This is a genomic window from Ruegeria sp. YTSC199, assembly GCF_059609725.1.
Genome location: NZ_JBXWMF010000015.1, coordinates 53,650 through 110,613 on the forward strand (window position 1 = coordinate 53,650; position 56,964 = coordinate 110,613).

Annotated in this window: 55 protein-coding genes (1 of these 55 only partly in view); 22 read left to right on the forward strand and 33 right to left on the reverse strand. The window is 59.7% G+C overall.

Features of this window, described 5'->3' with window-relative positions:
• Positions 1–128 precede the first annotated feature (128 nt).
• From AC2FEE_RS15190 to AC2FEE_RS15205, 4 genes are all read left to right on the forward strand, one after another.
• The gene (locus AC2FEE_RS15190; RefSeq protein WP_039531114.1) at positions 129–344 is read left to right on the forward strand and encodes a twin-arginine translocase TatA/TatE family subunit; all 216 of its coding nucleotides are present in this window, start codon (positions 129–131) and stop codon (positions 342–344) included.
• Between the two features lie 6 nt (positions 345–350).
• On the forward strand, positions 351–809 hold the full coding sequence (tatB, locus tag AC2FEE_RS15195) for a Sec-independent protein translocase protein TatB (RefSeq protein WP_480589369.1): 459 nt from the start codon (positions 351–353) through the stop codon (positions 807–809).
• Positions 806–1,681 carry a twin-arginine translocase subunit TatC gene (tatC, locus tag AC2FEE_RS15200; RefSeq protein ID WP_496866170.1) on the forward strand — a complete coding sequence of 292 codons (876 nt, stop codon included), beginning with the start codon at positions 806–808 and terminating at the stop codon, positions 1,679–1,681. Before tatB ends, tatC begins: the two co-directional genes overlap by 4 nt.
• Before the next feature lie 117 nt (positions 1,682–1,798).
• A complete protein-coding gene (locus AC2FEE_RS15205) occupies positions 1,799–2,641 on the forward strand; it encodes an ATP-binding protein (protein ID WP_496866171.1) in 843 nt (280 codons plus the stop codon).
• A 61-nt stretch (positions 2,642–2,702) separates the two neighbouring features.
• Here AC2FEE_RS15205 and AC2FEE_RS15210 read toward each other — a convergent pair whose 3' ends face one another.
• Together AC2FEE_RS15210 and AC2FEE_RS15215 are read right to left on the reverse strand one after the other, a co-directional pair.
• Positions 2,703–3,347, reverse strand: coding sequence for an SDR family NAD(P)-dependent oxidoreductase (locus tag AC2FEE_RS15210; RefSeq protein WP_496866172.1), 645 nt, complete (start codon positions 3,345–3,347; stop codon positions 2,703–2,705).
• A 41-nt stretch (positions 3,348–3,388) separates the two neighbouring features.
• Entirely contained in the window at positions 3,389–3,637 is a 249-nt protein-coding gene (locus tag AC2FEE_RS15215; RefSeq protein ID WP_496866173.1) for a hypothetical protein, read from the reverse strand.
• A gap of 80 nt (positions 3,638–3,717) precedes the next feature.
• On the opposite strand from AC2FEE_RS15215, the gene AC2FEE_RS15220 reads away from it, so the two are divergent.
• Positions 3,718–3,900, forward strand: a complete 183-nt coding sequence (locus AC2FEE_RS15220) for a hypothetical protein (RefSeq protein WP_496866174.1) — start codon at positions 3,718–3,720, stop codon at positions 3,898–3,900.
• Between the two features lie 2 nt (positions 3,901–3,902).
• On the opposite strand, the gene purF is transcribed toward AC2FEE_RS15220, so the two are convergent.
• The 9 genes from purF to alr all read right to left on the reverse strand — a co-directional run bounded on the left by purF (position 3,903) and on the right by alr (position 12,800).
• Positions 3,903–5,426: an amidophosphoribosyltransferase gene (gene purF / locus AC2FEE_RS15225; protein WP_496866175.1), complete on the reverse strand. Its 1,524-nt coding sequence runs from the start codon at positions 5,424–5,426 to the stop codon at positions 3,903–3,905.
• 626 nt (positions 5,427–6,052) lie between these two features.
• Positions 6,053–6,658 carry a CvpA family protein gene (locus AC2FEE_RS15230; protein WP_496866176.1) on the reverse strand — a complete coding sequence of 202 codons (606 nt, stop codon included), beginning with the start codon at positions 6,656–6,658 and terminating at the stop codon, positions 6,053–6,055.
• A gap of 41 nt (positions 6,659–6,699) precedes the next feature.
• Entirely contained in the window at positions 6,700–8,061 is a 1,362-nt protein-coding gene (gene radA, locus AC2FEE_RS15235; RefSeq protein ID WP_496866177.1) for a DNA repair protein RadA, read from the reverse strand.
• Positions 8,062–8,183: 122 nt separating this feature from the next.
• Entirely contained in the window at positions 8,184–8,888 is a 705-nt protein-coding gene (locus tag AC2FEE_RS15240) for a DNA repair protein (protein WP_496866178.1), read from the reverse strand.
• Positions 8,889–9,117: 229 nt separating this feature from the next.
• The gene (locus AC2FEE_RS15245; protein ID WP_496866179.1) at positions 9,118–9,570 is read right to left on the reverse strand and encodes a paraquat-inducible protein A; all 453 of its coding nucleotides are present in this window, start codon (positions 9,568–9,570) and stop codon (positions 9,118–9,120) included.
• 72 nt (positions 9,571–9,642) lie between these two features.
• A complete protein-coding gene (locus AC2FEE_RS15250) occupies positions 9,643–10,125 on the reverse strand; it encodes a cytochrome b (RefSeq protein ID WP_496866180.1) in 483 nt (160 codons plus the stop codon).
• Positions 10,126–10,243: 118 nt separating this feature from the next.
• A complete protein-coding gene (locus AC2FEE_RS15255; protein ID WP_496866181.1) occupies positions 10,244–10,990 on the reverse strand; it encodes an ABC transporter ATP-binding protein in 747 nt (248 codons plus the stop codon).
• Positions 10,987–11,769, reverse strand: a complete 783-nt coding sequence (locus AC2FEE_RS15260) for an MlaE family ABC transporter permease (protein ID WP_496866182.1) — start codon at positions 11,767–11,769, stop codon at positions 10,987–10,989. The genes AC2FEE_RS15255 and AC2FEE_RS15260 overlap by 4 nt, the downstream gene beginning before the upstream one ends.
• Positions 11,766–12,800 carry an alanine racemase gene (gene alr, locus AC2FEE_RS15265; protein ID WP_496866183.1) on the reverse strand — a complete coding sequence of 345 codons (1,035 nt, stop codon included), beginning with the start codon at positions 12,798–12,800 and terminating at the stop codon, positions 11,766–11,768. The genes AC2FEE_RS15260 and alr overlap by 4 nt, the downstream gene beginning before the upstream one ends.
• 216 nt (positions 12,801–13,016) lie before the next feature.
• Between alr and AC2FEE_RS15270 the strand changes: the two genes are divergently transcribed.
• Complete coding sequence (locus tag AC2FEE_RS15270; RefSeq protein ID WP_496866184.1) at positions 13,017–13,556, forward strand: GNAT family N-acetyltransferase; 540 nt, start codon at positions 13,017–13,019, stop codon at positions 13,554–13,556.
• Here AC2FEE_RS15270 and AC2FEE_RS15275 read toward each other — a convergent pair whose 3' ends face one another.
• The 6 genes from AC2FEE_RS15275 to AC2FEE_RS15300 all read right to left on the reverse strand — a co-directional run bounded on the left by AC2FEE_RS15275 (position 13,557) and on the right by AC2FEE_RS15300 (position 19,524).
• Positions 13,557–15,047, reverse strand: coding sequence for a replicative DNA helicase (locus AC2FEE_RS15275; protein WP_496866185.1), 1,491 nt, complete (start codon positions 15,045–15,047; stop codon positions 13,557–13,559).
• A gap of 224 nt (positions 15,048–15,271) precedes the next feature.
• Positions 15,272–15,952: an orotate phosphoribosyltransferase gene (locus AC2FEE_RS15280; protein WP_496866186.1), complete on the reverse strand. Its 681-nt coding sequence runs from the start codon at positions 15,950–15,952 to the stop codon at positions 15,272–15,274.
• Between the two features lie 143 nt (positions 15,953–16,095).
• The gene (locus AC2FEE_RS15285; protein ID WP_496866187.1) at positions 16,096–17,277 is read right to left on the reverse strand and encodes an ammonium transporter; all 1,182 of its coding nucleotides are present in this window, start codon (positions 17,275–17,277) and stop codon (positions 16,096–16,098) included.
• Between the two features lie 146 nt (positions 17,278–17,423).
• Entirely contained in the window at positions 17,424–17,903 is a 480-nt protein-coding gene (locus AC2FEE_RS15290; protein WP_496866188.1) for a CinA family protein, read from the reverse strand.
• Positions 17,900–18,397 (reverse strand): phosphatidylglycerophosphatase A family protein, encoded by a 498-nt coding sequence (locus AC2FEE_RS15295; protein WP_496866189.1) that lies wholly within the window; start codon positions 18,395–18,397, stop codon positions 17,900–17,902. The genes AC2FEE_RS15290 and AC2FEE_RS15295 overlap by 4 nt, the downstream gene beginning before the upstream one ends.
• Positions 18,394–19,524, reverse strand: coding sequence for a bifunctional 2-C-methyl-D-erythritol 4-phosphate cytidylyltransferase/2-C-methyl-D-erythritol 2,4-cyclodiphosphate synthase (locus AC2FEE_RS15300; protein ID WP_496866190.1), 1,131 nt, complete (start codon positions 19,522–19,524; stop codon positions 18,394–18,396). Before AC2FEE_RS15300 ends, AC2FEE_RS15295 begins: the two co-directional genes overlap by 4 nt.
• Positions 19,525–19,709: 185 nt before the next feature.
• On the opposite strand from AC2FEE_RS15300, the gene dusB reads away from it, so the two are divergent.
• From dusB to ntrX, 5 genes are all read left to right on the forward strand, one after another.
• The gene (gene dusB, locus AC2FEE_RS15305) at positions 19,710–20,693 is read left to right on the forward strand and encodes a tRNA dihydrouridine synthase DusB (protein WP_496866191.1); all 984 of its coding nucleotides are present in this window, start codon (positions 19,710–19,712) and stop codon (positions 20,691–20,693) included.
• Entirely contained in the window at positions 20,690–21,757 is a 1,068-nt protein-coding gene (locus tag AC2FEE_RS15310; RefSeq protein WP_496866192.1) for a two-component system sensor histidine kinase NtrB, read from the forward strand. Before dusB ends, AC2FEE_RS15310 begins: the two co-directional genes overlap by 4 nt.
• 38 nt (positions 21,758–21,795) lie before the next feature.
• Positions 21,796–23,163, forward strand: a complete 1,368-nt coding sequence (locus AC2FEE_RS15315) for a response regulator (RefSeq protein ID WP_496866193.1) — start codon at positions 21,796–21,798, stop codon at positions 23,161–23,163.
• A gap of 99 nt (positions 23,164–23,262) precedes the next feature.
• On the forward strand, positions 23,263–25,551 hold the full coding sequence (locus AC2FEE_RS15320) for a sensor histidine kinase NtrY-like (RefSeq protein WP_496866194.1): 2,289 nt from the start codon (positions 23,263–23,265) through the stop codon (positions 25,549–25,551).
• Entirely contained in the window at positions 25,548–26,957 is a 1,410-nt protein-coding gene (gene ntrX / locus AC2FEE_RS15325) for a nitrogen assimilation response regulator NtrX (RefSeq protein WP_496866195.1), read from the forward strand. The genes AC2FEE_RS15320 and ntrX overlap by 4 nt, the downstream gene beginning before the upstream one ends.
• Positions 26,958–26,969: 12 nt before the next feature.
• Here the strand turns inward: ntrX and AC2FEE_RS15330 are convergent, their stop codons facing one another.
• Positions 26,970–27,452, reverse strand: a complete 483-nt coding sequence (locus AC2FEE_RS15330; protein ID WP_496866196.1) for a hypothetical protein — start codon at positions 27,450–27,452, stop codon at positions 26,970–26,972.
• A gap of 96 nt (positions 27,453–27,548) precedes the next feature.
• Here AC2FEE_RS15330 and trkA point away from each other — a divergent pair, with 96 nt between their 5' ends.
• The 4 genes from trkA to hflX all read left to right on the forward strand — a co-directional run bounded on the left by trkA (position 27,549) and on the right by hflX (position 32,098).
• Positions 27,549–28,925, forward strand: a complete 1,377-nt coding sequence (gene trkA, locus AC2FEE_RS15335; protein WP_496866197.1) for a Trk system potassium transporter TrkA — start codon at positions 27,549–27,551, stop codon at positions 28,923–28,925.
• Positions 28,925–30,463 carry a TrkH family potassium uptake protein gene (locus tag AC2FEE_RS15340; protein ID WP_496866198.1) on the forward strand — a complete coding sequence of 513 codons (1,539 nt, stop codon included), beginning with the start codon at positions 28,925–28,927 and terminating at the stop codon, positions 30,461–30,463. The genes trkA and AC2FEE_RS15340 overlap by 1 nt, the downstream gene beginning before the upstream one ends.
• Positions 30,464–30,587: 124 nt before the next feature.
• Positions 30,588–30,827, forward strand: coding sequence for an RNA chaperone Hfq (gene hfq / locus AC2FEE_RS15345; RefSeq protein ID WP_010440340.1), 240 nt, complete (start codon positions 30,588–30,590; stop codon positions 30,825–30,827).
• Entirely contained in the window at positions 30,827–32,098 is a 1,272-nt protein-coding gene (gene hflX, locus AC2FEE_RS15350; protein WP_496866199.1) for a GTPase HflX, read from the forward strand. The genes hfq and hflX overlap by 1 nt, the downstream gene beginning before the upstream one ends.
• A gap of 3 nt (positions 32,099–32,101) precedes the next feature.
• On the opposite strand, the gene AC2FEE_RS15355 is transcribed toward hflX, so the two are convergent.
• The 4 genes from AC2FEE_RS15355 to hemB form a co-directional block, all read right to left on the reverse strand.
• The gene (locus AC2FEE_RS15355; protein WP_496866200.1) at positions 32,102–32,497 is read right to left on the reverse strand and encodes a nuclear transport factor 2 family protein; all 396 of its coding nucleotides are present in this window, start codon (positions 32,495–32,497) and stop codon (positions 32,102–32,104) included.
• A gap of 108 nt (positions 32,498–32,605) precedes the next feature.
• Positions 32,606–35,068, reverse strand: coding sequence for a penicillin acylase family protein (locus AC2FEE_RS15360; protein WP_496866201.1), 2,463 nt, complete (start codon positions 35,066–35,068; stop codon positions 32,606–32,608).
• Between the two features lie 173 nt (positions 35,069–35,241).
• Complete coding sequence (locus tag AC2FEE_RS15365) at positions 35,242–35,817, reverse strand: lipid-binding SYLF domain-containing protein (protein ID WP_496866202.1); 576 nt, start codon at positions 35,815–35,817, stop codon at positions 35,242–35,244.
• A 141-nt stretch (positions 35,818–35,958) separates the two neighbouring features.
• Entirely contained in the window at positions 35,959–36,957 is a 999-nt protein-coding gene (gene hemB, locus AC2FEE_RS15370) for a porphobilinogen synthase (RefSeq protein ID WP_496866203.1), read from the reverse strand.
• 119 nt (positions 36,958–37,076) lie between these two features.
• Here hemB and AC2FEE_RS15375 point away from each other — a divergent pair, with 119 nt between their 5' ends.
• Together AC2FEE_RS15375 and mfd are read left to right on the forward strand one after the other, a co-directional pair.
• Positions 37,077–37,601, forward strand: coding sequence for a component of SufBCD complex (locus AC2FEE_RS15375; protein ID WP_496866204.1), 525 nt, complete (start codon positions 37,077–37,079; stop codon positions 37,599–37,601).
• Between the two features lie 21 nt (positions 37,602–37,622).
• Entirely contained in the window at positions 37,623–41,078 is a 3,456-nt protein-coding gene (mfd, locus tag AC2FEE_RS15380; RefSeq protein WP_496866205.1) for a transcription-repair coupling factor, read from the forward strand.
• On the opposite strand, the gene AC2FEE_RS15385 is transcribed toward mfd, so the two are convergent.
• From AC2FEE_RS15385 to AC2FEE_RS15405, 5 genes are all read right to left on the reverse strand, one after another.
• Complete coding sequence (locus AC2FEE_RS15385) at positions 41,075–41,749, reverse strand: SH3 domain-containing protein (protein ID WP_496866206.1); 675 nt, start codon at positions 41,747–41,749, stop codon at positions 41,075–41,077. The genes mfd and AC2FEE_RS15385 overlap by 4 nt on opposite strands.
• Positions 41,746–43,410: a tetratricopeptide repeat protein gene (locus tag AC2FEE_RS15390; RefSeq protein ID WP_496866207.1), complete on the reverse strand. Its 1,665-nt coding sequence runs from the start codon at positions 43,408–43,410 to the stop codon at positions 41,746–41,748. Before AC2FEE_RS15390 ends, AC2FEE_RS15385 begins: the two co-directional genes overlap by 4 nt.
• A gap of 56 nt (positions 43,411–43,466) precedes the next feature.
• The gene (locus AC2FEE_RS15395) at positions 43,467–44,675 is read right to left on the reverse strand and encodes a multidrug effflux MFS transporter (RefSeq protein WP_496866208.1); all 1,209 of its coding nucleotides are present in this window, start codon (positions 44,673–44,675) and stop codon (positions 43,467–43,469) included.
• Between the two features lie 75 nt (positions 44,676–44,750).
• Positions 44,751–45,410 (reverse strand): DsbA family oxidoreductase, encoded by a 660-nt coding sequence (locus tag AC2FEE_RS15400; protein ID WP_496866209.1) that lies wholly within the window; start codon positions 45,408–45,410, stop codon positions 44,751–44,753.
• Positions 45,407–46,924, reverse strand: coding sequence for a class I adenylate-forming enzyme family protein (locus tag AC2FEE_RS15405; RefSeq protein WP_496866210.1), 1,518 nt, complete (start codon positions 46,922–46,924; stop codon positions 45,407–45,409). Before AC2FEE_RS15405 ends, AC2FEE_RS15400 begins: the two co-directional genes overlap by 4 nt.
• 65 nt (positions 46,925–46,989) lie before the next feature.
• Between AC2FEE_RS15405 and AC2FEE_RS15410 the strand changes: the two genes are divergently transcribed.
• On the forward strand, positions 46,990–47,613 hold the full coding sequence (locus tag AC2FEE_RS15410) for a helix-turn-helix domain-containing protein (protein ID WP_480640279.1): 624 nt from the start codon (positions 46,990–46,992) through the stop codon (positions 47,611–47,613).
• On the opposite strand, the gene AC2FEE_RS15415 is transcribed toward AC2FEE_RS15410, so the two are convergent.
• Both AC2FEE_RS15415 and AC2FEE_RS15420 read right to left on the reverse strand, forming a co-directional pair.
• Positions 47,602–47,838: a hypothetical protein gene (locus AC2FEE_RS15415; protein ID WP_170325112.1), complete on the reverse strand. Its 237-nt coding sequence runs from the start codon at positions 47,836–47,838 to the stop codon at positions 47,602–47,604. The two genes, AC2FEE_RS15410 and AC2FEE_RS15415, sit on opposite strands and share 12 nt — an antisense overlap.
• A gap of 539 nt (positions 47,839–48,377) precedes the next feature.
• Positions 48,378–50,192 (reverse strand): extracellular solute-binding protein, encoded by a 1,815-nt coding sequence (locus AC2FEE_RS15420; RefSeq protein ID WP_496866211.1) that lies wholly within the window; start codon positions 50,190–50,192, stop codon positions 48,378–48,380.
• A 292-nt stretch (positions 50,193–50,484) separates the two neighbouring features.
• Here AC2FEE_RS15420 and AC2FEE_RS15425 point away from each other — a divergent pair, with 292 nt between their 5' ends.
• Together AC2FEE_RS15425 and AC2FEE_RS15430 are read left to right on the forward strand one after the other, a co-directional pair.
• A complete protein-coding gene (locus AC2FEE_RS15425) occupies positions 50,485–51,258 on the forward strand; it encodes a 3-hydroxybutyrate dehydrogenase (RefSeq protein WP_496866212.1) in 774 nt (257 codons plus the stop codon).
• Between the two features lie 15 nt (positions 51,259–51,273).
• Positions 51,274–52,299 (forward strand): patatin-like phospholipase family protein, encoded by a 1,026-nt coding sequence (locus AC2FEE_RS15430; protein ID WP_496866213.1) that lies wholly within the window; start codon positions 51,274–51,276, stop codon positions 52,297–52,299.
• Here AC2FEE_RS15430 and AC2FEE_RS15435 read toward each other — a convergent pair whose 3' ends face one another.
• The 4 genes from AC2FEE_RS15435 to AC2FEE_RS15450 form a co-directional block, all read right to left on the reverse strand.
• Positions 52,300–52,977: a DUF502 domain-containing protein gene (locus AC2FEE_RS15435; RefSeq protein WP_496866214.1), complete on the reverse strand. Its 678-nt coding sequence runs from the start codon at positions 52,975–52,977 to the stop codon at positions 52,300–52,302.
• Between the two features lie 68 nt (positions 52,978–53,045).
• Positions 53,046–53,954 carry a pseudouridine-5'-phosphate glycosidase gene (locus tag AC2FEE_RS15440; protein WP_496866215.1) on the reverse strand — a complete coding sequence of 303 codons (909 nt, stop codon included), beginning with the start codon at positions 53,952–53,954 and terminating at the stop codon, positions 53,046–53,048.
• Positions 53,951–54,844 carry a PfkB family carbohydrate kinase gene (locus AC2FEE_RS15445; protein ID WP_496866216.1) on the reverse strand — a complete coding sequence of 298 codons (894 nt, stop codon included), beginning with the start codon at positions 54,842–54,844 and terminating at the stop codon, positions 53,951–53,953. The genes AC2FEE_RS15440 and AC2FEE_RS15445 overlap by 4 nt, the downstream gene beginning before the upstream one ends.
• 45 nt (positions 54,845–54,889) lie before the next feature.
• Complete coding sequence (locus tag AC2FEE_RS15450) at positions 54,890–55,507, reverse strand: thiamine phosphate synthase (protein ID WP_496866217.1); 618 nt, start codon at positions 55,505–55,507, stop codon at positions 54,890–54,892.
• Positions 55,508–55,660: 153 nt separating this feature from the next.
• Between AC2FEE_RS15450 and AC2FEE_RS15455 the strand changes: the two genes are divergently transcribed.
• A complete protein-coding gene (locus AC2FEE_RS15455) occupies positions 55,661–56,404 on the forward strand; it encodes an RNA methyltransferase (protein WP_496866218.1) in 744 nt (247 codons plus the stop codon).
• 60 nt (positions 56,405–56,464) lie between these two features.
• Positions 56,465–56,964: the beginning of a heme A synthase gene (gene ctaA, locus AC2FEE_RS15460; RefSeq protein ID WP_496866219.1), read on the forward strand. It continues 646 nt past the right edge of the window; 500 of the gene's 1,146 nt are visible here — the first part of the coding sequence; the start codon lies at positions 56,465–56,467; its stop codon lies beyond the right edge, outside the window.

Sequence of the window (56,964 nt, forward strand, 5' to 3'; positions counted from 1 at the left end):
AGCGTGTGATCCGTTCACAATTCGGCGCAGAATTGATCTGTCTCACTTTTGTGTACGGGCTTGTGGGCGTAGACACGGTGCCAGACACCATTCCCGGCGCGTGGCGCCGACGTACAAGGAGAAAAGACATGCTCAACAATATCGGCCTTCCCGGTCTGCTGCTGATTGCCGTTGTGGTGCTGGTGCTGTTTGGCCGCGGCAAAATCAGTTCATTGATGGGCGAAGTGGGCAAGGGCATCACCTCGTTCAAAAAGGGCGTCAAAGAAGGTGCGGACGAGCTTGAGCAGGACGCGTCCGAGCTGGCCAAGGACGTCACGCCCGAGACCGACAAAGACAAGGCCTAAGCGCAGATGTTTGATCTGGGCTGGACCGAGCTTCTGGTCATCGGCGTTGTCGCCCTGATCGTTGTGGGTCCTAAGGACCTGCCGGTGCTATTCCGCAATGTCGGGCGATTTGTCGGCAAGGCACGTGGCATGGCGCGCGAGTTCTCCAGCGCCATGAACGAGGCGGCCGATCAGGCGGGCGTGAACGAGATCAAGAAGGGTCTCAACGCGGCCACCAACCCTGTCGGTACTGCAATGGATGGCGTGAAAGAGGCCGCGCAGGATCTGGCGAAAAGCATCGACCCGACCAAGTTCGACCCTGACAGCGAAACCGGCAAGCTGGCCGCTGAACGGGCCGAGCAGGCCAAGAAGATCCAGGCCTCGACCGCGCGGGCCGCTGCCGAACGCAAGGCCAAGGAAGCTGCTGACGCTCTGGCCAAGGCCGAAGAGGCCGAAGCCGCGCTGAAAACCGAAAGCAAAACATGACCAAAACCGACGAGATCGAGGACAGCTCGGCCCCACTGATCGAGCATCTGGCGGAACTGCGTACGCGGTTGATTCACTGCGTCGTGGCGTTTCTGGTCGGTATGATCATCTGCTTTACGGTCGCCACGCCGCTCTTCAATTTCCTGACTAACCCTCTGTGCAGTGTTCTGGCCGAACGCGGACAGGACTGCGGGTTGATCTTCATCTCGCCGCAGGAAGGTTTTTTTGTCGCCATCAAGGTCTCATTGCTGGGCGGCTTCATCCTGGCCTTTCCGTACATCGGTATGCAGATGTGGCGGTTCGTGGCGCCGGGCTTGTATAAATCGGAAAAGAACGCGTTTTTGCCGTTCATGCTGGCTTCGCCCTTCATGTTCCTGCTGGGGGCGAGCTTTGCCTTCTACGTGGTCACGCCGCTGGCCTATGACTTCTTCCTTGGCTTCCAGCAATTCGGGGCAGAAGGCGAAGCCGTGACCGAGGGCGCAACCTCTGCACCGCTGAGCGTGGTATTCCAGGGCTCGGCGCAGGAATACCTGAACCTGACGATCAAGTTCATTGTGGCCTTTGGACTGTGCTTCCAACTGCCGGTTCTGCTGACCCTGATGGGCAAGGCAGGGCTGGTGACGGCTGAAGGTTTGGGCAGCGTGCGCAAGTACGCCGTGGTCGCCATTCTGGTACTCGCTGCGCTGGTGACTCCACCGGACGTGATCACGCAGATCATTCTCTTTGTGGTGGTGTATGGGCTCTATGAGGTGTCAATCTTCCTCGTCGCCCGGGTCGAGAAAAAGCGCGAAGAGCAACTGCGCGCAGATGGCTACTATGATGACGAAGAGGAAGCAGACGAAGAGATTGTTCGCGAAGAAGACGGCAAGTAATCTGGCTGAACATTAAGGATCAGGCGCGCCCGAAATGGCGCGCCTTTTTCATTTGCGGCACTTGTTGCGGGGGGCGGAACATGGTTTGAAACCCGCTAGACAAGACCGGAGGCCCAAATGGACGACCAAGCCCTGAACCGCATCGCCGACGCGCTGGAACGCATGGCGCCAGCCCCTCTGGCCGCCCCCGATTTCGGGGCCGCACCGGCCTTTGTCTGGCATGTGGAGCCTGATCGGCTGGAACCGGTCACTCAGGTCAACCGTGTCGATCTGGACCTGCTGGTCGGGATCAACCGATCCCGCGATACGTTGTTGGACAACACACGTCGGTTTGCGGCCGGCTTCAAGGCCAATAACGCGTTGCTTTGGGGTGCGCGGGGAATGGGCAAATCGAGCCTTGTTAAAGCTGTACATGGCACGCTACAAGCAGATTATCCCGACCTGAAACTGGTCGAACTACAGCGCGAGGACATGGGCTCGGTCGCGCGCCTGCTGAACCACCTGCGCGCCGCGCCGCACCGGTTTATCCTGTTTTGCGATGACCTGTCGTTCAGCCACGATGATCAACACTATAAATCGCTCAAGGCTGTGTTGGATGGCGGCATCGAAGGCCGCCCTGAAAACGTTGTCTTCTATGCCACTTCGAACCGCCGCCACCTGATGCCGCGGGACATGATTGAAAACGAACGCTCCAGCGCCATCAATCCGTCCGAGGCGGTCGAGGAAAAGGTCTCGTTGTCTGATCGCTTCGGCCTGTGGCTGGGCTTCCATCCCTGCGATCAGGACGAGTATCTGGCCATGATCGACCGTTATTGCGCGGCCTACGGAGTGTCCGTCGCCTCCGAGACCCTGCGCGCCGAAGCCATAGAATGGCAGGCCACACGCGGTGCACGCTCGGGCCGCGTGGCGTGGCAGTTCTTCGTTGATCTTGCCGGGCGCAATGGCGTGCATATCGCGTAGCCCGCCCGATTCATCTGGCCAAAAATCCCTCTGCCGAAGGCATGGCCCAAAGGGCCAATTCCTACAGCAGCGCCAGAATGCGCGCGGCCTCTTCCGCCGTACTGGTCAGCACATCCCGATCCTCACCGGGGTGAAAGCGCGCACGCACGGCTGTCGGCATCGGCTTAGGCTCGACAATTGTCACGCGAGGACCTGTGCGTTCTGTTTCAAGTGCCCAGCTGCGCGCCAACGCAATCTGTGAGGCCTTGGTCGCGCCGTAGATGCCATAGAATTTCTCACCCGCTTTGGGATCATCAAAGAAAACGGCGTGACCGGTCTCGCCTAACAGGGGGGCGATGTAGGGGATCAGGATCGATGTGGCCGTGGCATTGGTGTTGACGGCTTTGGTCCATTCCTTCGGGTCGATGAAATACGTGGGTGTCAGGGCTGATGTGTGAACAGCCGTGTGCAGCCAGAGATCAACCTTGCCCCAGCGGTCATGTATACCCCGGCACAGGGTTGCCATTGCATTTGGGTCAGCAATGTCCATGGGAGCAAGCGTTGCCGCGCCGCCTTTGGCCCGGATGCGGTCATCCAGCTCTTCCAGCCCGCCGGTGGTGCGGGCGACGGCGACGACGTGATATTCGGGTGCCAGTGCCTCGGCCAGGGCAGCGCCCAGCCCGCGAGAGGCCCCGGTGACGAGGGCAATTTTACTCTGATCAGTCATGACAGCGGTTTGAACTCCTGCGCGCAGGGCGTCAAGCCGGTTTAGCTGCCGGGTATAACGATCCGCTTGGTCTGGCCGCTTTGTCGCAGCATTACACCTTTGTCATCAATGGCGACCACTGTGCCCGACGAAACCCGGCTGCCCGGCTTGACCTCTTTCACGCGCCCCGAAGACATACGCACCAGCGCGCGCATATCCGATTTCGGACCGAATACCCCCAGAACGGAAACAGAGCTTTTATTAAGCGCACCCTTTTGCGTGGCCGCGCTTTTGACGGTTGCGTTTGACATGAATTCCGGCCCGGCCGCAGCGGCCCAGCCCCTTGTTACGAGTGGTTGGCAACCGGCGGCCTAGCAAATTGGAACCGAGAGTGAAACCCAAACCGAATGTCGAGAAAACGGCTGGTTTCACATCCCTGCCGAAGCCTTTGCGATTGCAATTTCTTCATCGAAGGGTTGTGGGCGAAAACTCACTCATGGGCATGAATGCCCGGCAGAAAATGGCCCGCATCACCAAAGCGAAGCGGGCCAATGATGCAATGATTCGGGGCTAAACTTATCCCGAAGCCAGTTTCGCCGCGTTCCACGACCCGCCGGGAACCTCCATGTCCTCGCGCTTTTTGCTGACACGGCTGCTGTTCTCCAGACTGTCCAGATAGTCGTCGCTGACGCTGCCGGTAATGTAGTTGCCGTCAAAGCAGGAACAGTCGAAGGCCTCGATCTCAGGGTTGCCTTCCTTTGCTGACCAGATCAGGTCGTCGAGATTTTGGTAGAACAGAGCGTCGGCGCCCAGCTCCTGCCGGATCTCTTCAATTTCTTTGCCATTGGCGATCAGCTCATGCTTGGTGGGCATGTCGATGCCATAGACATTGGGAAATTTCACCGGCGGTGAGGCACTGGCGATATAGACTTTCTTGGCTCCGGCCTCGCGGCACATCTGCACGATCTTCTTGATTGTGTTGCCGCGCACGATCGAGTCGTCGATCAGCAACACGTTGTGATCCTTGAACTCCAGCGGAACGGCGTTCAGCTTGCGGCGCACAGATTTCTGACGCTCTTCCTGACCGGGCATGATGAAGGTCCGTCCGACATAGCGGTTCTTGACCAAACCCTCTCGGTAGGGGATGCCGATTGCCTTGGCGACCTCAAGCGCGACCGGGCGGGCGCTGTCGGGCACGGGAATGATGCGGTCGATATCAAGACCGGCGGCTTCGATCTGACGGGCCAAAGTCTGCCCCATGCGCATCTGTGTTTTGTAAACCGAGACGCCGTCTAGCAGCGAATCCGGGCGGGCGAGGTAGACATATTCGAAGATACACGGCGTCAGTTGCCCTTCGACCGCCTGGAACGTGTGCATGTTGCCGTCCAGATCGATCAGGATCGCTTCGCCGGGTTTGACGTCGCGCAGCTTGTCAAATCCGTTGATGCCAAAGGCCACATCTTCCGAGGCAAAGGCATAGTCGTCACCTTTGCCATCCACATCGCGCTTGGCGACGGACAGCGGGCGAATACCGTAGGGATCGCGGAAGGCCAACATACCCACGCCGGCAACCAGACAGATCACCGAATAGGCGCCCTGAACCCGCTCCATCGTCATCTTCACACCGGCAAAGAGGTTGCGGATTGGCTCGGCGTTGCCATTCACCTTGATTGCATCGGCTACTTTGTCGGCCAGCACGTTCAGCAGAATCTCGGAATCCGAGGTCGTGCGCAGATGGCGGCTGTATTTCGCGGTCACCTTTTCACGCTGTTCAGCAGTGTTTGTGATGTTGCCGTTGTGGACCAGATAGATGCCATAAGGCGCGTTAACGAAGAACGGCTGCGCCTCGGACGCGCTGAGCGACCCTGCGGTGGGATAGCGCACATGACCCATGCCGATCTTACCCAACAGAGTTTCGGCATCCTGTGCGTTAAAGACATCCTTGACCAGACCGTTGGCTTTCTTCTCGCGGAAGAACTCGCCGTTATAGGTGACGATGCCCGAGGCGTCCTGACCCCGGTGCTGCAGCATCAGCAGCCCGTCATAGATTTCCGCAAAGACATCATGCGTCCTGCTTGCGATCCCCAAAATCCCACACATGTACGGGCTCCAACTTCTATGACGTTTTGACTAGCGGTGATGATCTGAACATCTGCAAGGGTGTACCTGTTCGCCTTGCCGCCATCCCGGCTGTTGGTGCAGACGCGCCATCGTCACGAGGGCGAGCGCGAAAGTAAACAGGGTCAGCAAGATCGGTGGCTCCGATTCCATGTCAGTTCGGCATCCACATAATGCCTTACGGGGCCTGTGTCATCAAAGGATCACAATTGATGTTTCCTACGGGTGTATTTTGCCTGTCACGGCATCAAAAGGTGACACAGGCACAGGCATGTGCTGTCATTGCGAAAGAAATGACGTTTTTAGAGAAATCAGGTTCGGTTAGGGCGTCGCCATGTGGGAACACAAGCAAGGAAAAAACAAGGATGAGCCCGTAAAGCGCCGGTGCCATCGGTGCCGTGGTATGGGACGCGCGCCTTGTCCGATCTGCAAAGGAGCCGGAGAGGTGGTCAAAAGCCGCGATATTCACGGTAAGTCGGTTTTTGGACGCTGCGATGGCTGCTTCGGTCTGAAAACCATTAGGTGTACAGTCTGCGCGGGCGAGGGCTTTGTCAGCCAATAACGGCGCGCAGAATCATAAAAACGCCCGGACAAAGCCGGGCATTTTTTTATTCGGTGGTGGCTGGTTCGGTGGTGGCCGGTTGTTCCGTGGTCTCGGTGCCGCCGTTGCAGCTTGCCACAAGCTCTTCATATTGCTGAGTGACCCAGCCCAAAGCCTGTTCCGGGTTTTGTTCTTCGATCCGGTCGCTGAACTGTTCGAACACTTTGGCCGAGCGGCTTTCGTCGACGATCGTATAGGACTGCCCAGTCATAACAGTGTCATAGACAAAGAAGGCGATGGCCACCAACAGGATGCCGCGCGCAATGCCGAAGAAGAAACCCAGTGCCTGGTCCAGTCCGCCAATGGCCGAGCGCTGAACGATCGACGAAAACAGCGGTGTAAAGATGCTGACCACAATCAGCGCGATGGCAAACACAGCGGCAAAGCCGGTGATCACCGATAATTCGCAGCTGTCGCGCAGGAAATCTCCGACCACCGGGATCTCTTTCACCAGTGGTACAGCCTGGGGCGCAAAAATGAAGGCCAGAACAGCCGCCGCGACCCAGCCCGCGATGGCCAATACCTCACGTAAAAACCCGCGCGAATAGGCCAACAAGCCCGACACGACGATGATCAGGGCAACCACCCCGTCGATTATTGTAAAACCTTCCATGGCCCTCGCCTGTATTTTTTTCTGCCCCTCAAGGCGTTACTTTAACCTGCTCCGAAGGTTTCGCCAACAAACCCCACCAAATCAGAGGGTCGGGTGAGTGTCAGACCTGCCACAGTACCGGTTTTGCCGCCCGCCGGAGCGATTGCCGACGTGAAACCAAGTTTTTGGGCTTCTTTCAACCTGTTTTCTGTCTGCGGGGCCGGTCTAAGTGCCCCAGATAACGAGATTTCTCCGAAAATCACCGTATCAGCGGGCAGAGCTGTGTCTTCTCGGGCACTCAGCAATGCGGCCGCTACGGCAAGGTCGGCGGCCGGTTCGCTGATCTTCATCCCTCCGGCCACGTTCAGGTAAACGTCCAACCCGGCAAAGGGGATGCCGCAGCGTGCTTCAAGAACAGCAAGGATCATGGCCAGCCGCCCACTATCCCATCCGACCACGGTACGGCGAGGTTGGGAATGAGGGGACGGTGCCACAAGTGCTTGTAATTCTACCAAAACAGGGCGCGTTCCTTCGATACCTGCGAACACGGCCGATCCGGGGCTGGGCGTGCCGCGTTCTGACAGGAACAGGGCCGAGGGGTTTGTAACCTGGGCCAACCCTTTGCCGGTCATTTCGAACACCCCGATCTCGTCTGCGGGGCCAAAGCGGTTCTTGACCGCGCGCAGGATGCGGAACTGATGGCCGCGCTCGCCTTCGAAATAAAGCACGGTATCGACCATATGCTCGACCACGCGAGGGCCTGCGATCTGGCCTTCCTTGGTGACGTGACCGACCATGATGATCGAAACACCGTGTCGTTTCGCAAACGTGGTCAATTCATGTGCTGCGGCTCGAACTTGTGACACCGATCCGGGGGCGCTGTCCACATTGTCCGCCCACATGGTCTGAATCGAGTCGATGATAGCCAGGCCGGGCTTTTCCGCCTCGAGTGTCGTCAGGATGTTGCGCAGGTTGGTCTCAGCAGCCAGCTGGACCGGGGCGTCTTCCAGCCCAAGACGGCGCGCGCGCATGCGAACCTGCGCACTGGCTTCTTCGCCCGAGACATAGATGGTTTTGACGCCCGCGCGGGAAAACCGCGCCGCGGCCTGCAGCAAAAGGGTGGATTTTCCGATCCCGGGGTCTCCGCCAACCAGCAGGGCCGAGGCGGGGACAAGGCCGCCACCCAGTACGCGGTCCAGTTCCTCAACCCCGCAGAGCGTGCGGGGTAGGGGCGTTTCCTCGGTGGAGAGGTCCGTGAGTGCCATGGACTGGCCACGTTTGCCACCGAGGGATTTTTTCGCGGGTCCAGCGGAAAGGGGGACGTCCTGCGAAATGGTGTTCCACTCACCGCATGCGTCGCAGCGCCCGGACCAGCGCGAATGTGACGCGCCGCAGGCCGAGCAGGAGAAAGTCGTCTTTGCCATGGGGCCTTGGTGCCCGAGGACAGGCAGTTCTTCAAGCCCTAGCGGGGTTTTCATCTCAGCCGGTGGGGGGCTGCGCCCTCAGGCCCCAATGGGACCATCGTCCGCAGCGGGTGCTGTCGCACCTATTCCGCGGCGCGGGGCGGTCGCGACATGGCAACAACGCTGGACGCATTGGGGGTCTTGTCCTTCGGCGGGGTCTGCAACTGGGCCGACAACTCGGGCAGCAGTTCAAACAGTTCATCACGCAAACGTGTTAGCTGAGATTTGGCGATGGATTCTTCCAACTCGACATCCCGCGTCCACTGGCGCAACTCGCCCTGGATCACCTGGGCCTCTGCGAGCCGTTTCTGGAACAGTTCGATCTCTTCTTGCCTCTGCTGCAGGAAGGTCCGCGCGCGATTGACCCTGACGTCGCCATAGGTCTCGGCCAGCTCGTGGCTGACTTGGCTCATCTGAGCTGCAAGCTCCAGGATCTCGGGCTCGAGCGACTGAAGGTCAGGGTGTTGTCGCAAAAAGGCCATCCGCTCTTTGACCGCGTCGAATTCGGACGACATCATGAACAGCCCTTCGCGATCGGCCGCATGGGCCATCTGATACGCGGACGAGATGTCGTGCATGTTCAGCGCGAATTTCCGATGGTTGTTTTCCAACGCCATCATCCGCGCATTGGCTGGCAGGTAGAACGCCAGCATCAGAATCAGCGCGGTCAGACCGATCTGAACGTACATCCCTGCATCGGTTACCGCGCTGTCACCGAATCCGGCCTGAATCGAGAGCCAGGGTAATACTCCCAAAGCGGACAGAAGTGTGGCTGAGACGGATAGCATTGCGGCTGAGCATATCAGGAAAAAAGTCAGTTTTAAAAAGGCATTCTGAAATTGCAATGTGATACTATGGAGGGCGGTCATGATTGACGAACTCCTTCTGGAACCGGTTAACACCAAGCCCAAGCGGAGACACCTAAAACACGCAGAATGATCCGCTGCGGACCCGTAAACTACAAATTTTTACTGCTCGAAATATAAAGATGATACTCAGATAAGCGTTTTCAATCAATTAGCTCTGAGGATTTCGTGATCTGCGTGTCATTTCGGTAATGTGACCCAGTGCGATCGAGGCCAAAATACAGGCTGTGAACAGGTAGAGGCCCCATGCGGTTTCGATGGTGGCGTAGGAAATTCCTTTGGCCAGAGTGATGTAAAGCGCGATCAGGAAAATATCGGCCATGGCCAGTTTGCCGAGGATATTCAGTGCGGGTTGAACGCGCACGTCCAGCAAGTCCCATTGGATCAGAGCAGTGCCGATGGTTTTGATATAGGGCGCGAAGAGAGCGAAGATTGTGACGATCAGCGCCAGGAAGACGTCCGATTTCCATAGCGATTGCAGGCCGGTGATGACGCTGATTTCGGACAGGCCGAAGATCGGCAGCAGACCCGCGCGCATCAACGGGGCAAACCACGCGATGGGGTAGAGGATCAGAAGCGAGAGGGTGGTGAGGCGGAGGGTCATGGCAGCCGGTCTGATGAGTTTGATCTCACTCTACGGCTGTGGGCGGTGCGTGCAAGCACGCACCTCCATCTGTTATCCTATGCGTTTCATACGTGCCATCAGATTGGTTTTCAGCACGAATTGATGGAACAGCGTGGCAGCTATGTGCAAAAGGATGAGAGCCAGCATCAGCGTTTTAAACACTTCGTGCACCTCCGCGCCCATCTGCACATTGCCGAACCAAGCGAGGGCGCCTGAGACCGGCAACAGGACCATCAGCGCATACATTGACAGATGGGTGGCGTGCGCGGCCAATTTCATGCTGGCGGTTTCCTTTTGCGGCAGCGGGGGAGCCCCGCGCGTCAGGCGCAACGCAATGCGCCACAACACAAGCGCCAGAATCAGCAGCCCACCAAACACATGAAATGCAACCATAGGATGAAAACCGACCGGCAATCCCTGTTCGACCTTTTGCCACGCCTCAGAGATTGGGTCTTCAAAGAGGAATTGAGCGGAAATCAGCAAAAAAATCACCCAATGAAGGGCTATTTGTGTGCGGGAATATGAATTGGGCATGGGGAAGCTCCGATGAACATTTAGCATGTATATGTTCAACGTGTGCCTTCAGAAAATCCGTCGATCGCAGAGAAGTTTTTGTGGTTTTTTTTGCTTTATCAGAGAGCCGAAGGATTATTTACCGCACCGCCTCAATCGGCCCTTCTGCACTCCCGCTGATGAACTGCTCCACATAAGGATCGCCCGAGGCGTCCATCTGCCCAACCGGGCCGGTCCACTGGATGACGCCTCCGTGCAGCATGGCGACGTTGTCGGCAATCGCGCGGACCGAACTCATGTCGTGGGTGATGGTCATCGCGGTGGCGCCCATCTCGGTCACGATCTCGCGGATCAGGTCGTTGATGACGCCGGACATGATCGGGTCGAGACCGGTGGTGGGCTCGTCGAAGAAAATGATCTCGGGCTCGGCGGCGATGGCGCGGGCGAGGCCCACGCGTTTCTGCATCCCGCCCGACAGCTCAGAAGGAAAGCGGTCGGCCACATCGGATTTCAGACCTACGCGGCGCAGTTTCTCGATGGCAATCTCGCGGGCATATTCCGGCGGTCGTTTCAGCGGACCGCGCAACAGGCGGAAGCTGACATTTTGCCAGACGGGCAGCGAGTCAAATAGCGCCGCGCCCTGAAACAGCATCCCGAAGCGGGCCAGAAACTTATCGCGGTCGCCCTTGGTCGCGTCCTTGCCGTTCACGTAGATCATGCCACTGTCGGATTTGATCAGGCCCAGGATACATTTCAGCGCCACGGATTTACCGGTGCCAGAACCGCCGATGATGACCATCGAAGTGCCTTTAGGGATCTCTAGGTTCATGCCTTGCAGAACCTGATTATCGCCAAATGCCTTATGTACATTCTCCATCCGGATCATAGCGAGAAGAACACCCCTGTCAGAATGAAGTTGGCGGCCAGAATCATGATGGCGGCGGATTCGACCGAGGATTTGGTGGCCCGGCCCACACCCTGCGCGCCGCGGCCCGAATCCATGCCGTAGTAGCAGCCCATGATCGCTGCAATCAGGCCGAAAGCGGCCCCTTTGACCAGCGATGAGACGATGTCACGGACTTCAAGGAAATTGACCGTGTTCGACAGGTAGTTTGCCGGATTGAAGCCCAGATTCTGTGTCGCGACCGCATAGCCGCCCGCGATGCCGATGATGTCTCCGATCCCGACCAGTAGCGGAACGGTGATCAGTGCGGCCAGAACGCGCGGAGCGGTCAGGTATTTCATTGGGTGGGTCGACAGGGTGACCAGCGCATCGATCTGCTCGGTCACTTTCATGGTGGCGATCTCGGCCGCGATGGAAGAGGTCACGCGTGCCGCGATCATCAGGCCAACCAGAACGGGGCCCAGTTCGCGTACCATACCGATGGCGACGATTTGTGGCACCACGGCCTCGGCGTTGAAACGGGCGCCACCAGCGTAGATTTGCAGGGCCAGCGCGCCACCGGTGAAGATGGCGGTCATGCCGACAACCGGCAACGACAGCCAGCCGATATTCATCAGCGCAACGATAAACTCTCGCGGGTAGTACGGCGGGCGGAAGATGTGCGAGATCGCATCCACTGAAAACAGCGCGACTTTGCCGAAGGTGGCGAACAGCGCCAGGACCGCCCGGCCCAGACCGCCCAGCAGGTTGAGCGGGTTCATTCCACGTAACCCCGAGAAAAGCGCGCGCCAAGCGAGGTGAGGATTTCATACCCGATGGTGCCCGCGGCTTCGGCCAGATCATCGACAGTCTGGTGGCCGTTCAGAATGCGCAGGCGTTCGGGGTCTTCGGGCAGGTCAGTAACGTCGACGGTGATCAGATCCATTGAGATCCGGCCAACCACGGGACAGGGCCTGCCGCTGGCAAATGTGTCAATACCGCCGCCAATGGCACGGTGCAGACCGTCGGCATAACCTGCCGCCACGGTCGCGATGCGCGATGGGCGACGGGCAATCCAGCTGTTGCCATAGCCGACGGATTCTCCGACCTCGACTGCTCGTACCTGAATGACGGGCAGATCGACTGTCACCACGGGCTTGGCGTCGGCAAAGGGCATGCCGCCGTAAAGGCCGACACCGGGGCGGCAGAAGTTGAAATGGAATTCAGGTCCCAACAACGTGCCGCCCGTGGCCGCCAGAGACCGGGGGGCGTTGACGCCGTCCGTCATCTCGCGGAAGGTTTTCAGTTGCTGGCGGTTCATCGGGTGGTCGGGTTCATCTGAGCAGGCCAGGTGCGACATGACCACCGCCGGGTTCAATGGCTCGGCCTTGGGGCGCAGTTCGGCCCATTCTGCCGGCTCCAGACCCAGTCGGTTCATGCCGCTGTCCAGCTGAATGCCAAAGGGGTGATCCGGCAGTGATTGTTGGTGGCGCAGAAATTGTTCGGGTGAATTGATCAGCGGCGTCAGGTCATGATCGCGCAGCAGGTCGGTGTCACCCTCCATATGGCCCGAGAAAACGCCAATCATCGGGCCGGGGCCAATGGCCTTTCGTACAGCGACGCCTTCTTCGGCAACGGCAACAAAAAACTTACGAACGCCTTCCTCGGCAAGGGTCGCTGACACCGGCCCAGCCCCAAGGCCATAGGCGTCGGCTTTGACCACGGCGCCGGTCTCGACATCCGTTTTAGCGTTGAGCGCCCGCCAGTTGCTGGCCAGCGCCTGAAGATTGATCGTCAAACGTGCGGTACTCATGGTGCTGTTCATGACATTGGAGCGCGGCAGGTCAAGGGGGAATACGGCAATTCTTGTGCATATCGTTGCGATACCGCGCAGCTTTTGGCCTGTGTCGCAAGGCCTTGGCGAAAAAAGGCCTTTGTGGCCGTGCACCGAGTCTCGCCATTGTGTTTGCGCTGTGATCAACTGCGGGAATTGAAGGGGACTGTCGATGCCGCTGTATTGGAGCCGAATATGTTGAACCTGACAGCTGACTACAAGGCCAGAGCCGCCGAGTTGCCGGGACTGTTTCGGGATGTCTTTACCGCGTCCGAGGGCGAGGACGAGGGGCGCGTGATCGGAGCTTTGGCGGCAGATCTTTTGAACTCGACCCCCGGGGAGGATCTGCTGGGCGTTCTGGCCTTGGACCGCGAAGTGCTGGCCGGGTGTATCCTGTTTTCTCGGCTTCACTATGATCAGGATCCGCGTCAGGTGTTCCTGATGTCTCCGGTGGCGGTGCGGACCGATCGACAGAAATCAGGGGTCGGTCAAAAGATGATCGGTTTCGGGCTAGAGCAGCTGCGCCTGCACGGTGTGGATTTTGTCGTGTCCTATGGCGACCCGGCCTACTACGGCAAAACCGGGTTTCAGCCGATGACGGAAGCGGACGCCCAACCGCCCATGCCGCTGAGTATGCCGCATGGATGGATCGGGCAATCTTTGAGGGGCGGTGAGACGCCAATTGAAGGCCCGTCGCGCTGTGTCAGCGCGTTCAACAGGCCCGACTTGTGGTAATCAATAACTCTCGATCTGGCCGTCCTGCTGCCAGGGTTTGACCAGATTGCCAAAACGGGTGAACTGCGCCTCGAAGGATAGTTCCACCGTGCCGATGGGGCCGTGACGCTGCTTGCCGACGATAACTTCGGCTTTGGCGTGCAGGCGCTCCATGGCCTGCTTCCACTCTTCCATCTTTTCCAGCTCGTGATCACCGGGTTTTTCGCGTTCCTTGTAGTATTCTTCGCGGAACACGAACATCACCACGTCGGCGTCCTGTTCGATCGAGCCCGATTCCCGCAAGTCGGACAGTTGCGGCCGCTTGTCGTCGCGGCTTTCGACCTGACGCGACAGCTGGGACAGCGCGATGACGGGGATGTTGAGCTCCTTGGCGATGGCCTTCATGCCCATCGAAATCTCGGCGATTTCGTTGACCCGATTGTCGGCCATGCCACGGCAGAGCTGCAGGTAATCGATCACCAGCAAGTCCAGCCCGTGGGTTCGCTTCAACCGCCGCGCGCGGGCGGCAAGCTGCGAGATCGGCAGGGCAGGGGTGTCGTCAATAAACAGAGGGCAGGCTTCCAATTCCTTGGCCGCGTCCACAAAACGGCGGAACTCGGCCTCGGTCATGTCGCCCTGACGGATTTTGTGCGAGGATATCTCGGAAGCCTCGGCCAGGACCCGGCCAGCCAACTGTTCGGCGCTCATTTCCAGCGAAAAGAACCCGACTACGCCGCCGTCAATCGCGCCTTCGCTGCCGTCGGGTTTGGTGCCACGCTTGTAGGCTTTCGCCACGTTGAAGGCCACGTTGGTCGCAAGTGAGGTTTTCCCCATCGACGGGCGACCGGCCAGGATGATCAGGTCAGACGGGTGCAGGCCACCCAACTGCTTGTCCAAGTCGGCCAGACCGGTAGAGATCCCCGCCATGCCACCTCCGCGCTGGTATGCTTCATTGGTGACGTTGACGGCTTCTGTGACCGCCTTGAGGAAGGATTGAAATCCCTGTTCAGTCTGGCCCTGCTCGGATAACTGATAAAGCTGTTGCTCGGCTTCGACGATTTGTTCTTTCGGCTCGCTGCTAACATCAACCCGCGCGGCCTTGTCCGAGATATCCCGGCCCAAGCGGATCAGTTCGCGCCGGATCGCCAGGTCATAAATCATCTGCGCATAATCATGCACAGCAAAAGCGCTGATCGAGGCACCCGCCAGTTTGACCAGATATGCAGGGCCGCCCAGTTCCTTCAGGCCCTCATCCTCGGCCATGAAGGATTTCAGCGTCACCGGAGAGGCCAGCGCATTCTTGGCGATGCGGTTGGCTGCAACCTCGTAGATACGCGCATGAACCGGGTCATAGAAATGTTCCGACCCGATGATCGAAGCCACACGATCATAGAGATCGTTGTTGGTCAGAATTGCGCCCAGAAGCTGCTGTTCGGCTTCAATGGAATGCGGCATGGTATCGGCATTCTGAATTTGCGCCGCTGCCTGCTCGATGCTGCTTATCTCGTTCATTTTGTCCCCGCTGCCCACGGTGTTCTTTACACGCGTCAAGGCCGTGTCGGCTATCTGGAAATACCTGTGGCTAACTGTGGGTAAGGCCTTGGGATAACTATTGCAGACGCCGTGGTGCCAGAATGGATGTGGTTTATTATGTAGGATATCGGTCGGATGTCACTACATATTGTTTGCCCGCACCCGATTCTAACGCAGTTATCCCCAAAAGACCCACAGCAAGTTTACGCGGGTTTATGCGCGTCCTGCCAACCGCGCGGGTCGTTCAGAAAGGCCTCGACGCCATCAAGTGTCTCTTCGTCAAAGGCTTTCTGCGCCTTGGCCTCGGCCAGAACATCCCACCATGTGCACAGGTGGTGCAGTTTTACACCATGATCGCCGAGGGTTTTCTCGGTCTCGGGGAAGATGCCGTAGTAGAAAATCACAGCCGTATGCCCACAGGTCGCGCCGGTCTCGCGGATCGCATCCACAAAGGACAGTTTCGAGCCGCCATCGGTGGTCAGGTCTTCGACCAGCAGAACACGCTCCCCTTCGCTCATCGCGCCTTCGATGCGGGCGTTGCGGCCGTAGCCTTTGGGCTTTTTGCGCACATAGGTCATCGGCAGGGCCATGCGTTCGGCAACCATTGCCGCGAAAGGAATGCCAGCAGTCTCACCACCGGCGATATTGTCGAACGCCTCGAACCCCGCATCGCGCATCACTGTGACCGTCAGGAAATCCATCAGGGTGGATCGGATCCGCGGGTATGAAATCAGCTTGCGGCAGTCGATATAGGTCGGGCTGGGCAGGCCGCTGGCGAGGGTGAAAGGCTCGCGCGAATTGAAATGCACAGCTTTGATCTCCAGTAGCATCCGCGCGGTCAGGCGGGCGATTTCAGTGCTATCGGGAAAGGAACTGGGGATCATGGCGGGACCTCGGATCTGAATGACATTGCGGGCTGATAGCCTGACCCTTGACCCAGAGTCGAGAGGCTTGCGCGCAAAAGAAAAGCGGACCCCGGTGGGAGGTCCGCTTTGGCCCTTGCGGGCAAGTAGCAGCCAAGGTGGGCTCAGCTGCTCATATCGTAGGCCCGCTCGCCGTGTACCGACAGATCAAGCCCGTTTGTTTCAGTCTCTGCGTCTACGCGAAGCGGCGTGATCAGCGCAACCACCTTGATCAACACAAATGTGACAACTGACGTAAAGGCACCTACGATCACCAGCCCGCCGAGTTGCGCGGTCCACGCGCCCAGGCCAAAGACGGCGATCATGATGGTACCGAAGATGCCACCTACACCGTGTACCGCGAACACGTCCAGCGTATCGTCGATGTTCAGCATGTTACGGATAACGTTCACGGCTTCCTGACATAGGACGCCAGCCACAGCACCAATAATCAATGCCTGCACCGGATCAACATAGCCCGAGGCCGGGGTGATCGAGGCCAGACCGGCGATCGTGCCGGTGACCAAGCCCACCATCGAAGCTTTGCCATACTTGATGCGTTCCCACAGCGCCCATGTAAGTGAGGCGGTCGCGGCCGAGATATGTGTCACGGTCATCGCCATCGCAGCGCCGCCATCGGCCGCCAGTTGCGAGCCGCCATTAAAGCCGAACCAGCCAACCCACAGCATCGCGGCGCCGATCATGACAAACCCGGGGTTGTGTGGAGGGGTGGTGCGGTTGCGGCGCGGCCCGAGGATGACGGCTATGATCAACGCGGCGAGACCGGCCGTTTCGTGCACCACGATGCCACCTGCAAAGTCGCGGACACCGACCTCACCCAGGATACCGCCATCGGTCAGGATGCCGCCGCCCCAGATCCAGTGAACGACTGGCGCGTAGCACAAAAGCATCCAAAGGGCCGAGAACGTCAGGACAAAGCCATAGCCGACGCGTTCGACATAGGCACCGACGATCAAGGCCGGGGTAATGATAGCGAAGGTCATCTGGAAGGCAAAGAACAGAACCTCGGGCAGGTTGCCGGAAAGGCTGTCGGCATCGACACCGTTCAGGAAGGCCTTGCCCAGACCGCCCCACAGGCCCGACCCGCTGTCGCCGAACGCGATGGAGTATCCCGCGACCAGCCACAGGATGCTCATCAGGCAGGCGATGCTGAAGCAGTGCATAAAGACGCTCAGAACGTTGCGGGCCCGCACTAGGCCACCGTAAAACAGGGCCAGTCCCGGCAATGTCATGAACAGGACCAGGGCGGTTGCCACTATGATCCAGGCGGTATCGGCTCCATTCATCGGCCGGTCTCCTCTTCAGCTTGCGTGGTGCCTTGAAGCGGAGAGAGGTCGGGGAAAAAAGAGGCAGATGCGATTGTTGGCGCCTGTTTTGGCGGCTTTTTGTTAACTGGTGATTAAATGCGCGCCATAACGCGTGTGTTGCCTTATTATTGGGCGGTAGTGAAAAGCCCTTGTGAAAGCAGCTCCAGCGCGTGATCCCGCGCCGCACGACGAACGTTGTCGCGACCGAGCGCGCCAAACTCCACCGTTTCGGTGCGGGTTGGTGAACCGTCAACGGCCAGTCCAAAGCAGACCCGGCCCTCGGGTTTGAACTCGGACCCGCCGGGGCCAGCAATACCTGTGACCGAAACGGTGAGTTGCGCATCCGAGTTGCGCAGCGCGCCCTCGGCCATTTCACCCGCGACCTGTTCAGACACCGCGCCATGCGCCGCCAGCGTCTCGGCCCGTACACCCAGCATCTGCTGTTTGGCTGTGTTGGTGTAGGTGACAAAGCCACGTTCGACCACGGCGGAACTGCCGGGGATATCGGTCAGCGCCGCGGCGACCATGCCGCCGGTGCAGCTTTCGGCGGTGGCGATCATCACGCCTTGCGCCTTGGCGCGGTCAAGAAGCGCGGCGACGGTCACAGGCCCAGCACTCCGTGTGCGATACCGGCAAGGATCAGCACGCCGACCCCGGCAAAGACGCCTGCGATCACATCGTCCAGCATCACGCCCATCGCATCGTTGCGCCGGTCAGCCCAACCGACCGGGCCGGGTTTGGTGATGTCGAACAGGCGGAACAGCAAGAATCCGGCGATCCAGCCGGGCCAGAGCGCCGTGATCTCGATCCCATGCGCCCAGGATGGATAGGATATCGCCCACAGGGCGGTGAATTGCCCGGCGACCTCGTCTATGACGATCTCGGACGGGTCGTGGTTGTCCTGGCCCGCCGTCATCACGCGGGTTGCCCAGAGGCCGCCGAGGAACACGGCGATGGTTGCGATCACCAGTAACGGGAAGCCACCCAACACATGCAAGACCCACGCCAAGGGCAGGGCGACCAATGACCCCCATGTGCCCGGTGCCGGACGAAGATATCCAACGCCGCAGACGGTTCCGATCAAACGCGCGGCGTTCATGATTTCACCAGACAGGCTGTGGCTACCGAGGCAATCCCCTCACTACGGCCGGTGAACCCCAGACGTTCCGACGTGGTTGCCTTGACCGAGACCTGATCGGCACGCAGCCCCATGATCCGCGCCATCTCCTCCCGCATGGCGGGCGCGTGAGGGCCGATCTTGGGGTGTTCACAGACCAGCGTGCAGTCGACATTCGATATCCGGTAGCCCATCTCATCGGCCAGTTCGACCGCGTGACGCAGGAATACCTCGCTGGCGGCACCTTTCCATTGCGGGTCCGAGGGCGGGAAGTGCTGACCGATATCGCCCCGCGCCAGTGCGCCATAGATCGCGTCGGTCACCGCGTGCATGCCCACATCTGCGTCCGAATGCCCTTGCAGGCCGCGCCCATGCGGTACCTTCACGCCACACAGGATCACGTGATCCCCGTCGCCAAACCGATGCACGTCGTACCCGTTGCCCAGCCTTACATCCATATCTGTTCCCAATATGCGTTCTGCCCGGGCAAAATCCTCGGGCTGTGTGATTTTGATGTTATTCGCATCGCCTGGCACGATGGCCACGTCCAGACCGGCAGCGCGGGCGACCTCGACGTCATCGGCCGCCCCTCCGGGATGAGCGTTATGGGCCGCAACGATTGTATCATAGTGAAAGCCTTGCGGTGTCTGCGCCGCAAACAGGCCCGAGCGATCCTGCGTACCTGTTACTACAGCTCCGTCCCCGGTCCAGAGCGCATCGGTCACCGCCAATCCCGGTGCCGCTGCGGAATGGGATTTCAGCGTGTCCAGAACGTGTTGAATGATTTGCAATCCGACACAGGGGCGGGCGACGTCGTGTATAAGGACATGATCGACCGCAAGCTCTGCAAGAGCAGCAAGGCCGTTGCGGACCGAACCCGCCCGGTCGCTGCCGCCATTGGCCAGAATCAGGTTGGTGTTTTCAAATTCAACCCACGCGGGGATGTCATCTTCCGACAGGACCAGCACGATGTGGTCCACTTGGCCTCGAAACCGATCAATAGTCCAGTCTGCAACGCGCCGCCCGGCCAGCGGGCGCCATTGTTTGGGAATTTCCCCTCCGGCGCGCAGCCCACGTCCTGCGGCAACGATGATGGCGGCGGTGGTCATGAGGGCATTTACTCCGGTGTTTCGAGGGCAATGTTTAGGGTGCGGTGAATGCAGAGGCAATCACCCGCGTTAACCTGCCTAAAAATTAGGCATGTGATGATTTTGCGGGCTTGATGGCCGCCGTTTTGTTGTTCATATGCGCTGAATTCGATATCAAAGCCGCAATTGCCCAAGGATTAAGCACGTTGACTCTTCAACTCGCCGACAAAGACCTGAACCCGCCGGTGCTGCTGGCTCCGATGGCCGGAATCACCGACCGGCCGTTCCGTGATCTGGTGATGCGCTTTGGCGCGGGTATGGTTGTCAGCGAGATGGTCGCCAGTCAGGAGATGGTGCAGGCCAAGCCCGGCGTGCGCGAGCGGGCCGAGCTGTCGGCGGATGTGGAAAACACCGCCGTGCAACTGGCCGGGCGCGAGGCGCATTGGATGGCCGAGGCCGCACGCCAAGTGGCAGATCGCGGCGCGCGGGTGATTGATATCAACATGGGCTGCCCGGCCAAGAAGGTGACCAATGGCTATTCCGGATCTGCCCTGCTGAAAACGCCGGATCACGCGCTGACCCTAATAGAAGCGGTGGTCGAGGCCGTCGACGTGCCGGTCACGCTGAAGACCCGTTTGGGCTGGGACGACACTCTGCTGAACGCGCCTGACGTGGCGCGACGGGCGCAAGAGGCCGGTATCCGCATGGTCACAATCCATGGCCGCACCCGCTGTCAGTTCTACAAAGGGCACGCAGACTGGCGCGCAATTCGGGCGGTGAAAGAGGCGGTCTCGATCCCGGTCATCGCCAACGGGGATATTGTGGGCTCGGGCTCTGCGCGCAAGGCTTTGGAACAGTCGGGGGCCGATGGGGTCATGGTTGGGCGCGGGGCGCAGGGCAAACCCTGGCTGCTGGCGCAAATCTGCCACGACCTTTACGGCGCCGAGGCTCCCGTCATTCCCACGGACAACGATCTAATCGACATGGTGCGCGCACATTATCAGGCGATGCTCGAATTCTACGGCTCTGATCTGGGTCTGCGCGTCGCGCGCAAGCATCTCGGCTGGTACATGGATGAGGCCGGAACGACCCCCGCGCTGCGCCGCGCCGTTCTAACCTCGCGCGATACGGATGAAGTGTTGCGCCTACTTGGTGATGCGTTGAGCGCCGATGCAGAGGTGGCGGCATGATATCGGATCAAAGCATCTGGACCTCGCTGCCGGTTCCGGCCTTCATCATCGACGCCGAGGACCGGATTGCCGATGTCAACTCGGCTGGTGAGGGGTTTCTGAACGCCTCGCGCAAGTCAGTGATCGGGCACCCGGTCTGGGATCAGATCGCCGTGGACGCGCCGTTGGAAGAAGCTTTCCTGCGCGCGCGGGCGCAGAGTACGCCGCTGTTTGTGAATGACGTGGATGCCGGGTCGGGTAATCGTGCGCCGCTGCAATGCGCGTTGCAGATCGCGCCTTTGGTCGGGCATCCGGGGTCGATGATCATGATCATCTCGCCGCGCGAGCTGGCGGGGCGGATGACTAGGGGCAACACAGTGAAATCCGCTGCGCAGTCGGCCATCGGAATGGCCGAGATGCTGGCGCATGAGATCAAGAACCCGCTGGCCGGAATCACCGGGGCGGCGCAGTTGCTGAGCATGAATATTCCTCAGCAAGACCTGGAGCTCACAGATCTTATCGTCGCCGAAAGCCGCCGTATCGTGAAGCTGCTGGAACAGGTCGAGCAGTTCGGCAACCTTTCGCAGCCCGATTTCAAGCCGGTCAACATTCACGACGTCCTGGATCGTGCCCGGCGCTCGGCGCTGCTTGGGTTTGGCGCGCATATGAAGATCATTGAGGATTACGACCCCTCGCTACCGCTGGCTTATGGCGACCCGGATCAATTCCTGCAGGTGGTGCTGAACCTGCTCAAGAACGCCTCGGAAGCCGCTGATCCAAAAGGTGGAACCATTCGCCTGCGTACCTATTTCGAACACTCCTTCCGTCTGCGCCGCAGTGACGGTTCCGGCCATTCGCTGCCGCTGCAGATCGAGATCATCGACGACGGTCCGGGTCTGCCCGATAAGATCCGCAGCGATATCTTCGACCCGTTCGTGTCGGGCAGGGAAAACGGCACCGGCCTTGGTTTGGCGCTGGTGAGCAAGATCATCTCGGACCATGACGGCTGGATTTCCACCGACTCGGTGCCGGGCCGCACGGTGTTTCGCATCTCGCTGAGGCGAGCACCGAAAGACGCAACCTGAAACAGCCGACAAGAGCAAAGACATAAGGAGAGCACCCGATGGATGGCACAGTACTGGTCGCAGATGATGACCGCACGATCCGCACCGTTCTGACCCAGGCCCTGACGCGGGCGGGGTGCAAGGTTCACGCCACATCTTCATTGACTACGCTGATGCGCTGGGTCGGGGAAGGCAAGGGCGACGTGGTGATCTCGGACGTGGTCATGCCGGATGGCAACGGGTTAGAGATGCTGCCCAAGATTGCGCAGGACCGGCCCGGTTTGCCGGTCATCGTGATCTCGGCCCAAAACACGATCATGACGGCGATTCAGGCGGCTGAGGCCGATGCATACGACTATTTGCCCAAGCCGTTCGATCTGCCCGATCTTATGAAACGCACCGCGCGGGCGCTGGAGCAGAAACAGCGCGTACAGACCGAAGTGCTGGAAACTACTGATGACGGGCCGGAAGAACTGCCTCTGGTCGGGCGGACTCCGGTGATGCAGGCCCTGTATCGGCTGGTCGCAAGAGTGATGAATACCGATCTGTCAGTGATGATTTCCGGTGAAAGTGGCACCGGTAAGTCCCTGATCGCACGCGCTATTCATGATTTCTCGGACCGACGCACGTTGCCGTTTGTGACGGCCACCGCCGGCGATCTGCGTGATCTGGAAGGCCCCGCGCGGGTGATGGCGCGGGTACGTGGCGGCACCCTTCTGATCGATGAGATAGCCGATATTGAGGACGAGTTGCAGGCTCGCATCGTCCGAATGATGGACACACCCGGCGACCACGTACCGCGTTTCATGGCCACCAGCCAGTCGGACCTGACCGAAGCGATGGAAAGCGGTCGGGTGCGGCAGGACCTCTACTACCGCCTGTGCGGCGCGACCGTGCATGTGCCAGCCCTGCGGGAGAGGGTCGACGATATCACCCTGCTGGCGGATCATTTTCTGGCGCGCGAAGAACGTGAGCATGGCGCCAAACGCTGGCTCAGCCCGGATGCGGTGGAACTGGTGCGGCGTTATTCCTGGCCGGGCAACGTGCGGCAGTTGGAAAACGCAATCCGCCGTCTGAGCCTGACCAGTCGTGCGGATGAAATCACCAAAGCCGAGGTCGAAATGGTGCTGGGTAGTCAACCCGAGGCCGAACCGGTTCTGGGTGATGGCGAGCGTGAGAAACTGTCAGCCTCGGTGGCGCGCCACCTGCGCCGTTATTTCGACCTGCATGGAAATTTGCTGCCGCCTCCGGGGCTGTATCAACGCATCCTGCGCGAGGTTGAGGCGCCGTTGATCGAACTGGCTCTGGACGCAACCGGCGGAAATCAGGCAAAATGTGCGGATTTGCTGGGGATCAACCGGAATACCCTGCGGAAAAAGATTACAGACCTCGATATTCAGGTGACACGTCGACGCAAACTGATGTAATATCGCCACACAAATTGTGGCATCCGGGTTCACTCCCGGCAAGGACCACGACATATGGCGGTAAGTCGCGCACGCGACACATCAGGATGAGGGCAGACGGTGGCAACCCGGGCACAGAGCGGGCCGATTCCAGCGATCAATCGGTGGCGGAAATCCCGAAAACTGCGCAATTTCGGCACCTTGGGGCTGGTTCTTCTAGGCCCAGCGTTGGCGCTTGCCACCTATCTTGTCATAGGTCCGTTTGATCTGGGGGCGACGGCCCCCACGCTACGCCTGATTCTTCTTGCGGACCTTGTGTATGTGCTTGTCGTTGCTGCGCTGGTTCTGGGGCAGGTCGGCAGTCTGATCGCTGCTCGACGGGCGAAATCGGCGGGTTCCCGTCTGCACCTTCGACTGATCGGCGCATTCACGCTGTTGGCTCTGGTGCCGACTGTCACCGTTGCGATCTTTGCAGGTCTGACTGTGAATATCGGGCTTGAGGGGTGGTTCTCGGACCGCGTACGAGAGGTTGTGGGCTCATCCCTGACAGCAGCTGAGGCTTACGAGCAGGAACATCGCGAGGGTCTGACGCAGGACGCCGTTGTTTTAGCGCGGTTCCTAGACAACGCGCGTTCACGGGATTTTTATATCTCGGATGCGGAACTGCGCGAAGTGCTCGCACAGGGGCAAGCGCAAATTCAGCGCGGCCTGCGCGAGGCCTATGTAATTGATGGTAGTGGAGAAATCCGGTCACGTGGGGATCGGTCCTATCTGTTCAACTTCGAAGCGCCCACACCCGAACAGATGGTCGAAGCCACCGACAATGGATTGCTGATCATCGCTGACTGGCAAAACAGCGAGTTTCGCGCGCTGGTTCCATTGCAGGCCTATCTCGACCGGTATCTCTATGTCAGCCGCGAGGTGGATGGCCAGTTGCTGACGCTGCTGGATGACACAAAGGAAACGGTGCAGTTTTACCAGCAGCTTGAGAGTGAACGGGGCCGGGTGCTGTTCGAATTCGGTCTGTTGTACCTGGGTTTTGCGGTGATCCTGATTCTGGCGGCGATGTCGCTGGGCATGTGGTTCGCCGAGCGTCTGTCGCGCCCGGTTGGGCGGTTGACCACGGCGGCGCAGCGCGTCGGTGCGGGTGACCTGAGTGTGCAGGTGATCGAAGAAGCCAGCGACGATGAGATCGCCATGTTGGGCCGTTATTTCAACCAGATGACCCGGCAACTTAAAGGCCAACGCGACACTCTGCTGGAAAACACCCGCCAGATCGAACGCCGTCGTCGCCTGTTCGATTCGGTGCTCAGCTCGGTGACGTCAGGTGTGGTCGGGGTTGACCCGGATGGCTGTGTGACCTTTGTGAACCGCTCGGCCGAACGTCTGCTGGACTGGGCGCATGTGGACGAGAAGCTCTCAATTGGAATCGCCGTACCCGAGTTCCTTCCGCTTTTCGAAAGCCTCAAGGAAAGCGGGCAGGAAGCAGTTCAGGGCGAGGTTAAAGTTACACGCAAAGGACGGTTGGAAAACCTGCTGGTTCGGATGGCGACGCGACGCGGTGAGGATGGCGGGCTTGAAGGATATGTGGTGGCGTTCGACGACGTGACCGATCTGGTTAGCGCGCAGCGTATGGCCGCGTGGGGAGATGTGGCCCGGCGCATCGCACACGAAATCAAGAACCCGCTGACCCCGATCCAGCTGAGCGCCGAGCGGATCAAACGCAAATTCTCACGCAAACTGAATGAAGAGGATTGCGACAGCCTCGAATCCATGACCGACGTGATTGTGCGGCAGACCAACGACCTGCGGCGGATCGTGGATGAGTTTTCGAAATTCGCGCGGATGCCAGAACCAGACCGGCGCGAAGAAGACATTGTCGGACTGGTGCGCGAGGCGGTGTTGTTGCAACAGGCCGGGCAACCGGATGTTCAGATCGACGCTACTCTGCCGGATCACCCAATTCTGGCCGATCTGGATGCTACAATGCTGAATCAGGCTCTTACAAACCTGATCAAGAACGCGGGCGAGGCCATCGAAACCTTGAAGAAAAAAGGCCCGCCGGACAATCTGAAGCCGCAAATCAAAGTGGACGTAACCAGCGACGATGCGGGGACGGTCATTACCATTGCAGACAACGGCATCGGCCTGCCCGAAGACCGGGCGCGCCTGTTCGAGCCGTATGTGACCACACGGGACGAGGGCACCGGGCTGGGCCTGCCCATCGTCAAGAAGATCATCGAAGAACATGGCGGAGCGCTCACCCTGGAAGACGCGCCCGTCTTTGACGGACAGGACCATTTCGGTGCGATGGCCGTGATCCGTTTGCCGGGGGGTAATCTCTCTCCGACCGCAGCGCCACAGAAGCAGGCAATTCATACAAACAAACTGAAAGCAGGCCAAAGATGAGTGACATTCTGATCGTAGATGACGAACGCGATATTCGCGAGCTGGTGTCCGACATTCTGGAGGACGAAGGCTATTCAACCCGGCTGGCTGGCAACTCGGATGAGTGCATGGCCGAGATCAATTCGGAGCCACCGGGGCTGTTGATTCTGGATATCTGGCTGAAGGACAGCCGCATGGACGGGATCGATATCCTGAAGGCGGTGAAACGCGATAACCCCGATGTGCCGGTGGTGATCATTTCCGGCCACGGCAACATCGAAATTGCGGTAGCGGCAATCAAACAAGGCGCTTACGACTTTATCGAAAAGCCCTTCAATATCGACCAACTGATGGTGGTGATCCGCCGGGCGATGGAAACCTCTCGCCTGCGTCGCGAGAATGCGTCGCTCAAGCGCAAAGAGGTCACCAGTTCCGACATGATCGGCAAATCTGCTGCTTTCCGTGCGATGCAGAGCCAGTTGGACAAAGTGACCAAATCCAACGGCCGTGTGATGCTGAGCGGTCCGGCGGGGTCAGGCAAGGAAATCGCGGCGCGGTATATTCACGCTCATTCCAACCGCGCCAACGCGCCCTTCGTGACCGTGAACTGCGCCGGGATTGAACCTGAGCGCGTCGAGGAGGTGCTGTTCGGTCGCGAATCCTCGGAGCGCGGCATCGAATCCGGTCTGCTGGAAGAGGCCCATGGCGGTGTGGTTTACTTCGACGAGGTTGCGGATATGCCTTTGGGCACCCAGTCCAAAATCCTGCGCGTGCTGGTTGACCAGCAGTTTCAACGTGTGGGCGGATCGGACAAGGTGCGGGTTGATCTGCGGGTGATCTCCTCCACCAACCGTGATCTGGAGCATGAAATCAGCGCCGACCGCTTCCGCGAGGAACTTTACCACCGCCTGAACGTGGTGCCGATAGCGGTGCCGTCGCTGGAAGAGCGGCGCGAGGATATCCCGGTTCTGGCGCAGCATTTCATTGAAATGTGCAACGAGACCCAAGGGCTTGCGATGCGCGAGATCTCGGAAGAGGCGGTGGCGTTGTTGCAGACGATGACCTGGCCCGGCAACGTACGTCAGCTCAAGAACCTGATCGAACGTGTGTTGATCCTAGGTGATGAATCGGGGCCGATTGAGGCCAAGGAACTGCCGGCAGAAGAGGAAAAGACCGACGATTCGGGCCGCGTGGTGCTTTCGGGGGCCCTTGCGACCTTGCCGCTGCGCGAAGCGCGCGAGGCGTTCGAACGAGAGTACCTGCTGACCCAGATCAACCGCTTCGGAGGCAATATTAGCCGCACCGCCAGCTTTGTTGGGATGGAGCGCAGCGCGCTGCACCGCAAGCTGAAATCGCTGGGTGTGGTGACCTCGAACAAATCCGGCGCACGGGTGGCGCAAATTGATGAACCCGAACCGGCGGAATAATCCGCCGGGCCGTTACCCAGCCTGACCGGGTGTGATGATCTGGAATGACCCGTTGTCGAATTTCACGTAACAGGACTGGGTACTCAATTGCGGCAGTGTCGTTGTCGCCGCCGCGGCAACCTGTGACTTTACGTTTTGCTTGCAGGGGGGCAGGCTGACCGGGCGAAATCCCTTTTTGGCCATGCATTGCGTCTCGACCTGGTTGCGCAGCCCTTGGTTGACGTCGACGGTGTACACGCTCCCTGGTTGCCACCAGCCGGCCGAGCGGTAGCAGCGCCCCCGACCATCGCAATAGGTGCGGCCGGGCCAGTACGTGGGCGGGTTTTGCCGCACCTGATTGGCCACCGGCACGTCCTCAAGCGCCAGAACCTGACATTGTGTGGTTTCGGACTGCACACGCGATACGCTTTCTCCCTCGCGGTAATAAAGCGAAAGCGGACCGCTGCATGCGGACAGGGCAATCATTGGAATAAGTAAACGAAGCACTGTTTTCATGGGCTTATCTTGCCTTAGCTGCGCGGGTATGACAATTCAATTGACCGCTATGGGGGCATCTGTCATTCAAAGAATTCAGGCAGAAGGGCCAAAAACATGAAGGTCATAATTTGCGGTGCCGGTCAGGTTGGCTGGCAGATTGCACGGCACCTGTCGGGCGAACTCAACGACGTAACGGTGGTGGACAACAACCCCGACCTGGTGCGCCGCGCGACCGAAACGCTGGATGTGCAGGGGATCGCCGGGTTCGCTAGTTACCCGGATGTGCTGGAGCGAGCAGGAGCCCGCGATGCCGATATGATCATCGCCGCGACCCATTCGGACGAAGTGAATATGGTCACCTGTCAGATGGCGCACTCGGTGTTCGCGATCCAGCGCAAGATCGCGCGCCTGCGGTCGAAATCCTACCTCGAGGCGATTCACTCTGATCTGTACCGTCGCGACCACTTGCCCATCGACGTGGTGATCAGCCCCGAGCGTGAAGTGGCCGCCGCCGCCATGCGCCGCCTGTCTGCGCCGTCGGCCTTTGACACCGAAATGTTTATGGACGGCAAGGCGCAGTTGCTGGGCATTCGCATAGACGAAGACTGTCCGATCATAAACACGCCGTTGCGCCAGTTGACGGATCTGTTTTCGACGCTCAGCTCGATTGTCGTTGGGGTTCGGCGCGATGGCAGCCTGTTCGCTCCGGAATCCGAGGATCAACTGTTTGTCGGTGACGAATGCTATGTCTTTACCAATGTCAAAGACGTGGACCGCACGATGGAAGTCTTTGGCAAGACCCAAAAGAAGCAGGATCGCGTGGTCATCGTGGGGGGCGGTAATGTCGGGCTTGAGGTAGCGCGAACTCTGGAAGAACGCGAAAGCCGGGTGCGCGCCAAGATTATTGAGCGTGACCGCCACTGTGCTGAGCTGGCTGCCGAAGCGCTGGAGCGCACCATTGTACTGAACGGTGACGGATTGGATGCTGCCTTGCTGCGCGAGGCTGGTATTGAACGTGCGGACGCGATGCTGGCGGTCACCGATGACGACCGCGCCAACATGCTGGCCGCCGTACGGGCCAAGGCAGAAGGCTGCGCGCTGGCAATTGCGCTGATCAACGATCCCAGCATGGTCGCTCTGATGGGCCCGCTCGGGATCGACGCCTATATCAACCCACGCGCGACCACGGTCAGTTCGATTCTGCGCCACATTCGCCACGGGCGTGTACGGCAGGTCTATTCCATCGGCGATGCCGAGGCCGAGGTGATCGAGGCCGAGGTGCTTTCCACGTCTCCCATGGCAGGGCAAAGACTGCGCGACATCGACTTCCCCGAGGGCGTTCTGGTGGGGGCGGTCCTCAAAGGTGACGAGCTGTTGCGCCCCACCGGCAGTTTGCGGATCGAGGAAAAAGATGTGGTGGCGATATTTGCCATGGCCAAGGATGTCCCTGAGGTCGAGCGGCTGATGCAGGTTTCGATCGATTTCTTCTGATGATACGCGCGAGGACACAACGGATCGGGCTGGTGCGGCGCTTGCCGCTGTTTCTGCTGATCTGGGGCGTTTTCTCGCTGTCCATGTGGGTACCCGCGATTTATGCGCTGGCGTTGGACAACCACGACACTTCGCGGTCGTTCTTCTATTCTGGTTTGTTGGGGCTGTTTGTCGTGGCAACGATTGCGATGGCAGCGTCCAGCCGGGTGCCGCGCCGCGGGACGCTGGGGCAGTTGGCGGTGCTATTGGGCTGTTTTACAGTCCTGCCGGTGTTCCTTGCTATCCCTCTGCATGATGCGTTGGGAAACACGACTTTCCTGAACGCATATTTCGATATGGTCAGCGCACTGACGACCACGGGCGCCGACGTTTTCCCCGATCCCGACCGCTTGACGGCGCCTCTGCATCTGTGGCGGGCGCTAGTGGGCTGGATGGGTGGTTTGCTGATGTGGATTTCAGCCGCGGCAATCCTGGCACCGCTGTCGCTGGGTGGGTTCGAGGTGACCGCGCGGGGGCAGCCCGGCCGTCCGGTCTCGGGCGTGGCGCAAAGCGAAAAGGTCGACCCGCGCGGACGCCTGATACGGGTGACGCTGACGCTGACGCCGGTTTATGCGGGGCTGACGGCGGTGATCTGGCTGCTGTTGCTGATCGCGGGTGAACAGGGGTTGACTGCCATCTGCCATGCCATGTCCACGATGGCTACGTCCGGTATTTCTCCGGTGGGCGGGCTGGAGGGAGCGCAAGCCGGTTTTACCGGCGAGGCGATCCTGTTTCTGTTTCTGTTTTTCGCCCTGTCGCGGCTGACCTTTTCCACCGATACAGCCACAACGGGGTACTCGCGGCTGGACAAGGACCCTGAGTTTCGGATCGGCCTAGTGATCGTGATCGTCGTTGCCACACTGCTGTTCTTCCGCGTATGGGCCGGGGTCAACGAAATCGGCGGCACTCTGAACCCGATCGAGGCCGTGAAGGTGTTCTGGGGCATGCTGTTCACGGTGTTGTCCTTCCTTACCACCGCCGGATTCGAGAGCGCCAATTGGAATGACGCGCAGCAGCTTTCGGGGTTGGGTACGCCCGGGCTGATCCTGATGGGGCTGGCCCTGATCGGTGGCGGCGTCGCCACCACCGCAGGTGGGGTCAAACTGCTGCGGGTTTTCGCCCTGTACCTGAACGGCGCGCGCGAGATTGACCGGTTGATCTATCCTTCGTCGGTCAGCGGCGAGGGCGGTGGCAACCGGCGCATTCAGAGCGACGGTGCCTTCATCGCGTGGATCTTCTTGATGATGTTCGCGTTGACGGCAGCACTGTTCAACCTGCTGCTTGGGTTAATGGGGGCAGGGTTCGAACAGGCCATGGTTCTGACTGTTGCGTCGCTCAGCACCACGGGTCCACTGATCGAATTAGCCACGGATTTTCCGATCCGGATCGTGGACCTGTCTGCCGGGGCCAAGCTGACTATGTGCGCGGCGATGGTGATCGGACGGCTGGAAACGCTGGCGATCATCGCGCTGATTACGCCAAGCCTCTGGCGGGACTAGGATTCAACAGTCTTGCAATGACTGATTTTTGATCTGGAAACTCGGTTAACTCCACTCCATACTCAGCCAGAGGGAGCGCGTTGGTCCGCAGCGCGTAGCAAGAACAATGGCGAGATAATAAAATATGGCTTCGGACAGACAGAATCTTCAGGACGCGTTCCTGAACAATGTACGGAAAGCAAAGGTACCGGTCACAATTTTCCTGATCAACGGTGTGAAATTGCAGGGCGTGATCACTTGGTTCGACAATTTCTGCGTATTGTTGCGCCGCGACGGACAGTCGCAGCTGGTCTACAAACACGCGATTTCGACGATCATGCCGTCGCAACCGATAAGCCTGTATGAGGGCGAAGACGCCTCTTGATGGAACATGAAAGGACGCGCACCCGGGCTTGGGTGCTGCATCCGGAAATCAAATCAGATGAACAGCGCCGTGTTCCCGAACCGGCGCTGGAGGAGGCAGTGGCACTGGCCGCAGCTTTACCCGATCTGGATGTGATCGGGTCCGAAATCGTGCGCCTGCAACGCGCCCAGCCGGGGTTGCTGTTTGGCAGCGGCAAGATCGAGGAACTGGCCCAGCGTCTGCACGAAAACGAGATTGAACTGGTGTTGATCGACGGCTCGGTTTCGCCCGTTCAGCAGCGCAACCTTGAAAAGGCGTGGAAGGTCAAGATCCTTGACCGAACCGGACTGATCCTGGAGATTTTCAGTGACCGCGCCCGTACCCGCGAAGGTGTGCTGCAGGTTGAGATGGCCGCGCTGAGCTATCAACGCACCCGTCTGGTCCGGGCCTGGACACACCTGGAACGGCAAAGGGGTGGGCTGGGGTTTGTCGGTGGTCCCGGTGAAACCCAGATCGAGGCTGACCGCCGCGCCATTGATGAACAATTGGTCCGCCTGCGGCGTCAGTTGCAGAAAGTGGTCAAGACCCGTACGCTCCACCGCGCCGCACGGGCCAAGGTGCCGTATCCGATTGTGGCCTTGGTGGGATATACCAACGCCGGAAAATCCACACTGTTCAACCGCCTGACCGGGGCCGAGGTAATGGCCAAGGACATGCTGTTCGCAACGCTGGACCCGACCATGAGACGAGTTGAGCTGCCCGATGGACCCGAGGTTATCCTGTCTGACACAGTGGGGTTCATCTCAAACCTGCCGACGGAACTGGTTGCGGCCTTTCGGGCAACGCTGGAAGAGGTTCTGGGTGCCGATATCGTCATCCATGTCCGTGACATCAGCCATGAGGAAACCGACGCGCAGGCGCAGGATGTCGAGGCGATCCTGACCTCTTTGGGCGTCGATGACGAACGGCCCCGGCTTGAGGTCTGGAACAAGATCGATCTGCTGAATGAGGACGAACGCGAAGCCGTCTTCAAACGCGCGAATCGCGATCCATCGATCTTTGCTATCTCGGCGGTGACGGGAGAGGGTGTTGACCCACTTTTGGCCGAAATCGCCACTAAACTGCAAGGCGCGCGCCACGAAGAGACCCTGATGCTGGGTTTCGCCCAAGGAAACAAGCGCGCCTGGCTGTTCAGGCAGGATGTTGTGCGGTCCGAAAAGCAAACCGAGGACGGGTTTGAGATCACCGTGCTGTGGACCGACAAACAGGCGGCGCAGTTTGCGGCGCTTTAGGGATCAGGAGCCGTCTATCTGTCGTTGATGGTCGTTCGCGTCAAACCAGTCCGTTGAGGATTGGATTTTGTGGTCCGGGGTCAGTTCCCACTCAGCCCAACCGCGGGTGACTACAAGGTTGCCGGTTTCAGTGTGATGGCCTTCCAGTGTCCAGACGAAGATCGCGTGTGAACCGGCCCATCGCAGCATATCGCATCTGAGTTCCAGATCGGGAAAGTCGGCAAAGAACCCGCGGGCCACGTCGGCTACAGCCCCGCGACCGACCATGGGCTCACCCTGGTTGATCGAAATCTGCCCATCGGGCGCAAAGAACTCGGCCACCGCGTTCGGGTCACCCGAACTCCAGGCGATTGCGTAATCGCGCGCGAGATTGTTCAGCCTATCCCGTATACTTGCCATTTGTGTCCCCCGGTCCCAACTTGTTGGCCTCCAGATCGTAGGCGAAAAGGCGGGTCGGCGTCCACGGCACCCGCAAAAAGGGGCAAGGTCCTGCCGAAACAGGCGAAATCAGCGCGGGATCAGGTTGGTTACACCAACGGCTGCTGCACGGGCCAGATCGAGGTCCAGCGACATGGGGATATACTCTCCGCGCCGCCACAGTTGCGCCTGATCGTCGTAGTAGCGTGACAGGAAATGGCCAGATTGGCCAGTGGCGGTGATAAAGACCGAGCTGTCCGGGTCGGCAAAATCATAGACCCCGCGATAGCCCGCGCCGTGCACGTTTTGGAACGGATTCTTGCCCTCGCCCGAGGTGCGCCCGCGCAGCAGGGTGTTGTCACCGCCGCTGGTGGATTGGCGGATGTTGACGAAAAACCGCAGCACCGGGACCGTGCCCAGAACCGGGTGGTCATGGGTTGCCTGATGCGCGTCACCCCAGCGCAGGGATTCCAGCGCGCTGCCATAGTTCTCGGAAATCCAGATCAGCGCGTCGTCCAGCGCCAGCCGTGCCATGTCGGTGCAGGTCTCTGTCGGGGCACTCTGGCGCACGTCACACCAGACCGATGCACCATCGATATCGCGGTAGACGCGTTCAATGAACAACGGCTGGACATGTTTGTATTCGGCGGCCAGTGGGCCGAGGTCGTCCGAGATCAGCCGGATCTGCAATGCGCGCAACCATGCGGCATAGATCAGCGGCTCGGGCAGGTGTTCGTTCATTTCACCATTCCACTCTGCCAGCAGTGACAGCGCAATCTGGCGCTGGCGTTCGGGCGTGCCCTCGGGGGCGGAGGCTCCGGTGAACCACAGGTCTGCGCCGATCAGCGGTAGCAGTGATCTGGCGGTAAAGCTGACGGTATCCAGCTGCGCCTCGATAAAGCTGTCGCGGGTGTGGACCTCGCGCGATTGCATCAGGCGTTCCCAGCGGTGCACGCGCTGGGTGTCGCCCCATTCATAGGACACATGCTCGGGGAACGGGCGGTTGATGATCTTGTTGTTGGTGTTGCCCAGAATGCCACCGACGGGGGCCACGAATTCCGGGTTGTCGGCATAGGGCAAGCGACCCTGCCAGAGGTTTTCGGCCAGCCAGCCGGGGGTCGGGATGCGGCCCCGGCTTTGGTTTTGCAGGTCGCGTTTCGGCATCGCTCCGATCAGCTTGAGACCGATTGTGTCCTTGTCCACCAGCGACAGGTTCTGCGAGGGTGCGATGAACAACTGGGCTGCATCGATGCCCTGCCGGACGCTGTCCGAATTCATCAACGCCATCGACGCCGTCATCGACGTATCGCGCGGGCTGAGCGCCGTCCAGGATAAGGAGGCGACATGGCCGGGCGGGGTGATCGTTTCCAGATCATAGTGGCTGCCGGGCAGGACGGGGCCGTTATCTGTCCAACGCAGGGTCAGAGTAATCGGGGCCTCGTCTTTGATCTCGATGATCGACGGGCGGGTGCGGAATGTTTTGTAGCCGTCCGGCGTCAGGTATTCTTCGGGGTTTTCCGGGTTCAGTTGCTCGATATGCACATCCTGATCGTCCAGATACGAGGACGTCAGACCCCAGCCCAGCCGATCGCTGCGCCCGGTCATAACGGCGGGAATGCCGGGGATTGTCGCGCCTATCACGCCGCCCTTTGCAAGTTCCAGCCGCGCCAGATACCAGACGCCCGGCGCGGTGAAGCCCAGATGAGGATCATTGGCCAGCAATGTACCTCCGCTGGCGGAACGCGACGGCGCGGCAGTCCAGGCATTTGACGCTCCGGCCAACCCGCGTTTCGGGAAAGGTGACAGCGGGCTGTCGGGCATCGGTGCGCCACGGGCATAGCGGGGCAGGCCGGGAAACAACGCGGCGTATTCGGGCAGGGCCGCGATACCTGCACCCGGAACGTTCGGCAGTATGTCAGCCAGCCGCGCGGGGTCGTTCAGCATCAGCGAAGTGCGCGCCCGCAGCACTTCGTCCTCAAGATGGCCGGACAGTTGCAGGCTCATTAGTTTGATCACCGCGATACTGTCGCCGGGCTGCCACGGGGAAACGGGCGCGTTGAAAAGGAACATCTCGGGCGCGCCCCGACCAAGGGCGGCCTCGTTGATCTCATCCAGCCGCGCGTTTACTCCGGCGGCATACGCGCGTAACGCAGCCTTGGTGTAATCGTCCTGTACATCGACCGAGCGGTGGGCCAGCCCGTACAGGTCCAGCCGGCGCAGCAGCTTGTCGATATGGACGGTGCGGGTGCCGAACACTTCGGACAGACGGCCCTGAGCGGTGCGGCGCATCACGGTCATCTGCCAAAGACGGTCCTGAGCATGGGCATAACCGAGGCCAAAGAACACATCCGGGTCGTCTTCGGCCAGAATATGGGGGACGTTTGCAGTGTCTCGGATGATCTCGACCGGGGCGGTTAGACCGGTGACTTCAACCGTCTGATTGTAGTCCGGCAGGGACTGGCTGGCCAGAAAATACACCAGCGCCACAGCGGCAAGAGCCAGCAGGACCAGACCTGTTGTGATACGCAACAGCCAGCGAAAAACGAAACCCATTTGTGGTCTTTAATCCCGATCCATTTCCAATTTCGGCAAGGTTAGTGGATGCCCGTTCTGACCGAAAGAGGAACAGCCCGGGAATATTCGAGTTTACAGATAAATAAGTAAGAAAAACCCGCCACAGAGGGGCTGTGGCGGGGGTCGTCCGAGGGGCGTGTGGTAGCCCGGAATTATGGAATGATCCGCGTGTATTTGGTGCCTTCGACCGTGGCGCCGAATTTCAGACCGGCTTGTCCGAATACGACCGCCAGCACTGGCGAACGCAGTGTCGTTGTGTCCGCGGACAGGGAACTTCCTGTTGCATCAACAACATAGCCAATATCAGCACCGGCGGTCCATCCGCTGGAGCGGCGGAAGTCATTCAGTGCGTCCTGCGTCATGAAGAACAGGACATGTGCATATTGCTGGGCGCCGATTTGCAGGCCGGCGGTTCCCGAAACTGCGGAATAGTAGTCAACTGTTGCGCCTTCGATGCGCAACGCACCTTGGCCGTAGGCGCCGCCAAAGAAGATTAGTCCGGCGTCGGTGATCAGGGGCATAACCAACATGCCGGTGGCCTTGTTGGCGATCTCAACTGTGTTGGGATATTTTGCATACATCTCGGCAAGCGTGGCATCGACGCGGGCATCGATCTTAGCTGCGTTGGAACTGCCGACGCCATTGCCGCAGGCTGCGGTTACCGTCAATCCGGCCATGCCAAAGGCAAAGCCACGACGGCTTAGTCGGGGTGCATTGGAACTGCTCATGTTTTTTTCTCTGTATAAGTGCCTGATATGTCGGGTGATCCCGATCTTGTGTGCAAGAGTACGCCGATTGCGGCTGCGTGTCACGGGAAAGCTGAGCTACCGCAGATCACAATCGGCGAAAAATTGCGACAATTTGGGGTTTTAGCCCTGTAGGATGCGGGCGACCTCTGGTGCGAAATAAGTCAGGATACCGTCGCAGCCCGCACGCTTGAAAGCCAGTAGGCTCTCCAACATCACCTTTTCCCCGTCGATCCAGCCATTTTGCGCCGCGGCCTGGATCATCGCGTATTCACCCGACACCTGATAGGCATAGGTCGGCGCGCCAAAGGTGTCTTTCACCCGACGGCAGATATCCAGATAAGGCATCCCGGGCTTGATCATCACCATGTCTGCGCCCTCGGTCAGGTCACGTTCGATCAGGCGCAGGGCTTCGTTCGAATTGGCCGGGTCCATCTGATAGGTCTTCTTGTCCCCGGTCAGCGCGCCGGAAGCCCCCACCGCATCACGGAACGGGCCGTAAAAGGCGCTGGCGTATTTCGCGGCATAGCTGAGGATCATCACGTTCTGATGTCCCGCAGATTCCAGCGCCCGGCGCATCTCGCCGATGCGGCCATCCATCATGTCGGACGGGCCAATGATGTCGGCTCCGGCGTCGGCCTGTGCAAGCGTCATTTTCACCAGCGCTTCAACCGTCTGATCGTTCACGATTTCGCCATCGACGACGTAACCGTCGTGTCCGTTGATGTTGTACGGGTCCAGTGCGACGTCGGTCATCACCGCGATATCCGGGGCGGCAGCCTTGATCGCGCGGATCGCCCGGTTCGACAGGTTGTCGGGGTTCCAAGCCTCGGCGCAGTCCTCGGTTTTCAGGCTGGGGTCGGTGTAGGGAAAGATGCAAATCGCCGGAATCCCCAAGGCCTGCGCCTCAACCGCGGCTTTGGCGATCAGGTCGACCGAGCGGCGCACGACGCCGGGCATCGACGGCACGGGTTCTTCCACACCCTCGCCGTCGCGTACGAAAACCGGCCAGATCAGGTCATCGGCGGTCAGCGTGTTTTCCCTGACAAGCCCGCGCACGGCCTGTGATTGGCGTGCCCGGCGAAAGCGGATCAGGGGGTAGGGGGCGATGGTCGGTTTCATGTCGCGCTCTCCTTGAATATTCCCGCATTGGGTGGCATGAATTCCGTGTGGTCTCAAGGGTAAGGATGGACGCGCCGATGCGAAAAAGCCCCTCAGGACTGGGAACAAAGGGCTGACGCTTGGACTTATACTCTTCGCTTTTCGAAATCATCGATATGCGCAGCTTTTCGAATCTGTGGTATTGGATCGTTCTGGCCGTGCTTTGGTCATCGGTAAGTCACTGGGCTATGGGGGTCCCGTTCGACCTGCTGGTGCGCGCCCGCCGTGTTGGAGGCCAGACCGAGCAGGATTTGCTTGATATAGTCCGGATCAACGGCAACCGAATTCTGTTTATCGTTGATAAATCCGGATTGATCATACTGGGGCTGAGTTGTTTCTTCTTCACCGGGCTGGCGATGCTTGGCTTTTACTATGAAGTCGAGTTCGCCCAGGCTGTATTCTTACTGTTGTTTCCCATGTGCCTGGTGACGCTCATAAACATCAGGGCCGCGCATAAATTGCGGCGCAGTGACGGATCGCTGGAGTTTGTCGGCAAGGTTTTGACCCGCTGCCGGATCTACACGCAGATCATCGGCATGATCTCGATCTTGATCACATCACTTTGGGGCATGTATCAGAACTTCTCGATTGGGGTTCTGGGATAGAAAATTCGGAAAGGCTAGGCGATGACGGCTCCGAACCACGTAACTGTTGGCGGCGCCCCCGAGGGGTTTGACGCGCAGCTTGTCCTGAACGAGATCGCGCGTTCCGGCGGGCCGGTGGCCCATGTCGCCCGTGACGACAAGCGAATGGAGGCAATGCGGGCCGCGCTCGCCTTTATTGCACCGGACATGCCTGTCTTTGTCTTCCCGGGCTGGGATTGTTTGCCCTATGACCGGGTGTCGCCCAATGCGGATATCGCTGCGGCCCGCGTGGCGACGCTGGCGGCGCTGGTGCATCAGATGCCGGACCGGTTCGTGCTGTTGACCACGCTGAACGCAGCCACCCAACGGGTGCCCGCGCGCGATGTGCTGCGAGAGGCTGCGTTTACGGCGCGCGTGGACCATCGCGTTGATGAAACCGCTCTGAGGAACTTTTTGGTGCGGATGGGTTTCACGCAAAGCCCGACGGTGATGGAACCCGGTGATTATGCCATTCGGGGTGGGATCATCGACATCTTCCCGCCTGGTGAATCCGGCCCTGTGCGCCTGGACCTGTTCGGTGATGTTCTGGACGGCGCGCGCCGGTTCGATCCAGTTTCGCAGCGCACGACCGAGAAGCTGGACATGGTGGAACTGGCCCCGGTTTCCGAGGTCATTCTGGATGAGGCAGCTATCACCCGGTTCCGCCAGAATTACCGTATCGAGTTTGGCGCCGCGGGCACGGATGATCCGCTATACGAAGCCGTCAGCGCAGGGCGCAAGCATCAGGGTATCGAGCACTGGCTGCCCTTTTTCCATGAAAGGTTGGAAACCCTGTTCGATTACCTGCCGGATGCCACGATCACCGTGGACGATCAGGTCACGCCCGCGCGGCTTGCGCGCTGGGATACGATTGCGGATCAGTACGAAACCCGACGGCTGGCACTGGAAAACCGCTCGCGCATGGACACGGTCTATAAACCGACACCGCCCGGTCTGCTGTATCTGGACGACGCGGCGTGGGAGCAGGTGGTGGGCGATCGGCGGGTGCTGCAGTTCAGTCCACTACCGCAGGCCAGCGGGCCGGGTGTGATCGATGCGGGCGGCCGGATCGGACGTAACTTTGCGCCCGAGCGGCAACAGGAAAGCATCAGCCTGTTTGGTGCGCTGGCGAGCCATATTACCGACAAGATGGCCAAGGGGCCGGTGTTGATCGCGTCCTACTCCGAGGGCGCGCGCGAACGTCTGACCGGTCTGATCGAGGACGAAGGGCTGGCCGAGGCAATCCCGGTTTCGAACGGCACCCGTATCGGCAAACGCGGGCTGCATTTGGCCGTCTGGGCGCTGGAGCATGGGTTCGAATCCCCCGACTTGACGGTCATCGCCGAACAGGATGTGCTGGGCGACCGCCTGATCCGCCAGCCCAAGAAACGCCGCAAGGCCGAGAACTTCCTGACCGAAACCCAATCGCTCAGCCCCGGTGATCTGGTGGTGCATGTGGATCACGGCATCGGGCGCTATATGGGGATGGAGGTCGTCACCGCTGCAGGTGCTGCGCATGAATGCCTGCTGCTGGAATATGCCGAGCAGGCCAAACTGTACCTGCCGGTTGAAAACATCGAGTTGCTTTCGAAATACGGCCATGACGAAGGGCTGCTGGACCGTCTGGGCGGTGGTGCATGGCAGGCCAAGAAAGCCAAACTGAAAGAGCGCATTCGCGAGATGGCGGACAAGCTGATCCGCATCGCTGCTGAACGGGCCCTGCGCAAAGCCCCGGTCATGGACCCTCCACCCCATGCGTGGGAGGAGTTCAGCGCGCGCTTTCCCTACCAGGAGACCGATGACCAGTTGCGCGCGATCTCGGACGTTATGGAAGACATGCACTCGGGCGCGCCGATGGATCGCCTGATCTGCGGTGATGTGGGATTTGGCAAGACCGAAGTCGCCATGCGCGCGGCTTTTGTGGCTGCAATGTCCGGTGTGCAGGTTGCGGTGATTGCACCAACCACTCTGCTAGCGCGCCAACACGCGGCATCTTTCAAAGACCGTTTCCGCGGTTTCCCGCTGGAGGTCCGTCAGCTGTCGCGCTTTGTCTCGGCCAAAGAGGCGCAGCAAACCCGCGACGGGCTGGCGCGCGGTACGGTCGATATCGTGATCGGCACCCATGCACTGTTGGCCAAGGGCATCCGTTTCAACAATCTGGGCCTGCTGATTATCGACGAGGAACAGCATTTCGGCGTCGGTCACAAGGAGCGTCTGAAGCAGCTGCGTTCGGATGTTCACGTCCTGACCCTGACCGCCACGCCGATACCGCGGACGCTGCAATTGTCCCTTACCGGTGTGCGAGACCTGTCTATCATCGGCACACCGCCCATCGACCGCCTGGCCATTCGAACTTATGTCAGCGATTTCGACGCAGTCACCATCCGCGAGGCTCTGCTGCGCGAGCATTATCGCGGCGGACAGAGTTTCTATGTGGTGCCGCGCATCTCGGACCTGCCCGAAATCGAGGAATTCCTAAAGGACCAACTGCCGGAACTGACTTACGTGGTCGCGCATGGGCAGATGGCGGCGGGGGAACTCGACGATCGAATGAATGCTTTCTACGACGGCAAGTACGACGTGCTGCTGGCAACGACGATTGTGGAAAGCGGGCTGGACATCCCGACCGCCAACACAATGGTTGTGCACCGGGCGGATATGTTCGGTCTGGCTCAACTCTACCAGATACGCGGCCGGGTGGGGCGATCGAAAACCCGCGCCTATGCCTATCTGACCACCAAGCCGCGCCAAAAACTGACCGCCACAGCCGAGAAACGGCTGCGGGTTCTGGGCTCATTGGATACGCTTGGGGCCGGGTTCACTCTGGCATCGCAGGATCTGGATATTCGCGGAGCAGGCAATCTGCTGGGCGAGGAGCAATCGGGTCAGATGCGCGACGTGGGTTACGAACTTTATCAGTCGATGCTGGAAGAGGCGATTGCCAAGATCAAAGCCGGTGAGATGGAAGGGTTGTCCGACGCCGATGACCAATGGGCACCGCAGATCAATCTGGGTGTGCCAGTTCTGATCCCCGAGGATTATGTGCCCGATCTGGACGTGCGTCTGGGTCTCTATCGCCGCCTGTCGTCGCTTTCGACCAAGGTCGAACTGGAAGGCTTTGCGGCCGAACTGATCGACCGCTTCGGCACGTTGCCGAAAGAGGTGAATACCCTGATGCTGGTCGTCCGCATCAAGGCCATGTGCAAACGAGCTGGCATTGCCAAGCTGGACGGTGGGCCGAAAGGTGCAACAATCCAGTTCCACAATGACAAGTTCGCGTCGCCTCAAGGGCTGGTCGAGTTCATCCAGAACCAGCGCGGGCTGGCCAAGGTAAAGGACAACAAGATCGTCGTACGGCGTGACTGGAAGAAGGACAGCGACAAGATCAAGGGAGCCTTCGCTATCGCCCGGGATCTGGCTGAGAAGCTGATGGCCGAGAAGAAAAAAGCCAAAGCTTAGTCTCCGCTGACAAAGGTGCACAGCTGCCAGGTGCCCGCGTCGGATTTCACGAACGCGGCGCGGTGGCCTGTCATCGGCCACAAGTAGTCACGGTGCATGTAGCCTTGGATCCCATCGGTAAGCAGCACCCGTTGATAGTCCGAGCCGTCCTGAAAATCGCGGATGATCGCGACCTCGTGGCTGATTAGGCCCAAGGTCGGCGCGTCGCGATCGGCCGACTGCCGCAGCGCCACATCTGATCCGGTAACGTAATAGGCCATGAAAGGGTCCAGCGAGGCGGGCAGGGTGATCTGCCACTGATGCGGCATCCAGAACTCGCCCTCGTCATCAAAATAACCGGGCTGGGAGAGGGTGTTTTCCAGATCGGACCAATAGGCTTCGCGTAAGGCATCCGCGTCTTTGCGATGCTCCTCCGACAGGGTTTCCGGATCCATGATCAGATTGGCGCGCAACTCTTCTGGACCACCATTTCCTCCGTGGCTGAGGTAGATGTCGGGACAGGCCGCTGCGACCACGGCATCGGTATCCCTTGCGGTCACCCCGGCCAGCAGCGCATCGCGAAAGGCCACCAGAGAGGGGTCTTGCGCAGCCTGATCGACCGGAGGAAAGGATTGACGATCCGCCAGAGCGGGGCCGCACAGCAGGGCCGTCAACAAAAAGGCGTATCTCATTCGGCGGCCCTCATCGCCGCTTGGGCGCAGAAGCACGACGCACCCACCGCACGGTCTGCCCGAGCCAGTGCCAGATCGAGCCGTTGTTTAACCTGCACGATCTCAACGGTGTCACCGCGCGTTTTCAGACAGTCATGCAGGCCCTTGAGGCTCCAGACGTTGTCTGGATGGATCGAGGCACGGCTGAGCGTACCACCCAACCCCAGATCCTCGCGATAGACGGCTTCGGCCTCGGCCACATGACCCTGTTCATACAGCAGCGCCCCTAACGCGTGGCGGGTGGGCTGCATCCAACCCCACGGTTCGTCGTAGGGCAACGTGTCATCCAACTCGACCGAGCGGCGCAGGTGGGCATAGGCAATCTCATAGTTGCCTTTGCGATACTCGATCTCTCCGCGCAGCATTTCGCGGGCGATCTCCAGCAGATCAACAACACGATTATTGTGCAGCAGGCGTGTCTCGGGGACGCATTCCTTTGCGGAAAGGAACAGCTGTTCCTCGGCCTCTGCCTCGACAACCTGATCGGTGGCGGCATGGGCGATGGCGCGGGCATAGTGAATGGTTGCCGTCAGCGTGCGATAGAGGTCGGGGTCCGATGGTATCTCCAACGCCTTGGCCTCTTCCCATTGGCCAAAGCGGATCAGGATATGCGGGCCCATCGACATGTAGCTTTCGAAGTAATCCGCCATCGGAGGGCTTTCGACGCGCAGCATGTCTTCGGGTGTGGTGTCCCACATGCCCTGGTTGGCGCGCAGGGCCGGTTCCATCTGCCCAAGGAACAATGCGCCGTAGATGACAAAGTGGTAATTGTGTTGGCGATAGCCGGTATAGATGTTGAACGCGCCTTCACGCTCGTAATATTTCAAATCTGCCTCGATGGCCTTTTCGTTCCAGTAAACAACATTGTGATAGTGCCCGCACAACACGTCGATATGGGTCGGCATATGCACCAAATGGCCCGCGTCGGGGACCAATGTGCGCAACACATCTCCGGCCTTGAGCGCCTTTTCCGGGGTTGGCGACATCTCCATCAGATGCACATAGAGATGCAGCAGGCCGGGATGAAACATCGCAGCGGGGTCGTTGGCCATCGCGTCTTCCAAGGCCTTCTGCGCCTCGCGCGTGGCGGCACCTTCGGCAGGTAGGCCGGTTTTGAGGTCCCACATCTGCCAAGGTGTCAGATTCAGCAGTGCCTCGACATAGATGGTGCGCAGATCCAGATGATCGGGCTGTTCGGCAAACGCCGCGCGCATGGCATCGGCGAAATCGTGATCCCAGCTGTGCATATCCTTGATCGGGTCACGCTGCGGGTATCGGGCGGGCAAGGCTCGGATCAGGGCCTGCTCGACCGAGGTGCAGCTGTCTAGCAAAGCCAGCGCCTGTTGCGTTGCATCAAAGGCCTGCGCAAGCGCCTTTTGCTGCCCGCTTTCATCGAGCAAATCCCAAGGCAGGTTGTAGTTCGGACCGGCCGAATAGGCGATCCCCCAATGGGCCATGGCGCAGTTTGGATCATGTTCGGCCGCTCGTTGGAAACAGACCACGGCTTCTTCATGGTTATAGCCGTAGGTCCAGACCAATCCCCGATCAAACCATCGCTGCGCCTCGGGCGAGGATGTGGTGACCGGACAGGAATGAGAACCTAGATCGTAATCGTAACGCATTGAAACCTCCTCTCGGATCAAGGGAAGGTTAGCGGGATTCGCGTAATCTGCACAGGTCAGGCGGGCAGTCTGTTTTCAATCCGGCCCATATGCAGCATCAGTCCAAAGCCGATCACGCTCATTGATAGAATGCCGGTGGTCAAAGGGGTCAGCGACCCGTCGAACAACAACCCGATGGGAGCCGCAATAGCCGCAGCGAGAACGGTCGAGACCGCACCGATGACCGAGGCCGCCATGCCGGCGATATGCCCCATCGGCTCCATCGCGATGGCGTTCAGGTTTCCCATCGTCATGCCTGCCATGAAAAAAATAGAGGTCTGCCAAAAGACAAAAGTCGCAAAGGACAGGTTCGGTGTCAGAGGCATTGAGTTCAGAATGAAAACACCAATTGAAATCGCGATCTGCGCGCCCAAAGCCCAGGTTACCAGCCGCCGCATCCCCACCCGGATCACCAGCGCCGCGTTCAGCAGGCTGGCAGACCCCGATATCAGCGCGACGAAGCCAAACCAGAAGGGAAAACTGTCGGCGCTGTCGTGGATGACGTCATAGACCGGTTGCACCATGGTCAGCGTGGTGAACAACATGCCCAGACAAAGGGTTTGCACGAAAATCGAAACCCGGACGGTGGGGTGCACGAACATCTCGCGCGCGGAAGAGACCATCAGGGGCAGGCGCAGCGGCCTGCGATTTTCGGGCTTCAGCGATTCCGGCAGGCGCAGGCCCATCCAGAATACGGTGATCAACGAAAACAGGATGAACGAAACGAAAATTCCGCGCCAGCCCGCGATAGCGATCATCCCGGCCCCCAGCATTGGTGCCGCGGCAGGCACCAATGTAAAGATCATCATGGCGATGGACACGATCCGCGCCATTTCACGGCCCGAGTACAAATCCCGGATGACAGCCATGGCAACCACGCGTGGCGCGGCACAGCCGACGCCTTGCGCGACCCGGGCAATCAAAAGCAGTTCCAGCGAAGAACTGGCCCAGGCGACGGCAGCTGAAACGATGTACAAAGCCGAGCCGACGAAGATCACTGGCTTGCGACCAAACGCGTCCGACAGCGGACCCATGAAGAACGTGCCGATCCCCATGCCCAGCACGAATGAGGTCAGAATCAGCTGTGCCCGGTTAATGTCCTCGGGGCTGAGCTGTGCGCCAATCTCGGGCAGGGCGGGCAGCATTGAGTCGATGGAAAACGCAATCGTCGCAAACATCATTGCGACAAGAGCGATGAACTCACCTTTTGACATGCGATTGGCCATTGCGTCCTCCTGACCTGATCGCGCTATCACGACAAGTCAGGTGGCGCTAGGGATCAATACGCACAGACCCCTGTGCTAATTTGCAGGGGAACCCTCAAGCTGAGACATGATCTCGCCAATCACTTTTTCCCACATTTCCGGCGGTTGCGCGCCCGGAACTGCGTGTTGATTGGCCACGATGAAGGTCGGAACCGATTGGATGCCCATCTGGCGGGAATGGGTATCGCGGTTGCGGATGTCCTCGCGGTCGGCGTCGGACTTCAGCAATTTCTGTACTACGGCAGCGTCCATGCCGATGCTGTCAGCGATATCGGCCAGCACTTCGTGGTCGCCGATGTCGCGGGCCTGCACGAAATAGGCATCGAACAGGGCATCCACGGCATCATTCTGCTTTCCCTCGATTCCGGCCCAGTGGATAAGGCGATGGGCGTCCAGCGTGTTGGGGGTGCGTTTCATCCCCTCAAAGTCGATGCTGAGCCCGGCTTTCTCGGCGTGCTCAACCACCGGAGCGTAAGCGCGCACGGCACCGTCTTTGCCGCCGAATTTGTGCTCCAGATACTCACGCCGATCCATGCCTTCATCCGGCATTTCGGGGTTCAGCTGGAACGGATGCCACTCGATCACCATAGGGTGATCCGGAATTGCGGCCAGTGCTTTGTCCAGTTGGGTTTTACCGATATAGCACCATGGGCAGATCGGATCGGACATGATGTCGAGTTTGACGGTCTGGGTCATGGTGTGGTCGCCTTGAAATAGGCCGGCAGAGCCCGGCGCAGGAGTTTGCCATTACCACCGGTCGGAAGCTCGGGCAGGTGAATGAACGCACGCGGCTGTTTGTACCGCGCCAGATTTGCCTCCACATAGGTTTGCAATGCGCTGTCGTCCAGCTTTTCCGGCCCGGTATAGAAGGCTGCTATCACGAATGTGTCTTCTTTGACCTCAACTGCCGCCGCGCCAACCTGTGTGATCCCAGGGAATTTAGACAATGTGGCCTCGACCTCGACTGGAGAAACGCGATAGCCGCCCGCATTCATCATGTCATCGTCGCGGCCCAGATAGGTGATCTGCCCGTCGACGGCCATGGCACCCTGATCGCCGGTCAGGAACCAATCGCCCTGCATCCGCGCCTCGGCCTCGTCAGGCGCGTTGAGGTAGGTCAGCATCAGGCCGGGATCCGAGCGGTGAATGGCGATGGTGCCCTCTTGCCCCTGCGGTACCGGGCCATCCGGCCCAAGGATCGCAACACGGCGGCCCGGTTGCGGTTGCCCCAGCGACTCGCCCCGTGCGGGATGGGCCGGGCTGGACGATATAAAGGTGGAACACTCGGACATGCCGTAGGCTTCGTAGAGTTCAGTCCCGGTCGCCTCAACCCACTGCGCGTGCAGGTGCCGCGACAGTTTCTCACCCGCGCAGAGGCCGTGGCGGAGCGCGGGAAGGTGCATGTTTGCCGGCGTTTTCAGCAGTTTGCGATACACGCCGGGCGCCGCTGCAAAGATCGTTGCTTGGTGCTGCTGCAGCAAGGTGGGCAGTGCGTCCGGATCGGTTCCAGGTTGGGGGATCAAAGCAGTTGCGCCAATGGTCCAGGGATCCATCAACCCGGTGCCCAGCGTATAGGTCCAGTTGAACGCACCCGCATGGCACAGGCGATCCGTATTCCGCAGTCCGTACCAACCATCGATCATCATCTGGCGCGCCCAGATTGCGCGATGCGCATGGGCCACCGCGCGGGGTTTGCCGGACGTGCCCGAGGTGTAGACGACATAGGCCAGTCGCTCGGGGTTGCCCATCTGAAACTCGGCTGCGGGCAAAGTTCGCATCTCGGTCAGTTCGGCCAGAGCAATCTGCAACGGGTGCGGCGCGCAGGCGACGGCCGGGTCCCGCAGGATGGCAGCCGGTTGCAGGTCCGCGATCATGCGCGCGGTTTCCGGCTCGGTCAGTTGCGAGGATGTCGGTACGGGCACAATCCCGACCGCAATGGCCCCGAGGTAGGCAATGGGGAAATCGACCGTGTTCCCCAACCGCATCAGCGCAACGTCACCCGGTTTAAGCCCGGCACGCAGCAAACCGGTGGCAGTACCCAGAATGGCCGACTTCAGCGCGCGATAGGTCCAGTCTTGGGCCCCGTCAGGGCGCAGAACCGACAAGGCGATTTTGTCCGGATCATCATCCGTTCGTCGCAACACATGTGCAGCCAGGTTGAATGGCGCGGGGCAGGGCAAAGGCGGCCCCTGATCAAAAACAGACAGCATGGCCACTGGCTACCTTGGTGCTTGGCGCGTTGCAAGCGGGACGGGCTGGGCCTATAGAGTTGCGCATGAGCACCAATGAACAGCCTTCACTGATCCGCATTGCGCGGGACTCGGGCAACCACGCCGAGCTCGAACCGCTTGATCTGGGCGCGCGCGTGCGCCAATTGCGCAAGGCGCGGAACTGGACGCTGGAACAGGCGGCCTCGCAAGCAGGGCTTGCGCGCTCGACCCTTAGCAAGATCGAAAACGGGCAGATGTCACCCACGTATGACGCGCTGAAAAAGCTGGCGATCGGGTTGGAGATTTCGGTGCCGCAACTGTTCACGCCGCCGCAGCGGGATCAGGTAATCGGACGTATGTCCGTGACGCGTATGGGCGAAGGGGCCGCGCATCCCACGACGACGTATGAACATGAGCTACTGGCCGAGAACCTGACGAAAAAGCAGATGTTGCCGTATCGCGCCCGCGTGCGTGCGCGGTCAATGGATGAGTTTGATGGCTGGGTGCGCCACGATGGCGAAGAGTTCCTGTATGTGCTGACAGGGGTCGTCCAGCTTTACACCGAGTTCTACGAACCCGTCGAAATGCGTCGGGGAGACAGCGCTTATTACGACGGCAGCATGGGACACAACGTGATTTCGGTCAGTGACGAGGATGCAACGATCCTCTGGGTCACATCACTTGCTTAAAGACCGGCTGAACTCTCGGTTCAGGCCTTCGGTAAACAGAAAATCCTCAAGCTCTTCGTGTGCTTCATTCACGGTCAGGTGGTGGCGTTCGGCCAAATACGCTTCGAACCCTTTGCGGTCTTTGCTCAGCCGCACCTTGTCCTGATCGCGCAGGTTTGGAAAACGCCGTTTTGCACGAGAGTACATAGCGTCCCAGTCTTGCGTCAGGTCAGTCCAGTTCAACATTTGTCAGCTTTCCGTAATTCGGGTTTCACGGCTGCTCGGCCCTCATATCAGGGTACGGAGGGCATAGGGGTCCAAGTGCATGACAAAATGTCGCACCTGGTTTGCGCTTACGTAGGGTTAATGAGGCCCGCCACACTGATCGCGCGACGGGCCTACGGACCTGAGGTGTGAGTGAGTGGAGGCCGGTCCGCAAAACTCGGGTCTGACGTGTTGAATGATCAGCTATCTAGCGAATTTATCACAATTAATCCGATCAACCGGTGCGCCAAAACACGCGTAGGCTATATCGTTGGGGGGCGATCCGTAAAGCCCCTTGTGGCTATTTTTAATGCATTAGCTGGAAATGGGTGTTTTCGCTATATGTAGATAATTGCAGATACGTCTGCGCAATATGTGGGTGTATTTGGTGCGTGTGCCAAATTCCGCCGAAAGGTGCGACCATTTGGCGTGGCACAACTTAGGATACTAACCTGCAGATATGAAAAATCTGCGCGTTGAAGGCTATGGGGCTGATCGCGCCAACGATCCTGCCGATTTGGTCACTCTTCATACCACCAGACCTGTGGCATGTATTCCGGCCCATCACCATAAATCGGCACAGTCTGGGGCTGTTTCAGTTCTTTGGCATGAGCGATACGTCCGACGTCGAAATTCCAGATCGGTATGACATAACGTCCGGCGGTCAGAACCCGGTCCAGCGCGCGGGTGGCGGCTACGAAATCCTCGCGACTTTCCGATGCCAGCATCGCGTCGATCAACCCGTCCACCGCCGGAGAGGCAACACCCATCAGGTTGCGCGTACCCGGAGTGTCGGCGTTTTCACTACCCCAATACAGGCGCTGTTCATTGCCCGGCGACAGGGACATGGCACGGCGGAAGAAAGTCATGTCGAAATCCAGTTCGGCATTACGGCCGGTAAACTGGGCACTATCCACTTGTTCGACGGTGACCTGAATCCCGAGCCTTTCAAGCGCACGGGTATAGATTTCGATGGCCGTCTGGCCCTCAGTATCACCTTGTTGCAGCAGGACGGTGACGGCGAAGTCTTCACCGCTCTGATTACGCAACACTCCGTCCTGAACGGTCCAGCCCGCCTCGGTCAACAACTGGTTCGCCTTGCGGATATTGGCGCGGTTGCGGGCCGAGCCGTCGCCAACAGGCAGGGCATACCCTTCAAGCGCTCCGGGTGGCAGGTCGTCGGCATAGGGCTGTAGCAACTCTGCAACGCGGCCGGTGGCGGGGCCGGGCTGCATACCCAGATCAGACCCGGAAAAATATGATGTGATCCTGGGTTGTGTGCCGCCGGTGATCGTATCGTTGATGTATTCGAAGTTGAACGCCAAAATCAGTGCCTCGCGCACACGCCAATCGTCGAAGGGGGCTTTGCGGGTGTTCATGACGAACCCGGTCATGCCCGACGGCTTGCCGTGCGGGATCTCGGTCTTGATGACATCGCCGCGTTGAACGGCGGGGAAGTTGTACTGCGTGTCCCATTTGTCGGCATTGAATTCCCGTACCGCCGTCAGTGCGCCAGCTTTAAACGCTTCAAACAGGACTGTGCCGTCGCCGTAGAATTCGATCCGCATCTCATCGAGGTTCATGGTGCCGCGGCGGAAGGGGATATCAGCACCCCAATAGTCGGGGTTCCGGCGCAAGGTCACATAGCGACCGGCCTCATAATCATCGACTACATAGGGCCCCGATCCGACTGGAACATCATGCAGCGCCGAGTCGGCGAAATTCTTCCCCTCCCACTGTGCTTTCTGCAGGATCGGGCGGAGGCCGGTGATCAGGGCCAGTTCCCGATCCGGTTCGTTGAAGGTGATCCGTACCGTGCGCGGGCCGGTTTGTTCGATGCTGTCGATCTTGCCCCACAGCCCGCGGTAACGAAGGTGCCCTTCGGTGCCCAGCGTCTGATACGACCAGACAACATCGTCCACGGTTACCGGGCTGCCATCCGAAAACCGGGCGTTTTCGCGCAGGGTAAATTCGACCCAGGAACGGTCCGGCGCAGTCTCAACTGATTCGGCTAACAACCCGTAAAGAGTGAAAGGTTCGTCCCAGGATCGGCCCATCAGGCTTTCGTGGGTCCAAAAACGCAGCTGCCAGGGTACGGTTCCTTTCTGTACGAAGGGGTTCAGACTGTTAAAGCCGCCGGTATTGCCGAAAACAACTTTGCCGCCTTTCGGTGCCTCGGGGTTGGCATAGGGCAGAGACACAAAATCCGGTGGTAGGGCAGGGTCACCGTACATAGCTATGCCATGGGCCGATTCTGCATGAGCAATTGTGGCGGCAAAAACAGAAGCGATTCCCGCAATCACAGGGCGAACGGGGCGTAGAAAATCGGGGCGCATTTTGGAAACAATCCTGCTCTGGCCTTATTTTGTTGGGATTCACCGTACCGATGATTTTTCTTGTTTTCAAACTTTTAGCTTGGACGAAGGCGGGGAATTGCGTATAAAGGGTGCACTGCTCGATAGGTTTCTTGCCTGTATGAAACCTGCCTCAATAACTTAACGCCCGCTTCGTGCGGGCGTTTTTTTTGGCATTTTTCCGTGTGGCTTCAGAAGCCGGGTGTTTCCCCGTTTTCTTTGCAGGTGCAGCATGGCACTGTGCGCGGGAAGCAGAAATTGAGGGAGAGAACCCATGAACCTTTCGGGAAAAACAGCGATCATCACGGGATCGAATTCGGGGATCGGTTTGGGCGTCGCGCGCGAACTGGCGAAAGCCGGGGCCGATGTGGTTCTGAACTCGTTCACCGACCGGGAGGAAGATCACGCGCTGGCCGCCGAGATTGCGCAAGAGACCGGCACCAAGGCGCGCTATATCAAGGCGGACATGTCCGTTGCTGGCGAATGTCGCGCGCTGATCGAAAAGGCGGGGGCTTGCGACATTCTGGTGAACAACGCGGGCATTCAGCACGTCGCGCCGATCGACCAGTTCCCGGTAGACAAATGGGATGCGATCATCGCAATCAACATGAACTCGGCCTATCACACCATGGCGGCGGCGCTGCCGATGATGCGCGCGGCCGGCTGGGGACGGATCGTGAATATCGCCTCGGCGCACGGGTTGACGGCATCACCCTTCAAGGCGGCCTACATCGCGGCGAAACATGGCGTTGTCGGGATGACCAAGACAGTGGCACTGGAAACCGCGCAGGAGCCGATTACCTGCAACGCGATCTGCCCGGGCTATGTACTGACACCGCTGGTCGAGGCTCAGATTCCCGACACGATGAAAGAATACGACATGAGCCGCGAGGACGTGATCAAGAACGTCATGTTGGAACGTCAGCCCTCGAAAGAGTTCGCAACGGTTGAACAGTTGGGCGGAACCACGGTGTTCCTGTGTTCGGATGCGGCGGCGCAGATCACCGGGACGACGATCTCGGTAGATGGTGGCTGGACTGCCCTTTGACCTAGGAGGCGCGCGGTGAAACGGATCAATCTGGCTCTTCAGGGCGGTGGCGCGCATGGTGCGTTCACATGGGGTGTTCTCGACCGGCTGCTGGATGAGAAGGATATCGAGGTTGCGGCGATCACCGGAACCTCGGCCGGGGCGCTCAATGGTGCGGCGTTCAAGTCCGGTATGGTTCGGGATGGGCGTGACGGTGCGCGCGCCAACCTGAACAGGCTATGGGAGCGGATGGGCGCGATCGGGGACATGCGCTTTGCCAATTGGATGCAGGCCATCGAGCCCGCGCAAGTTGCACAGGCTATGGAGTATTCCCTGCCGTTTTCCGTTGGGGATGCGTGGTCGCGGCTGGTGTCGCCCTATGCCTATGGCCCGTTCTACCGCAACCCGCTGGAGCCTGTGGTGGACCGGTTCAACTTCGATGAGATTTGCGCCGATGAGGGCCCGCGTTTGCATGTCTGCGCGACCTGCGTGCGCAGCGGCAAGATCCGGGTTTTCACCGGGGATGAGATTTCGACAGATGCGATTTTGGCCTCGGCCTGTCTGCCGACCCTATTTCAGGCGGTTGAGATTTTTGACCCCAAGTCGGGCCGAACCGAGGCTTATTGGGATGGCGGGTATACCGGCAACCCGGCGCTTTACCCGCTGTTCAACAACGACCTGCCCGATGACGTGGTGATCGTGAATATCAACCCGCTGGAACGCGACGAGGTGCCAAAAACGCCGCAGCAAATCCAGAACCGGATCAATGAGATCAGCTTTAACTCTTCCCTGTTCCGCGAACTGCGCGCGATCAGTTTCGTTCAGCGGCTGCTGACCGAAGGGAAACTGAGGGCAGGTGAGATGAGCCGCGTTCTGATTCACATGATCGCGGATGACGCGCTGATGAACGAACTGTCGGTGGTGACAAAAACGGTGCCGAACCCGGTCGTTCTGCACAAGCTGAAAGAGGCCGGGCGCGCAGCGGCTCATCGGTTTATCAAGGATCACAAAGCCGATTTGGGCGAACGGAGCACCGTTGACCTGCCCGAGATGTTTGGCTGATTATTCCGGCGGCTGCGTCGGGTCTTTTTCGTTCGGATAGACCAGCCCGGCAGAAATCACCAGCTTTGCGGCCTCCTCGATCGACATGTCCAGCAGGATCACGTCCTCTTCGGGGAAGAACAGCAGAAAACCCGAGGTCGGGTTGGGCGTGGTCGGGACAAAAACGCTCAGCAGTTCACCACCGGTTTCAGCGCGCTCGCTGACCTCGCCTCTGGCGGTGGTCGAGACGAAACCAATCGCCCAAATGCCGCGACGAGGGTACTGGATAAGGCAGGCTTTCTCGAACGACCGTTCGGTCTGGGCAAACACCGTTTCCGAGATCTGCTTGATCCCGGAATAAACCGAGCGGACCACGGGCATCCTGTCGACGACGCTTTCGGCGAAGTGGATCAGCGAGCGGCCGAGGATGCCCTTGGCGACCCAGCCGACGAGGACGGTGAAGATCAGGAAGATCACCACTCCAACACCGCGCAGGTTCACGCCCACATATTCCTCCGGTTGGAATTGCTGCGGGATCAGCGGCAGTACCGCGCTGTCGACCCAGCCCACGACCGACCAGATCAGCCAGATGGTCAGCCACACAGGTGCAATGACGACGACGCCCGTCAGAAAAGACGCGCGCAGTCGGGAAAACAGACCCGGTCGGCGGTGTGGTTCTTCGTCAAAGGGCGTGTTCATTGCAGTCCTGAGTGGTTTGCGGATTTAGTTAAGCAGTCCGGGGCCTTGGTACAATAGGCTTATGTAACTCAGTCTGAGGCCAGCGCTCGCGCGATGCTGGCGGCCAGTTTCGCGTTGTTGCGCACCAGTGCGATATTGGCGGTCAGTGAGCGGCCCTCGGTCTGTTCGTAAATCCGCTGCAGAAGGTAAGGTGTGACGCCTTTACCAGTGATCCGGTGAGTGTCCGCGTCGGCCTGGGCCGAAACGATGATGGGGGCCAGTTCGTCGGCTGGAATTTGATCGGCGGCGGGGATCGGGTTGGCGATCAGCTGACCTCCGGGCAGGCCAAGCGCGCGGCGGGCGGCATGCGCTTTGGCGATGTCCCCGGCTGTGTCCATGCGTAGGGGCGCGGTATAGGGCGATTGGGCAGACCAAAAGGCAGGAAATTCGTCCTGACCATGGGCGATGACCGGAACGCCCAGTGTTTCCAGAACTTCCAGCGTTTTCGCCAGATCAAGGATCGCTTTTGCGCCTGCCGCTACAACGGTTACAGGAGTTTGCGCCAGCTCGTGCAGATCAGCGGAGATGTCGAACGTGGTTTCGGCCCCCTTATGCACTCCGCCAATGCCGCCAGTGGCAAAGACCTCGATCCCGGCAAAATGCGCGGCGATCATGGTCGCGGCCACCGTGGTAGCCCCGGTGCCACCGGTGGCGATACAGGCGGCCATGTCGGCACGCGACAGTTTGGCAACGCCTTGGGCCTGACCCAGTGCACTTAACTCGTCAGTTTCCAAGCCTACCTGTAGTTTGCCGTCGATCACCGCAATCGTGGCCGGAACGGCGCCCGCGTCGCGGATATCCTGTTCAACTTGTGCCGCGACCTCGATGTTCTGAGGGTAGGGCATCCCGTGGGTGATGATGGTGCTTTCAAGCGCGACGATGGGTTGGCCTACGTCTTTTGCGGCGCGGACCTCGGCGGAATATTGGATGTCGATCACAGTGGGGTTTCTCCGGATACGTATGTTGCGGCGGCGTTCAGAGCGCGGGTCAGGGCCTCATCGCTGGATGCTCCGCCGGATTCTGATGCGATATGGGCAGCCATGAATGTGTCGCCTGCACCGGTCACGCGGGTGACCAAGACGGGCGGGGGTGTTTGGGTCAGGATTCCATCTGCGCTGCCGATGGTGGCCGAGTTGCCGCCATCCGTGACCAGCACCCGCAACGCGCCACGGCCCAGCAAGTCTTTGGCGGCGCTCTCGGAATCCGTGAATTCACAATGACACAGGATGCCCGCTTCTTCGAGGTTCACATAAAGTGTCGCGCGGGCGTGTTTCAGGAATGGAAGCAGGCGTTCGGCTTTTCCAGGCGACGCCGGGGCCACGCGCAGGTCAGCGCGCGCAAAAGCGGGGCTTTGCGCGATTTCTTCCAGCAGGGTCAGGGTCAGATTGCCGTCCAGCGCGATGGGACCTTCGAATGGCGCATTCTCATTGCCCAGAGGACCATGCATCAGAGGGCGCAGAATTTTCGCCCCCGCAGCCTCAAGCGAATGCGCGTCGGCGATTGCGGCGATCAAGCCGTTGGCGCCTTCGACAGCCATGTATCGGTCGGTCGGCAAATCCTGGGAGCGATAGATGTGGTCCGTCACCATTCCCAGACGGGCGCAGGCGTTGACCAATTCATCGCCTTCGGGGTCGCGGCCAATGGCGGTCAGCAGGGTCGGGGTCATGCCAAATCGCACCAAGGTCATGGCAATATTCATGGCCACACCACCGGGCAGGCGGGTAATCCGCCCCGGCACGTCCGAGCCCTGCCGCATAGCGCTGGCCGAGCGTCCGATAACGTCCCACAGGACCGAGCCGATACACAGGATTTCACTGTTCTGAGTCATGACAAACTCATGCCGCAGCCCCGGCGCGGGCGCAAGGGTTAACGCTCACATCGCTTCGGTCAGGGTTTTCAGCGCAGCGACCGGGTCGTCCTGCGACCAGATTTCTTCCCCGATGCCGAAGAAATCCGTGTGTGGGGCAATGTCGCGGATCAGCTCTGCGGTCAGGCCACCTTCGGCAACAACCGGAACCTCAATCATCTCGGACCACCACTGAAACAGGTCCTTTTCGGCGATGGTTCCGTCACCCAGAGCCGACGTGCCGACCGGACCGAAGGCCACGTAATCCGCGCCCGTTTCACCAGCGGTCATGCCGTCATGGCTGGAGGCACCGCAGAAGCTGCCGACGATGGCATCCGTGCCCAATTCCTTGCGCGCAGCCCGGACCGAGCGCGCACCGTCGTCCAGATGAACCCCGTCCAGCCCAAGCCGTTGCGCCAGCAGAACGTGGTTCGAAATCACGATCGCCACATCCCGCGCATGGGCGACCTCACGGCAGGCATCGGCGGCGCGGGCGATGGTGTCTTCGTCATTGCCCGCCAAAGCCAGCCGAATACAGGCGATCTCGGTGCTGTCCAGCACGCGGCCTAACTGCTCGGGGAAGATGCTGAGCGCAATGGTCGGAGGCGTAATCAGGTAAATCTGCGGCTGCTCGGGGGTGTCCATGGCGCGTCCTTCGGCTTTTGTCTTTGGCGCGGTTTAGCGGATTGCGCCGGGGAAGCAAACTTTTATGGCATTCGGGGAGTAATTAGCCGCCTCAGCGCCTTGCTCTGTTGGGGCACGCCTATTACAGCATCCCGAAGTTTTCCGGAGACAGCCATGCCCAGCGATAAATCTCAGCCCTCCTTTGTGCTCGTGCGCCCGCAGATGGGCGAAAACATCGGAGCCGCCGCGCGGGCAATGTGGAATTTCGGGCTGGACCGAATGCGGATCGTGGCGCCGCGTGACGGGTGGCCGAACCCCAAGGCGGTGGCGATGTCCAGCGGCGCAGGGCGGTTGCTGGATGAGGCGCAGCTGTTCGATGACTTGGGCGGTGCTTTGGCCGATAGTACCTTTGTCTTTGCCACCACGGCACGGCAGCGGGGCTTGACCAAGCCGGTTTTCAGCCCGGAGCGCGCCATGCAGATTGCGGCCGAAAAGGTAGCGGCAGGTGAGAAGGTGTCGGTGCTGTTCGGTCCCGAACGTGCAGGGCTTGAGAACGAAGATATCGCCAAGGCCAACGCCATCATCTCGGTGCCGGTGAACCCGGAATATGCCTCGCTGAACCTCGGCCAATGCGTGCTGCTGACTGCTTATGAGTGGATGCGCCAGACCGGGGACGTGGTGCATGAGGCCACCGATCTGGGCAAGGGTGACTGGGCCACGGGCATCGAGGTTGAAAAGCTGGTCGAACACTATGAGGACCGGCTGGAAGAGGCCGGGTTCTTCTACCCGCCGGAAAAGGCTGAAGGGATGAAGACCAACCTGCGCAATCTGTGGTCTCGGATGCGGATGACGCGGGCGGATGTGCAGATGCTGCACGGGATCATGCGGCAGATGGTCCGCTGGAAGGACAAGGGCTGAGGCTGGACCTATCTCCACTCAGGCCCTAGCTTGCGACGAAATTCAGGACATGAGGACGGCATGAGCGGTAAGCGCAGCATCTTCGAAGAGGTCTCGGACGCCGAGAAACAACAGGCGGTGCAACCCGGCATGATCGACAGGGGCCGCGGTGGTGCGCGCGGCGCAATCCGCGTCTGGCTAATGATCCTGTTTGCGCTGGTCGTCGTGATGATTGCCGTTGGTGGCCTGACACGCCTGACCGACAGCGGGTTGTCGATCACCGAATGGCGCCCGGTCACCGGGGCCATCCCGCCAATGACCGAGGTCGATTGGCAGGCGGAGTTCGACAAGTACAAGCAGATCGACCAATGGCGCATCCAGAACCAGTGGATGGAGCTAAGTGATTTCAAATCGATATACTGGTGGGAATGGGGCCACCGCCAACTGGGCCGTGTGATCGGGCTGGTCTGGGCGCTTGGCTTCCTTGGCTTCCTCGTGGCGAGGAAAATTCCTACGGGCTGGACCGGCAAGCTACTGATCCCCGGCGTTCTGGGCGGTGTGCAGGGGGCCGTAGGCTGGTG

Bases quoted from the DNA above. Each gene is read 5' to 3' on its own strand.
- AC2FEE_RS15190 (WP_039531114.1), top strand. From the start codon at position 129: ATGCTCAACAATATCGGCCTTCCCGGTCTGCTGCTGATTGCCGTTGTG.
- tatB (WP_480589369.1), top strand. From the start codon at position 351: ATGTTTGATCTGGGCTGGACCGAGCTTCTGGTCATCGGCGTTGTCGCC.
- tatC (WP_496866170.1), top strand. From the start codon at position 806: ATGACCAAAACCGACGAGATCGAGGACAGCTCGGCCCCACTGATCGAG.
- AC2FEE_RS15205 (WP_496866171.1), top strand. From the start codon at position 1,799: ATGGACGACCAAGCCCTGAACCGCATCGCCGACGCGCTGGAACGCATG.
- AC2FEE_RS15210 (WP_496866172.1), bottom strand. From the start codon at position 3,347: ATGACTGATCAGAGTAAAATTGCCCTCGTCACCGGGGCCTCTCGCGGG.
- AC2FEE_RS15215 (WP_496866173.1), bottom strand. From the start codon at position 3,637: ATGTCAAACGCAACCGTCAAAAGCGCGGCCACGCAAAAGGGTGCGCTT.
- purF (WP_496866175.1), bottom strand. From the start codon at position 5,426: ATGTGTGGGATTTTGGGGATCGCAAGCAGGACGCATGATGTCTTTGCG.
- AC2FEE_RS15230 (WP_496866176.1), bottom strand. From the start codon at position 6,658: ATGGAAGGTTTTACAATAATCGACGGGGTGGTTGCCCTGATCATCGTC.
- radA (WP_496866177.1), bottom strand. From the start codon at position 8,061: ATGGCAAAGACGACTTTCTCCTGCTCGGCCTGCGGCGCGTCACATTCG.
- AC2FEE_RS15240 (WP_496866178.1), bottom strand. From the start codon at position 8,888: ATGCTATCCGTCTCAGCCACACTTCTGTCCGCTTTGGGAGTATTACCC.
- AC2FEE_RS15245 (WP_496866179.1), bottom strand. From the start codon at position 9,570: ATGACCCTCCGCCTCACCACCCTCTCGCTTCTGATCCTCTACCCCATC.
- AC2FEE_RS15250 (WP_496866180.1), bottom strand. From the start codon at position 10,125: ATGCCCAATTCATATTCCCGCACACAAATAGCCCTTCATTGGGTGATT.
- AC2FEE_RS15255 (WP_496866181.1), bottom strand. From the start codon at position 10,990: ATGATCCGGATGGAGAATGTACATAAGGCATTTGGCGATAATCAGGTT.
- AC2FEE_RS15260 (WP_496866182.1), bottom strand. From the start codon at position 11,769: ATGAACCCGCTCAACCTGCTGGGCGGTCTGGGCCGGGCGGTCCTGGCG.
- alr (WP_496866183.1), bottom strand. From the start codon at position 12,800: ATGAGTACCGCACGTTTGACGATCAATCTTCAGGCGCTGGCCAGCAAC.
- AC2FEE_RS15270 (WP_496866184.1), top strand. From the start codon at position 13,017: ATGTTGAACCTGACAGCTGACTACAAGGCCAGAGCCGCCGAGTTGCCG.
- AC2FEE_RS15275 (WP_496866185.1), bottom strand. From the start codon at position 15,047: ATGAACGAGATAAGCAGCATCGAGCAGGCAGCGGCGCAAATTCAGAAT.
- AC2FEE_RS15280 (WP_496866186.1), bottom strand. From the start codon at position 15,952: ATGATCCCCAGTTCCTTTCCCGATAGCACTGAAATCGCCCGCCTGACC.
- AC2FEE_RS15285 (WP_496866187.1), bottom strand. From the start codon at position 17,277: ATGAATGGAGCCGATACCGCCTGGATCATAGTGGCAACCGCCCTGGTC.
- AC2FEE_RS15295 (WP_496866189.1), bottom strand. From the start codon at position 18,397: ATGAACGCCGCGCGTTTGATCGGAACCGTCTGCGGCGTTGGATATCTT.
- AC2FEE_RS15300 (WP_496866190.1), bottom strand. From the start codon at position 19,524: ATGACCACCGCCGCCATCATCGTTGCCGCAGGACGTGGGCTGCGCGCC.
- AC2FEE_RS15310 (WP_496866192.1), top strand. From the start codon at position 20,690: ATGATATCGGATCAAAGCATCTGGACCTCGCTGCCGGTTCCGGCCTTC.
- AC2FEE_RS15315 (WP_496866193.1), top strand. From the start codon at position 21,796: ATGGATGGCACAGTACTGGTCGCAGATGATGACCGCACGATCCGCACC.
- ntrX (WP_496866195.1), top strand. From the start codon at position 25,548: ATGAGTGACATTCTGATCGTAGATGACGAACGCGATATTCGCGAGCTG.
- AC2FEE_RS15330 (WP_496866196.1), bottom strand. From the start codon at position 27,452: ATGAAAACAGTGCTTCGTTTACTTATTCCAATGATTGCCCTGTCCGCA.
- trkA (WP_496866197.1), top strand. From the start codon at position 27,549: ATGAAGGTCATAATTTGCGGTGCCGGTCAGGTTGGCTGGCAGATTGCA.
- AC2FEE_RS15340 (WP_496866198.1), top strand. From the start codon at position 28,925: ATGATACGCGCGAGGACACAACGGATCGGGCTGGTGCGGCGCTTGCCG.
- hfq (WP_010440340.1), top strand. From the start codon at position 30,588: ATGGCTTCGGACAGACAGAATCTTCAGGACGCGTTCCTGAACAATGTA.
- hflX (WP_496866199.1), top strand. From the start codon at position 30,827: ATGGAACATGAAAGGACGCGCACCCGGGCTTGGGTGCTGCATCCGGAA.
- AC2FEE_RS15355 (WP_496866200.1), bottom strand. From the start codon at position 32,497: ATGGCAAGTATACGGGATAGGCTGAACAATCTCGCGCGCGATTACGCA.
- AC2FEE_RS15360 (WP_496866201.1), bottom strand. From the start codon at position 35,068: ATGGGTTTCGTTTTTCGCTGGCTGTTGCGTATCACAACAGGTCTGGTC.
- AC2FEE_RS15365 (WP_496866202.1), bottom strand. From the start codon at position 35,817: ATGAGCAGTTCCAATGCACCCCGACTAAGCCGTCGTGGCTTTGCCTTT.
- hemB (WP_496866203.1), bottom strand. From the start codon at position 36,957: ATGAAACCGACCATCGCCCCCTACCCCCTGATCCGCTTTCGCCGGGCA.
- mfd (WP_496866205.1), top strand. From the start codon at position 37,623: ATGACGGCTCCGAACCACGTAACTGTTGGCGGCGCCCCCGAGGGGTTT.
- AC2FEE_RS15385 (WP_496866206.1), bottom strand. From the start codon at position 41,749: ATGAGATACGCCTTTTTGTTGACGGCCCTGCTGTGCGGCCCCGCTCTG.
- AC2FEE_RS15390 (WP_496866207.1), bottom strand. From the start codon at position 43,410: ATGCGTTACGATTACGATCTAGGTTCTCATTCCTGTCCGGTCACCACA.
- AC2FEE_RS15395 (WP_496866208.1), bottom strand. From the start codon at position 44,675: ATGGCCAATCGCATGTCAAAAGGTGAGTTCATCGCTCTTGTCGCAATG.
- AC2FEE_RS15400 (WP_496866209.1), bottom strand. From the start codon at position 45,410: ATGACCCAGACCGTCAAACTCGACATCATGTCCGATCCGATCTGCCCA.
- AC2FEE_RS15405 (WP_496866210.1), bottom strand. From the start codon at position 46,924: ATGCTGTCTGTTTTTGATCAGGGGCCGCCTTTGCCCTGCCCCGCGCCA.
- AC2FEE_RS15410 (WP_480640279.1), top strand. From the start codon at position 46,990: ATGAGCACCAATGAACAGCCTTCACTGATCCGCATTGCGCGGGACTCG.
- AC2FEE_RS15415 (WP_170325112.1), bottom strand. From the start codon at position 47,838: ATGTTGAACTGGACTGACCTGACGCAAGACTGGGACGCTATGTACTCT.
- AC2FEE_RS15420 (WP_496866211.1), bottom strand. From the start codon at position 50,192: ATGCGCCCCGATTTTCTACGCCCCGTTCGCCCTGTGATTGCGGGAATC.
- AC2FEE_RS15425 (WP_496866212.1), top strand. From the start codon at position 50,485: ATGAACCTTTCGGGAAAAACAGCGATCATCACGGGATCGAATTCGGGG.
- AC2FEE_RS15435 (WP_496866214.1), bottom strand. From the start codon at position 52,977: ATGAACACGCCCTTTGACGAAGAACCACACCGCCGACCGGGTCTGTTT.
- AC2FEE_RS15445 (WP_496866216.1), bottom strand. From the start codon at position 54,844: ATGACTCAGAACAGTGAAATCCTGTGTATCGGCTCGGTCCTGTGGGAC.
- AC2FEE_RS15450 (WP_496866217.1), bottom strand. From the start codon at position 55,507: ATGGACACCCCCGAGCAGCCGCAGATTTACCTGATTACGCCTCCGACC.
- AC2FEE_RS15455 (WP_496866218.1), top strand. From the start codon at position 55,661: ATGCCCAGCGATAAATCTCAGCCCTCCTTTGTGCTCGTGCGCCCGCAG.